The 57,671-nt window shown below is 40.8% G+C and carries 48 protein-coding genes, 1 tRNA gene, 1 pseudogene, 1 CRISPR repeat array and 2 riboswitches (2 of these 53 running past the window's edge); of the genes and pseudogenes, 31 read left to right on the top strand and 19 right to left on the bottom strand.

All coding sequences use genetic code 11. The features are described from left to right. The 8 genes from V7K84_RS21260 to ftsH2 form a co-directional block, all read left to right on the top strand. Positions 1 to 1,283: the 3' portion of a TM0106 family RecB-like putative nuclease gene (locus V7K84_RS21260; protein WP_334840931.1), read on the top strand. It extends 178 nt beyond the left edge of the window; 1,283 of the gene's 1,461 nt are visible here — the last part of the coding sequence; its start codon lies beyond the left edge, outside the window; it ends in the stop codon at positions 1,281 to 1,283. A 222-nt stretch (positions 1,284 to 1,505) separates the two neighbouring features. Then, a complete protein-coding gene (locus V7K84_RS21255; protein ID WP_334840929.1) occupies positions 1,506 to 2,690 on the top strand; it encodes an esterase-like activity of phytase family protein in 1,185 nt (394 codons plus the stop codon). A gap of 326 nt (positions 2,691 to 3,016) precedes the next feature. After that, entirely contained in the window at positions 3,017 to 4,639 is a 1,623-nt protein-coding gene (locus V7K84_RS21250; RefSeq protein WP_334840927.1) for a serine/threonine protein kinase, read from the top strand. A gap of 100 nt (positions 4,640 to 4,739) precedes the next feature. Next, positions 4,740 to 6,266, top strand: coding sequence for a serine/threonine protein kinase (locus V7K84_RS21245; protein ID WP_334840925.1), 1,527 nt, complete (start codon positions 4,740 to 4,742; stop codon positions 6,264 to 6,266). Positions 6,267 to 6,376: 110 nt separating this feature from the next. Then, a tRNA-Asp gene (locus V7K84_RS21240) sits at positions 6,377 to 6,450 on the top strand. Between the two features lie 133 nt (positions 6,451 to 6,583). Then, a complete protein-coding gene (gene gltX / locus V7K84_RS21235; protein ID WP_334840923.1) occupies positions 6,584 to 8,029 on the top strand; it encodes a glutamate--tRNA ligase in 1,446 nt (481 codons plus the stop codon). Between the two features lie 223 nt (positions 8,030 to 8,252). Continuing rightward, positions 8,253 to 8,747 (top strand): hypothetical protein, encoded by a 495-nt coding sequence (locus tag V7K84_RS21230; protein WP_099100181.1) that lies wholly within the window; start codon positions 8,253 to 8,255, stop codon positions 8,745 to 8,747. 453 nt (positions 8,748 to 9,200) lie between these two features. Next, positions 9,201 to 11,087, top strand: a complete 1,887-nt coding sequence (gene ftsH2 / locus V7K84_RS21225) for an ATP-dependent zinc metalloprotease FtsH2 (protein WP_334840921.1) — start codon at positions 9,201 to 9,203, stop codon at positions 11,085 to 11,087. Positions 11,088 to 11,238: 151 nt separating this feature from the next. On the opposite strand, the gene rnc is transcribed toward ftsH2, so the two are convergent. From rnc to V7K84_RS21205, 4 genes are all read right to left on the bottom strand, one after another. Then, on the bottom strand, positions 11,239 to 11,925 hold the full coding sequence (gene rnc / locus V7K84_RS21220; RefSeq protein WP_334840919.1) for a ribonuclease III: 687 nt from the start codon (positions 11,923 to 11,925) through the stop codon (positions 11,239 to 11,241). A gap of 138 nt (positions 11,926 to 12,063) precedes the next feature. Further along, positions 12,064 to 12,915, bottom strand: coding sequence for an NYN domain-containing protein (locus tag V7K84_RS21215; RefSeq protein WP_334840917.1), 852 nt, complete (start codon positions 12,913 to 12,915; stop codon positions 12,064 to 12,066). Between the two features lie 415 nt (positions 12,916 to 13,330). Next, entirely contained in the window at positions 13,331 to 13,939 is a 609-nt protein-coding gene (locus V7K84_RS21210) for a hypothetical protein (RefSeq protein WP_334840916.1), read from the bottom strand. 43 nt (positions 13,940 to 13,982) lie between these two features. Further along, a complete protein-coding gene (locus V7K84_RS21205; RefSeq protein WP_334840913.1) occupies positions 13,983 to 14,570 on the bottom strand; it encodes a Uma2 family endonuclease in 588 nt (195 codons plus the stop codon). A gap of 91 nt (positions 14,571 to 14,661) precedes the next feature. Between V7K84_RS21205 and bchD the strand changes: the two genes are divergently transcribed. Next, positions 14,662 to 16,698 carry a magnesium chelatase ATPase subunit D gene (gene bchD / locus V7K84_RS21200; protein ID WP_334840911.1) on the top strand — a complete coding sequence of 679 codons (2,037 nt, stop codon included), beginning with the start codon at positions 14,662 to 14,664 and terminating at the stop codon, positions 16,696 to 16,698. Positions 16,699 to 16,756: 58 nt separating this feature from the next. Here the strand turns inward: bchD and V7K84_RS21195 are convergent, their stop codons facing one another. Continuing rightward, positions 16,757 to 17,542, bottom strand: coding sequence for an RNA polymerase sigma factor SigF (locus V7K84_RS21195; protein WP_229498888.1), 786 nt, complete (start codon positions 17,540 to 17,542; stop codon positions 16,757 to 16,759). A gap of 608 nt (positions 17,543 to 18,150) precedes the next feature. Between V7K84_RS21195 and V7K84_RS21190 the strand changes: the two genes are divergently transcribed. Beyond that, on the top strand, positions 18,151 to 19,458 hold the full coding sequence (locus V7K84_RS21190) for a restriction endonuclease-related protein (RefSeq protein WP_334840909.1): 1,308 nt from the start codon (positions 18,151 to 18,153) through the stop codon (positions 19,456 to 19,458). Beyond that, positions 19,458 to 19,790 (top strand): hypothetical protein, encoded by a 333-nt coding sequence (locus tag V7K84_RS21185; protein ID WP_334840907.1) that lies wholly within the window; start codon positions 19,458 to 19,460, stop codon positions 19,788 to 19,790. The genes V7K84_RS21190 and V7K84_RS21185 overlap by 1 nt, the downstream gene beginning before the upstream one ends. Here V7K84_RS21185 and V7K84_RS21180 read toward each other — a convergent pair. Further along, positions 19,765 to 21,153, bottom strand: coding sequence for a HEPN domain-containing protein (locus tag V7K84_RS21180; protein ID WP_334840905.1), 1,389 nt, complete (start codon positions 21,151 to 21,153; stop codon positions 19,765 to 19,767). The two genes, V7K84_RS21185 and V7K84_RS21180, sit on opposite strands and share 26 nt — an antisense overlap. A gap of 186 nt (positions 21,154 to 21,339) precedes the next feature. On the opposite strand from V7K84_RS21180, the gene V7K84_RS21175 reads away from it, so the two are divergent. After that, a complete protein-coding gene (locus V7K84_RS21175) occupies positions 21,340 to 22,368 on the top strand; it encodes a hypothetical protein (RefSeq protein ID WP_334840903.1) in 1,029 nt (342 codons plus the stop codon). Then, on the top strand, positions 22,361 to 24,352 hold the full coding sequence (locus V7K84_RS21170; protein WP_334840902.1) for a pPIWI_RE module domain-containing protein: 1,992 nt from the start codon (positions 22,361 to 22,363) through the stop codon (positions 24,350 to 24,352). The genes V7K84_RS21175 and V7K84_RS21170 overlap by 8 nt, the downstream gene beginning before the upstream one ends. Here V7K84_RS21170 and V7K84_RS21165 read toward each other — a convergent pair. Further along, positions 24,339 to 25,301: pseudogene (locus tag V7K84_RS21165) on the bottom strand (IS630 family transposase); the annotation flags it as partial. The gene V7K84_RS21170 and the pseudogene V7K84_RS21165 overlap by 14 nt on opposite strands. Before the next feature lie 109 nt (positions 25,302 to 25,410). On the opposite strand from V7K84_RS21165, the gene V7K84_RS21160 reads away from it, so the two are divergent. From V7K84_RS21160 to V7K84_RS21125, 8 genes are all read left to right on the top strand, one after another. After that, positions 25,411 to 26,139 (top strand): Bax inhibitor-1/YccA family protein, encoded by a 729-nt coding sequence (locus V7K84_RS21160; protein ID WP_334840901.1) that lies wholly within the window; start codon positions 25,411 to 25,413, stop codon positions 26,137 to 26,139. Between the two features lie 141 nt (positions 26,140 to 26,280). Then, positions 26,281 to 27,427, top strand: a protein-coding gene (locus V7K84_RS21155; RefSeq protein WP_334840954.1) for a PCRF domain-containing protein whose coding sequence is annotated in 2 segments (ribosomal slippage) — positions 26,281 to 26,352 and positions 26,354 to 27,427 — 1,146 coding nt in all. Because the reading frame shifts where the segments join, the coding sequence is not laid out codon by codon here. A gap of 118 nt (positions 27,428 to 27,545) precedes the next feature. Then, positions 27,546 to 28,668 (top strand): peptide chain release factor 2 gene (gene prfB, locus V7K84_RS21150; RefSeq protein WP_334840900.1). Its coding sequence is split into 2 segments (ribosomal slippage): positions 27,546 to 27,617 and positions 27,619 to 28,668, totalling 1,122 coding nucleotides; the frame shifts between segments, so codons are not numbered across the junction. A 130-nt stretch (positions 28,669 to 28,798) separates the two neighbouring features. Next, positions 28,799 to 28,954: a DUF3285 domain-containing protein gene (locus V7K84_RS21145; RefSeq protein WP_094350437.1), complete on the top strand. Its 156-nt coding sequence runs from the start codon at positions 28,799 to 28,801 to the stop codon at positions 28,952 to 28,954. A gap of 39 nt (positions 28,955 to 28,993) precedes the next feature. Beyond that, positions 28,994 to 29,521, top strand: a complete 528-nt coding sequence (ybeY, locus tag V7K84_RS21140; RefSeq protein ID WP_334840953.1) for an rRNA maturation RNase YbeY — start codon at positions 28,994 to 28,996, stop codon at positions 29,519 to 29,521. A 153-nt stretch (positions 29,522 to 29,674) separates the two neighbouring features. After that, positions 29,675 to 30,130, top strand: a complete 456-nt coding sequence (locus tag V7K84_RS21135; RefSeq protein ID WP_334840898.1) for a diacylglycerol kinase — start codon at positions 29,675 to 29,677, stop codon at positions 30,128 to 30,130. Between the two features lie 388 nt (positions 30,131 to 30,518). Continuing rightward, a complete protein-coding gene (locus V7K84_RS21130; RefSeq protein WP_334840897.1) occupies positions 30,519 to 31,118 on the top strand; it encodes an anthranilate synthase component II in 600 nt (199 codons plus the stop codon). Positions 31,119 to 31,121: 3 nt separating this feature from the next. Continuing rightward, positions 31,122 to 31,889 carry an MBL fold metallo-hydrolase gene (locus tag V7K84_RS21125; protein WP_334840895.1) on the top strand — a complete coding sequence of 256 codons (768 nt, stop codon included), beginning with the start codon at positions 31,122 to 31,124 and terminating at the stop codon, positions 31,887 to 31,889. Positions 31,890 to 31,964: 75 nt separating this feature from the next. Here the strand turns inward: V7K84_RS21125 and V7K84_RS21120 are convergent, their stop codons facing one another. After that, the gene (locus tag V7K84_RS21120) at positions 31,965 to 33,206 is read right to left on the bottom strand and encodes an FG-GAP repeat domain-containing protein (RefSeq protein WP_334840893.1); all 1,242 of its coding nucleotides are present in this window, start codon (positions 33,204 to 33,206) and stop codon (positions 31,965 to 31,967) included. A 412-nt stretch (positions 33,207 to 33,618) separates the two neighbouring features. After that, complete coding sequence (locus tag V7K84_RS21115) at positions 33,619 to 34,086, bottom strand: NUDIX hydrolase (protein ID WP_334840891.1); 468 nt, start codon at positions 34,084 to 34,086, stop codon at positions 33,619 to 33,621. Between the two features lie 395 nt (positions 34,087 to 34,481). Between V7K84_RS21115 and V7K84_RS21110 the strand changes: the two genes are divergently transcribed. Beyond that, positions 34,482 to 35,792 carry an aminopeptidase P N-terminal domain-containing protein gene (locus V7K84_RS21110; protein WP_334840889.1) on the top strand — a complete coding sequence of 437 codons (1,311 nt, stop codon included), beginning with the start codon at positions 34,482 to 34,484 and terminating at the stop codon, positions 35,790 to 35,792. A gap of 163 nt (positions 35,793 to 35,955) precedes the next feature. Here V7K84_RS21110 and V7K84_RS21105 read toward each other — a convergent pair whose 3' ends face one another. Beyond that, the gene (locus V7K84_RS21105; RefSeq protein ID WP_334840887.1) at positions 35,956 to 37,143 is read right to left on the bottom strand and encodes a sensor histidine kinase; all 1,188 of its coding nucleotides are present in this window, start codon (positions 37,141 to 37,143) and stop codon (positions 35,956 to 35,958) included. Between the two features lie 437 nt (positions 37,144 to 37,580). Continuing rightward, positions 37,581 to 37,807: riboswitch (cyclic di-AMP (ydaO/yuaA leader) on the top strand. Positions 37,808 to 37,903: 96 nt separating this feature from the next. Here V7K84_RS21105 and ntrB point away from each other — a divergent pair. The 4 genes from ntrB (at position 37,904) to V7K84_RS21085 (ending at position 42,164) form a co-directional block, all read left to right on the top strand. After that, entirely contained in the window at positions 37,904 to 38,755 is an 852-nt protein-coding gene (gene ntrB / locus V7K84_RS21100) for a nitrate ABC transporter permease (protein WP_334840885.1), read from the top strand. Positions 38,756 to 38,842: 87 nt separating this feature from the next. After that, positions 38,843 to 40,285: an ABC transporter substrate-binding protein gene (locus V7K84_RS21095; protein ID WP_334840884.1), complete on the top strand. Its 1,443-nt coding sequence runs from the start codon at positions 38,843 to 38,845 to the stop codon at positions 40,283 to 40,285. Positions 40,286 to 40,335: 50 nt separating this feature from the next. Further along, entirely contained in the window at positions 40,336 to 41,172 is an 837-nt protein-coding gene (locus V7K84_RS21090; protein ID WP_334840951.1) for an ABC transporter ATP-binding protein, read from the top strand. Positions 41,173 to 41,188: 16 nt separating this feature from the next. After that, positions 41,189 to 41,351: riboswitch (cyclic di-AMP (ydaO/yuaA leader) on the top strand. A gap of 192 nt (positions 41,352 to 41,543) precedes the next feature. Further along, positions 41,544 to 42,164 carry a universal stress protein gene (locus V7K84_RS21085; protein WP_334840949.1) on the top strand — a complete coding sequence of 207 codons (621 nt, stop codon included), beginning with the start codon at positions 41,544 to 41,546 and terminating at the stop codon, positions 42,162 to 42,164. Between the two features lie 472 nt (positions 42,165 to 42,636). Here V7K84_RS21085 and V7K84_RS21080 read toward each other — a convergent pair whose 3' ends face one another. Both V7K84_RS21080 and V7K84_RS21075 read right to left on the bottom strand, forming a co-directional pair. Then, a complete protein-coding gene (locus tag V7K84_RS21080) occupies positions 42,637 to 42,849 on the bottom strand; it encodes a high light inducible protein (RefSeq protein ID WP_322692597.1) in 213 nt (70 codons plus the stop codon). 43 nt (positions 42,850 to 42,892) lie between these two features. Continuing rightward, the gene (locus V7K84_RS21075; RefSeq protein WP_334840881.1) at positions 42,893 to 43,105 is read right to left on the bottom strand and encodes a high light inducible protein; all 213 of its coding nucleotides are present in this window, start codon (positions 43,103 to 43,105) and stop codon (positions 42,893 to 42,895) included. A gap of 733 nt (positions 43,106 to 43,838) precedes the next feature. Here V7K84_RS21075 and V7K84_RS21070 point away from each other — a divergent pair. The 4 genes from V7K84_RS21070 (at position 43,839) to V7K84_RS21055 (ending at position 49,113) form a co-directional block, all read left to right on the top strand. Beyond that, positions 43,839 to 46,955, top strand: a complete 3,117-nt coding sequence (locus V7K84_RS21070; protein ID WP_334840880.1) for an MFS transporter — start codon at positions 43,839 to 43,841, stop codon at positions 46,953 to 46,955. 307 nt (positions 46,956 to 47,262) lie between these two features. Further along, entirely contained in the window at positions 47,263 to 47,535 is a 273-nt protein-coding gene (locus tag V7K84_RS21065) for a hypothetical protein (protein WP_094350424.1), read from the top strand. Between the two features lie 172 nt (positions 47,536 to 47,707). Further along, positions 47,708 to 48,058 carry a hypothetical protein gene (locus V7K84_RS21060; protein WP_334840878.1) on the top strand — a complete coding sequence of 117 codons (351 nt, stop codon included), beginning with the start codon at positions 47,708 to 47,710 and terminating at the stop codon, positions 48,056 to 48,058. Between the two features lie 113 nt (positions 48,059 to 48,171). Then, entirely contained in the window at positions 48,172 to 49,113 is a 942-nt protein-coding gene (locus V7K84_RS21055) for an extracellular catalytic domain type 1 short-chain-length polyhydroxyalkanoate depolymerase (protein ID WP_334840876.1), read from the top strand. A 12-nt stretch (positions 49,114 to 49,125) separates the two neighbouring features. On the opposite strand, the gene V7K84_RS21050 is transcribed toward V7K84_RS21055, so the two are convergent. From V7K84_RS21050 to V7K84_RS21040, 3 genes are all read right to left on the bottom strand, one after another. Continuing rightward, entirely contained in the window at positions 49,126 to 49,956 is an 831-nt protein-coding gene (locus V7K84_RS21050; protein ID WP_334840947.1) for a dienelactone hydrolase family protein, read from the bottom strand. 306 nt (positions 49,957 to 50,262) lie between these two features. Next, positions 50,263 to 51,670: a CRISPR direct-repeat array (repeat unit 37 nt; unit sequence ATTGCAATTAATCAAAATCCCTATTAGGGATTGAAAC). 5 nt (positions 51,671 to 51,675) lie between these two features. After that, entirely contained in the window at positions 51,676 to 52,197 is a 522-nt protein-coding gene (locus V7K84_RS21045; RefSeq protein WP_334840875.1) for a DUF29 family protein, read from the bottom strand. A gap of 261 nt (positions 52,198 to 52,458) precedes the next feature. Continuing rightward, entirely contained in the window at positions 52,459 to 53,082 is a 624-nt protein-coding gene (locus V7K84_RS21040; protein ID WP_334840874.1) for a class I SAM-dependent methyltransferase, read from the bottom strand. 93 nt (positions 53,083 to 53,175) lie between these two features. Between V7K84_RS21040 and hemH the strand changes: the two genes are divergently transcribed. Continuing rightward, positions 53,176 to 54,342, top strand: a complete 1,167-nt coding sequence (gene hemH / locus V7K84_RS21035; protein ID WP_334840873.1) for a ferrochelatase — start codon at positions 53,176 to 53,178, stop codon at positions 54,340 to 54,342. Between the two features lie 73 nt (positions 54,343 to 54,415). Here the strand turns inward: hemH and V7K84_RS21030 are convergent, their stop codons facing one another. The 4 genes from V7K84_RS21030 to V7K84_RS21015 form a co-directional block, all read right to left on the bottom strand. Continuing rightward, positions 54,416 to 54,955, bottom strand: a complete 540-nt coding sequence (locus V7K84_RS21030; RefSeq protein WP_334840872.1) for a DUF4126 domain-containing protein — start codon at positions 54,953 to 54,955, stop codon at positions 54,416 to 54,418. A gap of 199 nt (positions 54,956 to 55,154) precedes the next feature. Next, positions 55,155 to 56,450, bottom strand: a complete 1,296-nt coding sequence (gene purB / locus V7K84_RS21025; protein WP_334840871.1) for an adenylosuccinate lyase — start codon at positions 56,448 to 56,450, stop codon at positions 55,155 to 55,157. Between the two features lie 51 nt (positions 56,451 to 56,501). Further along, positions 56,502 to 57,053 (bottom strand): DUF421 domain-containing protein, encoded by a 552-nt coding sequence (locus tag V7K84_RS21020; protein WP_094350414.1) that lies wholly within the window; start codon positions 57,051 to 57,053, stop codon positions 56,502 to 56,504. Positions 57,054 to 57,239: 186 nt separating this feature from the next. Then, on the bottom strand, positions 57,240 to 57,671 hold the 3' end of the coding sequence (locus V7K84_RS21015) for a YihY/virulence factor BrkB family protein (RefSeq protein WP_292724100.1). Its footprint extends 585 nt past the window's final position; the window shows 432 of its 1,017 coding nt (coding positions 586-1,017); its start codon lies beyond the right edge, outside the window — the gene reads right to left on this strand; it ends in the stop codon at positions 57,240 to 57,242.

Here is a 57,671-nt window from a genome sequence, read left to right as displayed (position 1 = left end):
ATTATTCTTATGGAAACTGGGAAAAGGCAGAGAAGGCAACTTTAGAATTGATGCAGCGTGGGGTTGAGTACATCTATAAAGGAGTACTGTTAGCAAATTATTCTGAAGCAGACACCCTGTTAAGTCGTCCAGATTTACTCGTGAAACAACCGGGACAATCAAATTTTGGAGATTGGATCTACGTCCCGGCGAGTATTGAACTGGGTAAGCGCCCTAAGCAAGAATATCAGGTTGTCGCTGCATTTCATGTCCAAGTGTTGGCATCAGTGCAGGGAGTTGCACCTGAAACAGCTTCGCTTATATTGCGAAGTAAAAATACAAATTATGCAGTGGATCTGTTTAAATGGATGCCACGGATGCAGCAGATTCTAGAGGAATTTATTCAAGTTTTAGAGTCGCCGAATCCGCCAGAAGTGTTTATTTCTCGCCAAAAGTGCAATTTTTGCCATTGGTATACTGAATGTTATGCGATCGCTCAATCTGAAAAACATCTCTCACTGCTACCAGGAGTAACACCCCTTCGCTACACTCAACTCCAAGCCTTAGACATTACCACACTGGAATCTCTTGCTAACACCAGTCCCAGCAGCTTAGAAAAGCTACTTGGTTTTGACAGCGAAGTAGCGCCCAAATTGGTAGTGCAAGCTCAATCTGCACTAGAAAAACGACCATTAATTTTACCATATCCGCTACCAACAGAAGATATTACATTTACAGCACCCATAGAGCTTTATTTTGATATTGAAGCCCAGCCAGACTTAGATTTAGATTATCTCTTAGGGGTTTTGGTTGTTAATAGACAAGCTAATACAGAACAATTTTATTCCTTTTTAGCAGACAAACCAGAAGACGAAGAATTAGTTTGGCACCAATTTTTAGATTTGGTTTGGCAATATCCCGAAGCGCCAATTTATCATTTTTGTGTCTACGAGTTTGATACAGTCAAACGGTTGGCAAAACTTTACGGTACTCCACACTCCTTAGTACGCCCTGTACTGAATCGATTTGTGGATGTGTATGAACAATTAACCCAAAGTGTAGCATTGCCCGTAGAAAGCTATGCCTTGAAAGCGATCGCTCGTTGGATAGGATTTGAGTGGCGCGATAAAGAAGCCAGTGGTGCCAAGTGTATTTACTGGTACGATCGATGGTTAGAAACAGGCGATCGCACCTTACTGGAAATTATCCAACGCTACAACGAAGATGACTGCCGCGCCACCCTTAAAGTCAAAGATTGGCTTGTCAACTTTTTTCAAGATGAATATGATTTACGACTAGCTTAAGTAATTTCTTATTTTTTAAAGCTTTTCAAAGTCAAAATACGTCTTGAAAAGTCTAATTAGAAGGAACATCCACTCAGACTTTCTAGATAATTAGAAATTAATAAAGCCTGATTTAGTAAGGATTTATAGGCTTGTAGCTGTCAAATTGTTTATTTAATTGATATTATTTGTAGGGACGTACAGTTATACGTCCCTACAAATATTGATTTAACGAAAAAATCTATGCAGCTAACTAAAAAAATCTTCACACTTCCACGAATATTTTTATTTTTAATTTCGATTACAATTATTAGCATTATATTCACAAATTTACCATCAAATGGTGTTGAAATAAGTAGCATAGAATTTATCGGTGAAGCTACCTTACCGAAAGGTTTAATCTTTCAAAATACTGAAGTAGGAGGCTTATCTGGAATTACATATAATTCAAAAAATAACCTTTATTATGCTATTTCTGATGAGCGTGGGCAAAAAGCTGCCACCCATTTATACACTTTGAAAATCGACTTGAGTAAAGGTTTACTAGAAAAAGGTGGAATTATTCCAGTCAGCGTTACTAAATTATTAAATGAAAATGCTCAAATATTTCGCCCTGGTGAAACTGATACAGAAGGTATCGCATTAACTGATAAAGCAACCGTGTTTGTTTCTTCTGAAGGCGATGCTACAAAATTAATTAATCCTTTTATTAAAGAGTTCTCCCTATCTTCTGGCAGAGAAATTGCAACACTCCCCATACCAAAGAAATTTTTACCAGATAAAACTAATCAAAAAGGTATCCGCAACAATTTAGCTTTTGAAAGCCTCACCATCGCACCCGATAACAAGCATCTATTCACAGCCACCGAAAATGCTCTAATACAAGATGGTGTCGCAGCTAAACCTAATATCGGTAGCCCTTGCCGAATTTTGCAATACAACTTGCTCAACAACCAGCCAGACAAGGAATTTCTTTACCAAACTGAACCAGTTTCACCATTTTTGAATCTAATTGGCAAATTCGTTAGTGGATTACCCGATTTGCTTGCTCTCGATAATCAAGGACACTTCTTAAGTTTAGAAAGGTCTTTTACTGGTTTAGGATTTGCTATTTCCCTGTTTCAGGTTTCTTTAGAAGGAGCCGATGATATTCATAATATTGATAGCCTTTTAGTAGTTGATTCTAAAAATATTAAACCAGTTAAGAAAAAGCTGCTGTTAGATTTGAGGAAACTAGATGTACTGCTAGACAACATCGAAGGCTTAACTCTTGGGCCAAAACTACCGGATGGTCAACAATCATTAATTCTCATCAGTGATAATAATTTTAACTCCCTGCAACGCACCCAGATACTAGCCTTTAAAATTAAAATTGAAAATCCACTAATTAGATTATTACGCCGTTTCTTCCCAAATTTTAACCTTTAACCGTACAGAGCTAAAAGTGCGTAGGCGTAGCCCGTTGTAGGCATGGCGGCTTTACTACTATTTAATTATTTCTGATTATTCCTGTGTATTCACGGAATCTACTAAGTAACTTTATCTAGCTTATTTATTGTTTACGTGTAATTTCTCAACCGTACTCGTTAATAAATATGTTACACAATGTTTAGCAGTTTTTGCAGAGAGCTTAAGCATATTTATAGCATATAATTAATTTTCTCAAAATTAGGATATTTCTTAGATTTAAATTTAATAATTAGCTAGACTTAATTAAAGTATTTTACCAATAATATTTTTTATAAATGATTTTTATGCCAGAAAATAGAATTGAGAGTATGGTAGGGCAAAAAGCAGAATTAGACGATTATATCGGACAATTTTTAAACAATCGCTATTTAATCAGAGATTTGATTGGCAAAGGGGGTATGGGTAGAGTTTATCTAGCAGAAGATACTGCTAAAGGCGGTATGCCGATCGCAATCAAAATCTTATCACTTAGTTTGTCAAACCAACAAATGTCCCAACGTTTTGCCAGAGAGATTTTTATTGGCGCTCAATTGGGTCGCAAAAGTAAACATATTGTTCGCATTTTAAGTTATGGAGTTACTGAGGATAAAACTCCATTTTATGTAATGGAATACCTCCAAGGAAAAAATCTCAAACAAATTCTGAAAATTCAGCCCTTAACAATATCTAAGTTTTTAGAAATTTGTAATCAAATTTGTTTAGGCTTACAATGTGCCCACCAAGGTATCAGCCTTAAAGGAGAGATTTATCCTATTGTTCACAGAGATATTAAACCAGAAAATATATTTATTGCTGAAGATAGTAAAAAAGGTGAAATTGTTAAAATACTAGATTTTGGTATTGCCAAGTTTTTAACAGAGCGAAGCGGGATGACTCTAACAGATTCTTTTATTGGCAGTTTGCCTTACTGTTCTCCAGAACACATGGAAGGGCGTAAACTGCTAGATGTCCGCTCTGATATTTATAGTTTGGGAGTACTAATGTTTGAAATGCTGACAGGGAAACACCCATTTCAAACAAAAAGTAACTCCTTTGGTACTTGGTATCAAGCCCATCGCTTTCAAATGCCACCTACAGTTGAAGAAGTAAATCCGCAAGTTAAAATACCAGAAATATTAGAAAAAATATTGATGAGTTGTTTAGCTAAAGAGGTAAGCGATCGCCCCCAGAATATCAACCAAATATTAGAAGATTTAGAAAAGGTTAATTCTCAAGTTAACAATGTTATTTATAGTAATAGTACTGACATTATTAAAGTCTCACTTCCACTTCAATTAGTACCCGCAACTTTACTATCAGAAAAAGAGTGTTTGCAGAAAAATTGGCCTAAAAATAAACCAATTGCGCCAATTGGATTTCCCCATTTACTACAGACTCCTCAAAGACCTATACCAACTTTTTGGGCAATGTTGCCCAAACAAGAGATTGCAAAATTTTTGGATAAAATACATAGTACTGAATTTATTAGTAAAATGAATGTATATCCGATGTTACTCTGGGTAACAGTACTATATGACGCCCAACTTTCTACAACTAAATGGCTACCTTATTTTCTGGATCTAAAAGATAATAAAAGTCAAAATATAGCGCGTGGTTTAGCAGAAGTAGGCTACTATCATTTACTATTTTTCCCCTTGGAAGATCCGACTCATTGCTCTCATGTAACGACTTTAAATCTCACAGCTAAACAGCGTCAACAACTTGTAGATTGGTTAGATATTAGTCAACAGTCCAATGAATTAATTTTGCCTAGTCAAGCCAAAAATATTCTAAAAGCAGAGTACGAAAAGCTAAAATTAGACATATTACGAAACTTAGCCACACATCAAAAATCTGAGACAGATGGTTTAAAAATTTGGATGACTAAATTCTTGGAAATGTTTTTGAAACTACTATTGCATCGTTGAAAGTATGCTATCAAAATCAAATGCTTGCCACCATTATCTAATAATAGTTTTATGTGTTTATTGCTAACTTTAAATGGACTCAGCATCAGAGGTGAACAAAGTGAATCAAAGCCCATTTACATCTCCAAGTAGTACGGGCTTAATTGCCAATCGTTATCAGCTCAAGCAATTAATTGGCAGCGGTGGCATGGGTGAAGTTTTTTTAGCGAATGATGTTTTGTTAGGAGGTATACCAGTTGCTATCAAGTTTTTGACTCAAACTGTTGCTAATACCAAGATGCAACAAGACTTTGCTCGTGAAGCACTAATGAGTGCAGCCTTGAGTCAAAAGAGCGTACATATAGTGCGGGCGTATGATTATGGTGTGAATGAAAAAGGAAAACCATATTACGTCATGGAATATCTATGTGGCAAGAGTTTAAAGGATTTAATTCCGCTATCTCTGTCCATGTTTTTGACTCTCTCTCGCCAAATTTGTTTGGGCTTACAGTGTGCCCATCAAGGGATTAATATTGATGGCAAAATTTGTCCGTTGGTTCATCGAGATATTAAGCCTGCCAATATATTAGTTGTTCCCGATCCGATATTGGGTCAGTTAGTTAAAATTCTCGATTTTGGTATTGCTAGATTTTTGAATTATACATCAACAGCTAGTACAAGTAGCGGATTTAATGGCACTTTACCCTACTGTTCTCCAGAACAGCTAGATGGGGAAAAACTAGATAGTCGTTCTGATATTTACAGCCTGGGTGTGATGATGTTTGAAATGCTTACAGGCAAAAAACCTTGGCAAACGGAAACTGATTACTTTGGTGCTTGGTATAAAGCACATCACTTTGAAGCACCAAAAACGATCGAAGATGTTAAACCCACTCTTAAAATACCTCAGAAACTAAATAATTTAATTATGGCTTGTCTGGCTAAAAAAGTAAGCGATCGCCCTCAAAATATCGCTGAAATTTTGCAAGTATTAAATAGTGTAGAACAGTCTAATTGTTCCAGTTTACCTACAAATTTCGCCTCTAACTCCGTTCTTAGTCGTCCCTTAAATTCTGCATTACCAATCACAGTAGAACAAAGCTATCGGCAACTTTTGTGGCCTCCAAATAAACCAATTCAAGAAATTGTTTTTCCCCGGCTTCTAGACACCCCACAAGGCTCGATGACAGCGTTATGGTTGATGTTGTCTAAACAAGAAATCAAAAATTATGCGGTTTCTACCCGTTACAACCAGTTTATCTTTGTGACATCGCCTCATCCGATGCTGTTGTGGGTAACTGTACTCTACAATCGGCAATTGGCTCCTAAGTGGCTACCATGCTACTTAGATATGCAAAATCCCCAAAATCTTAAGATGGTAAGTCTCCTGGCTGAAAATGAACAATATCCTTTGATTTTCTTTACTCTGGAAGCACCACATTCTTGTATCAAGGTTCTCAGCAGTCGCATTGAGTCAACTCAGCGACAAATCTTGAAAACCTGGGTGCAACAGAGTCATACTCTACCAGCCGCTTCTCAACCCCAATTGAGCAAACAGCTATTAAAGCAGCAGTATAAACAAATGCAATCCAGAATGTTGCAACATCTGGAATCAGAGCCACAGGTTGCATTATCACGGTCTTTTTAAGGTATAATTAGCACCACTAAAATACGCAACAAAAATAATTCCTAATTCCTGACTCCGAAACACTTGACAAGTAAATAAAAAATAGTGATAATAGCAAAGTTGCCAAACAAGGGACTGTAGTTCAATTGGTTAGAGCACCGCCCTGTCACGGCGGAAGTTGCGGGTTCGAGCCCCGTCAGTCCCGTTCTAAATTTATGAGTAGCGAATCACTTAACTAAGGTGATATTGGATTCTGAATTACCCAAAGAGGTTGACTCAGGATTCAAGATTTAAATATAAGCTACATTTATCATGCTTTGCGAAAGAGAGAATTAACTGTGACTGTTAGAGTCCGTATTGCGCCGAGTCCAACCGGAAATTTACATATTGGTACAGCTAGAACTGCTGTATTCAACTGGTTATTTGCCCGTCACCACGGCGGGAAATTTATATTGCGAATAGAAGATACAGATTTAGAGCGATCGCGTCCCGAATACACCGACAATATTCTTGAAGGACTGCGCTGGCTAGGACTTAACTGGGATGAAGGGCCATTTTTCCAATCCCAACGCCTGGATCTTTATAAAGAAGCAGTAGAAAAACTGCTAGCTCAAGGATTAACTTATCGCTGCTACACTACTTCCGAAGAATTAGAGGCGCTCCGAGAAGCTCAAAAAGCTAGAGGCGAAGCACCTCGCTATGACAACCGTCACCGCAACCTCACCCCAGAACAACGCGCCGCCTTTGAAGCAGAAGGTCGTTCTTTTGTAATTCGCTTCAAAATCGAAGATGGGCGGGAAATTGTCTGGAACGATCTAGTAAGGGGAAAGATGTCTTGGCGAGGTAGCGATTTAGGTGGTGATATGGTCATCGCCCGCGCCTCAGAAGAGGGTAGCGGTCAACCTTTATACAACTTTGTCGTTGTCGTGGATGACATCGATATGGAAATCACCCATGTCATCCGCGGAGAAGACCACATCGCCAACACTGCCAAGCAAATTCTGCTGTATGAAGCGATGGGTGCAAAAATTCCAGAGTTTTCCCATACGCCATTAATTTTGAATATGGAAGGGCGCAAGCTTTCTAAGCGAGATGGCGTCACTTCCATTTCTGACTTTCAAAAAATGGGCTTTACTGCTGAAGGTTTGGTAAATTATATGACATTGCTGGGTTGGTCGCCACCAGACTCGACGCAAGAAATATTTACTTTAGAATCAGCTGCTAAAGAATTTGGCTTTGAGCGTGTAAATAAAGCAGGTGCAAAGTTTGACTGGGACAAGCTGGATTGGTTGAACAGTCAATATATTCACAAAACGCCAGTAGATAAACTCACAGATTTACTCATCCCCTTTTGGGAAACTGCTGGCTATAAATTTGATGGTGGAAGAGAACGCCCCTGGTTAGAACAGCTTGTAACTTTAATTAGCCAGAGTTTGACTCGCCTGGTAGATGGAGTAGCTCAAAGTCAACTGTTTTTTAGCGACACAGTTGAATTTAGCGAAGAAGGCAGTACACAACTGAAGCAAGAAGGTTCTACTGCTGTCCTTGAAGCGATTGTCACAGCTTTAGAAAATCAGCCGCAACTGTCAGAAGCCGCCGCCCAAGACATTATAAAACAAGTGGTGAAAGAACAAAAAGTCAAAAAAGGCTTAGTGATGCGATCGCTCCGAGCAGCTTTAACTGGAGATGTTCATGGCCCCGACTTAATCCAATCTTGGTTACTCCTAAATCAGATTGGTTTAGATAAATCGCGCTTGATTCGGGCTATAACGGAAGCTAAGTAGCGATTACTTTCAGATTTTAGAAATATTTTAGATTTTAGGGGCGCACAAACGTGTGCCCCTATCCATAAGGTAAAGCAACGATGGGAACAAGAAATCATTGACTAATTACTAATGAATTATCCCCAATTTCACATCTAAAATAGTTAGTCAATTCTCCTCATGTTGGGAACTTGGTGTGTAAAATTCATGTCTTCAAAAACACTTAGAAGCGAACGTAATTACAATGCCGACAAAAGCGCTCAATAGAGGGATGAGATTATCGTTCATGATAGTTACGCTCTTCATCACATCGACAGTTAATGCTGCGGTTGATGCTCAGGAAGCGCCAACGATATTTGGAGATGTCACCCTTAGCCCCCAGTTTTCGCCAGACCCCCTGACAGTTCGCGGGATGAGTGGTGGTTCAATATCTGGGAGTCAAGTAGGTGGGAGAAGCGAAACAGCCACTGGCCCTTGTACCGGATTTGTGGATGAAACACCAGACCACACATTAGCGTTAACAAGTAAATTTGACTACCTAAAGCTGCAAGTGCAAAGTCCTGAAGACACCACCATAATTATCAAAGGGCCCGGTGGTACTTGGTGCAATGACGATTTTGATGGCAAAAATGCTGGCATTGTTGGTGAATGGCTACCTGGAAGTTACCAAATTTGGGTTGGTTCCTACGAAAAGGGCAAGTATCTTCCTTACACTCTAAAAATTACAGAAGTAAAGTAGGGTATTGGGCATAAGAAGCAGAGGTGCGGAGGGGCAGCACTTCTTTACGAGACGCTGCGCGAACGGCTACGCTCAGTGACCGAGGGGCAGGGGGGAAAAACTTACTGTAACTTCTCCCCTTCTTCCTTATCTCCCTGACTCCCCACTCTCCCAGAATCATGATTGAGAGCGGCTTGGACGATACGAGGAGCATTGTGGAGAAATTCTCTCTGTCTTTGCATTCCGTTGCGCTCCCTTTTCTCGTGCGATATTGTATTAAAATTAAGTTAACTTTGATTAAGATTCTTGTTGGCATTGCCATAATGCTCTAATTGCCTTATTGCAGTGCATCTAAGAGATCAAATTAAACAAAATGGATTTATAAACATCCGTTTAACAGCTTAAAGTGACAGAGTGATGAACATTCGGTTACTAGAGCTAACGAGTTGTATAGGCATCTAGAGGCAAATTAAAATGAAATTCTCTTGGAAAGTCGTAGCACTCTGGACATTGCCAGCTTTGGTAATTGGCTTTTTCTTCTGGCAAGGGGCGTTTGCAGGCGCTCCTGCCGACATGAGTAAGAATGCAGCCAATACTCGCATGACTTACGGTCGCTTTCTAGAATACTTGAACAGCGATCGCGTCAGCAGTGTGGATCTTTACGAAGGCGGTAGGACAGCAATTATAGAAGCCCGCGATCCAGACCTGGAAAATCGTGTCCAAAGGTGGCGTGTGGATTTGCCTGTTAACGCTCCTGAGTTAATTAGCAAGCTCAAAGAGAAAGCCATTAGTTTTGATGCTCACCCCATGCGCAATGATGGCGCAATTTGGGGATTGTTGGGCAATCTCATCTTTCCAGTTTTATTGATTACTGGGTTGTTCTTTTTGTTCCGGCGTTCTAGCAATCTCCCCGGCGGCCCAGGTCAAGCGATGAACTTTGGCAAATCTAAAGCGCGTTTCCAAATGGAGGCAAAAACCGGCGTCAAATTTGACGACGTAGCCGGAATCGAAGAAGCTAAAGAAGAACTGCAAGAAGTCGTCACCTTCCTGAAGCAGCCAGAAAGATTTACCGCTGTGGGCGCACGGATTCCCAAGGGAGTGCTGTTAGTTGGGCCTCCTGGAACTGGTAAAACTTTATTAGCAAAAGCGATCGCTGGTGAAGCAGGCGTACCTTTCTTCAGTATTTCCGGTTCGGAATTTGTGGAAATGTTCGTTGGTGTAGGTGCATCCCGCGTCCGCGATTTGTTCAAGAAAGCTAAAGATAACGCCCCCTGTATCATCTTCATCGATGAAATTGACGCCGTAGGACGGCAACGGGGTGCTGGTATCGGTGGCGGTAACGATGAGAGAGAGCAAACCCTTAACCAGTTGCTCACCGAAATGGACGGGTTTGAAGGTAACACAGGTATCATTATTATTGCTGCTACCAACCGTCCCGACGTACTAGACTCAGCCTTGTTGCGTCCCGGTCGCTTTGACCGCCAAGTAACAGTCGATGCACCCGATATCAAAGGGCGTTTGGAAATCTTGCAAGTCCATGCGCGGAATAAGAAACTAGACCCTAGCGTATCTTTAGATGCGATCGCTCGCCGCACTCCTGGATTCACTGGTGCTGACTTAGCCAACTTACTCAACGAAGCAGCAATTTTGACTGCTAGAAGACGCAAAGAAGCCATCACCCTCGGCGAAATTGATGATGCGGTGGATCGGGTAGTTGCAGGGATGGAAGGTACTCCTTTGGTAGATAGCAAGAGCAAGCGCTTGATTGCTTACCACGAAATCGGACACGCCTTAGTGGGGACTTTGTTAAAAGACCATGACCCAGTACAGAAAGTTACCCTGATTCCACGAGGACAAGCACAGGGTTTAACTTGGTTTACGCCCAATGAAGAACAGGGATTAATTTCCCGTTCTCAACTGAAAGCTAGAATTACTGGTGCTTTGGGTGGTCGCGCCGCCGAAGAGGTAATTTTTGGGGCTGCGGAAGTCACAACTGGCGCGGGTGGAGACTTGCAGCAGTTATCGGGAATGGCCCGGCAAATGGTGACTCGGTTCGGGATGTCCGACTTAGGCCCACTGTCGTTAGAAAGCCAGCAGGGAGAAGTATTCTTGGGTCGTGACTGGACAACCCGATCTGAGTATTCTGAATCCATTGCTTCCCGCATTGATGGACAAGTCAGGGAAATTGTTGAGCAGTGCTACGACAATGCTAAGAAGATCATCCGTGACCATCGCACTGTCACCGATCGCTTAGTAGATTTGCTCATCGAGAAAGAAACCATTGATGGCGAAGAATTCCGCCAGATTGTGGCTGAGTATGCTGAAGTACCTGATAAGCAACAGTACGTACCGCAACTGTAATAGTTGACTCTTTTCTGGCTACTATCTGGAAATGAGTAAAGTGACAAAAAATAAAATGAGGGTGGAGTATACCATCCTCATTTTTTTGCGTTTTTTCAGTGTTAGGAAGTTTCTAATTTTAAAATTCTCAAAATTTATGAACGCATAAACTCTATAACAAACCTTGTTTTTTCAACTTAGCTAGCGCATCTTCAGCAGCAGCTTTTTCTGCATCTTTTTTATTGCGTCCCTTACCTTCTCCGTAAATTTTTTCATCTACCAATACTTTGGCTATGAATTCTGGCGCATGAGAAGGGCCTCCTATATGTTCTGTGAAGTATTTTGGAGGATTTGGAGTAATGTTGCGTTGCACCCATTCTTGAAAGCGGTTTTTTGAGTCTACATTAGAACGAGACACAATTATATGTTTAGGATCTACAGAATCAAATAGCGGTTCTATAATTGCGCGAACTGTTTCAATATTAGAATTATTATCCAAATAGTAAGCACCAAGAACTGCTTCAAAGGTACTACTGAGCAAATTAGGATTTTGGTAGCCTCCATCTCGAATTGCACCTTTTCCTAACCGCATCCTAAAGTCTAAACCCACCTCTTCAGCAAACTTTGCCAATTGCTTTTCATCTACCAGCGCCGAACGCCGCCGGGTTAGTTCATCTTCTCCCATTTCTGCATGACGACCATAGAGATATTCGCCACTTAAGAAATTCAGCAAAGCATCACCGAGAAACTCTAGGCGTTCATTGTGTTCGCCTTCTCCGGGGTTTTCATGGACGTAAGAACGGTGGGTAAGCGCACGCCGTAGAAGTTTTTCATTATGGAATATTAGAAGTTTGTGCATTTTTATCTTGTGTTTTGTTGCGACAATTTACGGTTGGGAAACTTTACAAATATTGCTTTTTTCAGACATAAAAAAACCGCAAATCGCGGTGTCTTGGTAAAACCCAGTTGAATAGAAACTGGGTTTTATAAAGGTATTTTAGGCAGCCAGTATATCTAATTCAGCTAAAAATAACTCCTGATTTTGCTTTCGGACTTTGCCATCCTTTACAGCAACATCAATAAACTGGCTAAAACTCTTAAATTTATTGCCATCATCTGTAGAAATAGATAAGTATCCTTGATAGTTAGTACAACGTTGACGCATCAATTTATCAATGCGACCAAATACGGTAGGCTTACCTTGGCTTGAGGCAGTTTTGATAGCTTCAATTAGATACTCTATAGCCTCTTTGCAATTAATCTGAGACACAATAGCCGTGTTTTTAGGTTGAGTCTTATTGCTATTGTCAACTAACTGAGGTAATTGATCTACAAAATAGAAGTTTTCATTACCAACTAGTTTAATCAATTTTGGATTTTCACTACCTCTTTGAGCAAAGATTATCACTTTTTTACCTAATGCCTTTAACATGCAAATTAAGCCAGCATAGTCCCAGTCTCCTAGTACCAGAATAATTGTATTAGGACTAGGTAAAGGTTTTGGGGCGAACAGTTTAATACAGTCAGCCATCAATCTATAATCTGCACTATTCTTTGAATGATCGGGAACATCAACACCCTTCATACCAAGAATTTCTAGCTCGTTTTTGGTACAAACTTGGTCTATGTAGTGTGAATTATAGTAAACATTTTTGCAGTCTATACGCCCCTTAGATTGGGCAAATTCCAGCAACAAATCACCCTTTCCTTTAATTGAAGAGACGTTCTGAATATCGGCAAAAATACCGACAGAATTTTTCTGCTGGTTAGTTTGTTTTTTGGAAGACTTATCAGCGTGTGTCATTGTAATATATCCAGTATTCTTTGGTGAACTGGACAGATTCAACAAATTACACATTTAGCAGGGTAGCTTTATAAAGGTAATTGATACTCAAAAAGTACCTCCCTATCACTAAGCTCTCTTCTCTACTCGCAAGTTTAACTAGTTTCAGTCTCAGCAGCATAATTACTGTGTTGCCCGCAACATTCCGCACGATCCGCTATGCTAAACATTCATTTAGATGGGTTAGTTTCTCTTTGACATTGTAGTCAACTATTGAACCTGGCATCAGGCTGAATCTTTAGCTTAACGGATCGTGCAAAATGTTGCGAGCAACACAGCAATTATGCTGCTGAGACAGCCGCCAGTGCTTACACTTTAGAGTTGTGCTTTATCATGCAAGTTGTTTACTGTCTTAATTACAGAATTGCATAATATCAGCTATATTGTCAAGTATATCAGTTGTAAATAAATGTAACCTATTTTACTGCTTACTTTGCGCGATCGCACCATACAAAATACCCAAAATTCTCTTAATATCCTTAATATAATATTCACTCAAATCAATCGAAACTACATTGCCTTCAAGCTTGAGGAATTGCCAGATAGTACCGATAGTAACAGCACCATATATAGCTTTTATTTGATTTCCACCTCTTTCGTTAAATAACTGGGCAGCTACCATTTCGGCAATACATTGTGCTAAACCAGACCTCAAATTCTCATTTTTACTTTCTACTAAGACAATTACCGGACTACGTACAAGCAACTGCTCCGAAGAAAGACTCAAAATAAAATCACAAAAGCCGTTTAATCCTCGCTGGCTATCAACAGTAAAATCCACTCCCGAAAAAAAGCTGATTTCATAATTAAATTTGCGTCTAATTTCTAATAAAATTGGACTTATTATCATTTCACTTCGAGCTTTCTCTGAACTTATCGCTACTGCTAAATCAACGTTTTCTCTCAAGATAGTAGATAATAAATCACTACATTCTTGCTCTTGCACATTTGCGAATAGTCCAGATGATTCGTGGATAACTAACCCAAAAGAATCAATAACTTCAATAAGTTTAAAATCACTATAAGCCATAAAACTTACTCCTTTGTATTATGACTAAATCCTATAACAAAGTTTAAAAATTCAGCTTTGGCGGAAACACCCTAGCTAAATCAAGAGATAAATCAGGGAAGCAGGGAAAAGTTATTACCTCATTTGACAAGAAAATTCGCTTATTTGAATAACCATGTCTGCCTTGATTATCCTGATATAGTTCACTGTAAGCTTCCAAATAATTATCGAATAAATTGAATATCCAATAATCAGCAATACCTGCTTTAGCATAGAGAGGTATTTTCACATCTTGGTCATAAGCCAGAGAAGAATCTGAAACCTCCATCACTAATAACACATCAGCAGGTTGAGGATGACCAGATAGATAATTATCATCTCGATTTTGAAGAATAGCAAAATCTGGTTCAGGTTCGCTGTTAGGTGGCAAAGCAATCGGGGCTTGAGATTGCAAGGTTGCCCTATCACCTACAATTTTTGGAAGTTCGCGCAACAAGTTTCGCAAACAAGTTTCATGGGCTGTACCTTTGGATGCCATTTCAATAATTTCCCCGTTGATTAATTCAATGTGGTCATCTTCATGGAAAAAGCCCAATTCTCCAAGTCTGTGGTATTCATCCAGTGTGAAGCGTTTAGCCTGAGCAATACTCATAACGTTACCTTTCTATCATTGGCATAATACTTATTCTAAATGTGCCAGAAATTGGTATGCTAAAGGCCGAGACTCGCTATGAAAGCAAACAATGCCTGCGCCTACTATCAATCCCACAATCACTGCCTTTCCTTTAACTGCCGTAGTCGGTCAAGAAGCAATTAAATTAGCCTTGCTGTTAGCAGCCGTTGATCCTGGTTTGGGAGGAGTAGCGATCGCAGGTCGTCGTGGTACGGCAAAATCTGTAATGGCTCGTGCTATCCACGCTCTCCTACCGCCGATTGAAGTTGTCAAAGGCTCAATCAGTAATTGTGACCCTAACCACCCCGAAGAATGGGACGATCAATTATTGGCGGAGTACGCAGACAAAGATATTCAAGATGTGCCCGTCGAAATTATCCCTGCGCCTTTTTTACAAATTCCTCTAGGTATCACAGAAGACCGACTATTAGGTTCAGTAGATGTAGAAAAGTCGGTAAAACAAGGCGATACCATTTTCCAGCCCGGTTTACTCGCTACAGCAAACCGGGGTGTACTGTACGTAGATGAAATTAATTTATTAGATGACCAAATATCAAATCAGCTTCTAACAGTATTATCTGATGGACGCAACCAGATAGAACGGGAAGGGATTAGTTTTCAGCATCCGTGCAAATCCCTATTTATTGCCACCTACAATCCCGAAGAAGGCGGATTACGGGAGCATTTGCTAGATAGAATTGCGATCGCACTCTCTGCTGATGGTGTACTCGGCTTAGATCAAAGAGTAGAAGCAGTTGAAGTTGCGATCGCCTATTCTAAATCTCCCCAAGATTTTCTCCAACAGTACAACGAAGATTTAGACTCACTCAAAACCCAAATCATCTTAGCGCGGGAATGGTTGAAAGAAGTAATCATCACCCACGAACAAATTGCCTATTTAGTAGATGAGGCAATTCGCGGCGGAGTTCAGGGACATCGCGCTGAGTTATTCGCTACACGGGTTGCCAAAGCGGCGGCGGCTTTGGAGGGACGAACAACAGTTAATGCCGAAGATTTGCGCCGTGCGGTGGAATTGGTGATTGTACCACGCGCCACAGTTGTGCAGACACCACCACCAGATCAAGCGCCACCACCGCCTCCACCCCCACCGCAACAGAATCAAGAAGAACCCCAGGACGAATCGGAAGACGAAGAACAGGAGGAACAAGAAGAACAGGAAGAAAATCAAGAGCAAGAACCCCCCAGCATCCCGGAAGAATTCATTTTTGATCCAGAAGGGGTAATTCTTGATGACAACGTGCTTTACTTTACTCAAATGGCGAAGCGGCAAGGTAAATCTGGTAGTCGTAGTGTCATCTTTTCCGATGACAGGGGACGCTACATTAAGCCAATGTTGCCCAAGGGGAAAGCACGACGCATTGCAGTAGATGCCACCTTAAGAGCTGCGGCTCCTTATCAAAAAGCACGCAGAGAAAGACAACCAGATAGAAAAGTTATTGTCGAACAGCCTGATATTCGCTCGAAACGCCTGGTACGCAAAGCGGGGGCATTGGTAGTGTTTGTGGTAGATGCTTCTGGTTCAATGGCTCTGAATCGAATGCAGTCGGCTAAAGGTGCGGTGATGCAACTGTTGACAGAAGCTTATCAAAACCGCGACCAAATAGCATTAATTCCCTTCCGGGGAGAACAGGCAGAGGTGTTATTGCCTCCAACACGTTCTATTGCTTTGGCGCGTAACCGCTTGGAAAGGTTGCCCTGTGGTGGAGGTTCGCCCTTAGCGCATGGTTTAACTCAAGCTGTGCGCGTTGGTTTAAATGCTCAGATGAGTGGAGATATTGGGCAAGTTGTCCTTGTAGCAATCACTGATGGACGGGGTAATATTCCCTTAGCGCGTTCTTTGGGTGAACAGCTAGAACTAGGAGAAAAGCCAGATATTAAAGGAGAATTATTAGAAATTGCTGCCAGAATCCGTGCTCTGGGGATGCAACTATTAGTAATTGATACGGAAAGTAAATTTGTGTCTACTGGCTTTGCTAAAGAATTATCGCAAACAGCAGGCGGTAAATATTATCATTTGCCAAAAGCGACAGATCAAGCTATTGCTGCTATGACCAAAGGTGCAATCGCTGATTTAAAATCTCGATAACTAGTCATTTGTCATTTGTCAGTTGCTTTTCTACTAACCACTGACCATTGACTAATGACTACGAGCCAGTAGGCATTACTTGTGGTTGCAAATAGCAAATCAAATCTTGGATTCCCTTTTGCAGATACCGCGTTACTGTCATTGGACTAGTACCGATGTTTTTAGCAGCATCTTTGCGAGAAAGTTCTTTCAAAAATACCATTTCAACTGCCATGCGGGGCTTTTCTTCCAACATATTTATCGCGCCTTGGAGTTGTTGGCGTTCTTCTTCTTGTTGTAAAAGAACATGAGAACGAGGACAAGGAAGTGCCTCACCCAAGGTTATTTGGCAATCAACATAGTTAACTGCGGTTGCATCTAAACTCAAAGGCATACGGTTTTGAGCAGCTAACTTGGTTTCTTGCCACTCTTGCACCGATACCCGAAGTTGGCTAGCAATTTCAGCATCCTTGGGCGGGCGACCTAAAGAGATTGACAAGTCCTTGCGAATCTTTTGTCCTTCATTATATAATTCTTGCCAACGACGAGGAATTTTTAATAGAGTACTGCGATCGCGCAAAAAGTGCAGCATCTCACCGCGAATATATGGCACTGCAAAGGAACTAAAAGCATATCCTTGGCTAGGGTCGAAACGCTCAATTGCCCTAATCAAACCAAAATACCCAATTTGTTCTAAATCTTCATAAGGTTCATTACATTGATGGCTGAATTTATGAGCCATCTTCCGTACTAAGCCAGTATGTAACTGTACAAGTTTATTACGAAGTTTAATAGAAGGATTCTGGTGGTACAAGTGCAATAATTCTATACCATCAGTTCGTAAAGAGGACTCACTTGTTGCCATATACATTCCCTTGTTGTAACTCCTATTCCTGAGAAAATGGAGTTGCGTATATTTTCTTCTAAGCTGTTATTATTTTGCTGAGTCAGGGAAGAATAAGCCATCGTCGTTTCACTGAACTTGTTAGGGGTCGAACTCCACAATTCAGTATTTGTACGCATGATTTTGCGAACCCCTCTGTTACAGGTGATTTTTGCTTTTTATATAACTCTTGAATGGTAAATAATCTTTAGCTTTTGCAACAAAAACTAGCTATTTATGCTGAACAGTGCATGACTGACTTAATAGCCATCTGTCATACTGAGAGCAACGTGAATCGTTACTGAATTAATTGCAAAAGAGACTGGGCAATTTTATCTTTTAGTACGCATCGTCATTAATAAAGGTCGAAAATCCAAATTAAAAGTTGGGTGGACGAACAAAACCTAAGCTACAAAAAACCGAATTCCGACTCATTTTTATGGGAATTTGTACTTAGTTGGGTTTCGAGGTACATTTCTATTCAATATTGGTAATATGGAAACTTTGGAAACTTAGTGGAAACATGGAAACAGGTGATTGACATGCCAGTTTGGTGGGTGTCACACTTCTGCTAAACAGGAGGGTGAACAATGAAAATCACCAAACACCGACAAAAAATTCTGGATACACTTCAGCAATGGTTCAGCATCCATAAACAAGGGCCAACTCTAGAAGAGTTGTGTCAAGAACTAGGAATGCAACCACGTCAGAAAGCAACAGTTCAGAAGTGGTTGCAAACTATGCGCGGTATAGACGTGGAATGGGATGACCACAGCGCCCGCAGTCTTCGCCTCCTCACATCTGAACTGGAAAAACCTTCCTTACAGCTATCTGTAACTGACACTCTGCGGTATTTAGCTACTGGCGTGGTGCAGTGGGAAAACCTTGAGCTAGAAAAGCGAAGTCAAGTACCAGAAGCCCTTCGCATTGGAATGTCCCGTATGTACTTAACTTCCTTGCTACGGGGAGAACAAGCCCCAGAGAACTTACCACAATTTTTTGATTGGGCGGAAACATCAATTACTTCCTGGAAACCAGCCCAAGAGATTAAATATCTTTCGCCAGATGTCAGCGTTATAGAAGACGGAGTAGTTTCCGATTTTGCTACAGAATGGCAAGTTTCGGGTAATGATGTGGTGGCGCAGGTACAAGAATCAGTACTGAAAGATGTACTGGAATACTGTCGGGGAAATCAGCTAGAAGATGCTTATCGCACTTTTCGACAATTGATTATTACTAAACCTACTCTTCATTACTCAGAATATCGGCAACAGCTACGTTTACCCGAACTCAAACCACTGCGCGAGTTATTGTCACGGTTAGAAATCTATGTCGATATGGATAAGTTGGCAGAGGGCAGCGTCTATCATCTGTGTCCGCGCTGCAAGTATGTACAACGCCAACGCCCTGATGGTACATATACCTGCCGTAACCCTTGGTGTGAAAGACTTTGTGCAACCAGCAACTTTCAACCATTGCCACCTATTTCTAAAGAAAAAGCAGCAGACTGGAAAGCTGTTACCCCTGGCGTGCATTTGTACGGTACGCTTCCAGGGATTTGGGAAATTCAACTTCAAGAAGAACTTACAAAATTAGGTTTGCGCGTTATTCTCTGGCCTTTTGTCGATGAATTTGACTTGCTTGTAGAGTTCCCGCGCAAAGTTCGCTGGGCAATTGATTTTAAAGATTGGGCATCCGTGGATGAAGAACGTTTGCGAAAGGTGCAGTATCGGCGTGATGCAACGGAAACCTTTGTAGTTTTTCCAGATGAACGCGAAGACTATTTGCGGATAAAGGTAGTGCGCGAACAACTAGAACCTGAACTTGAAGGGGTGCGCTTGCGCTTATTTAGCGAAATCATTACCGAGGCTCAAGCAATTTTAGGGAAGAAAAAATAATGCGTGACACCATTAGCTGGCGCAAGGATCTGTGTAAAAAACTCCGCAACTCGGATGAATTACAACAGTATATAGTATCTAGTTTAGTTAATGCAGATACTAAGGTACAACAGCGAGAACTTAAGCGTCTTGCCCAACTCATTGCTGATGTGGAATTGGGATTAACCCTACTTAAGGAAGTAGCGCCTGAAGAACCTGCAACTTCTGTGGAAGCTTTGCTCAAAGGATATCGTTTTCCAGTTGAACAACTACAAAGCGATCGCAACTGGCAAGTTATACAAAAGTTTCCGAAAATCAGCTTTACTGTTATAGAAATATTTTATGATTCTTAGACATTAAGTTTTTTAAAAATTTATATTCTGGATTGCGACATATTAATTCTTCACAACGCTCAGATGAACATCCTAATTCCTGTAATAAACAGACTTTTATCATAAAATCAAGTATTTGATTAATCCTAAAAAGTGTCTCACCATCATACAATTCTTGTTGAGAAGGGTCATTATAATGAGTTAAATGATTCCGAATATTTTTAACTTTTTTAGTAAAACTTTTAGAATCAATGACAATAGGCTCAATAGTTTTACTTGTTAACTCAAACACTTCTCTTAATCTTTCTAAAAGTGATGGTTCATGACTAAATTTTAATTTTTCTTTTACCCAATCTCTATGTTCTATAGGTGTAACCGCAAGTATATTGTCTAAACGGGTACTATGTTCTTCTGTAAAAGAGTTATTCCTATCCACTTTTCTTCTATGATATGATTCTAATGTTTGAACTAAGGATAAAAACTTATTTTCTTGGTATAAATTAGGATTATAAATAGTACTAAAGTACAAGTTAATGATGTCTTGTGCTTCGTCGAAAAGATTAAACCATCTTTGCATAACCAGACTGAAATGCTCTTTAATATCATCTAAAGTTAGCAGAGCTTCAGGTGTGCGTAAAATATCTGTTTTATTTATATAGTTTGAATTTCTAAATATAGCCTTTATTCTTTGGGACGAATCATCAATATCTAGAATAAAAAACAGTTGTGTTATATAATTTGATCGATTAGCAGCCAATGTTATAAAGTTTGTTAATGGATCTATGAACTGGCTATATATTTCATCTATTGATTTTTTTTCTTTGATATCTACAGTAATTAATGCAGATTTAGTTACAGTAACTTCTTGGTTAGTTATTTGTTGTTCTATAAATTGATTTATTGATATATTTGCTTTGGTGATATTAGCTTTTAAATCTTTTGATACATGACAAAACAATTGATATTCTTGATAATCGCCATTGCTATTAGAATTACTATTTAAATTAAGATTGCACAACAAAGGAGACAAATATTTTAGGTCAGTAAAACCTACTTGGAATTTATCAAATTTAATTTGTTCTGAATTATTAAAATGGTAGCCTACAAGGGCATAATGTACGTTAAACCTTTGAGTTAGAATGCCTGGAACAGAACGTTTGCTTGTATTTCGACGACAATTAAGCAAAGTAAATAATTGACCGTGAGTTACTCCGATAATTATTTCTTGACTTTCGGAGTCAATATCTAAAAAATCTTGCTCATTCAAGCTACCAACAATTTCAAGCGAGATTCCATTTTCAGAGGAGAACTTTACAGTCCCTGTAACTTCTTGCTGAGGATTAGAAGGGAGCCACCAAGACCCCAAAAATTCAAATTCTTCCATCTGAAAGCACTAAAACAATAACTACCTTTCCAATCTATTTTTATTGATATAAATTGTACAGAGTAAAACTACCCAAAACTGTTTGCAGTTGACGATTGGGAGGGATCACATACTGTTCTGATATCAGGTACTAGCTACGCTCCAGGTTCGCCAGCCTATCACATTAATATAAAACCCACTGTATTGTTGCAATCTAGAACTGGCGAGGCAGGTATAGCTGAAAGTCAATTTTTCTTTAGTTCCAAACAGAATCCGCAAGCAGACTATATTGCTTTATCAGGATTGCCACCTGCAAGACGCAAACTTGCTGCTAAAGAAATGGTGGAGGCTATGTGCTACTCGGTAAGAGGTGGAGAGAGTTTTCTAGATGGGGTATTTCAGGATTTAGAACAGCGAAAACAACAGCAACCTGAATGGTGGAGCGATCGCGATCGCATCTTGATTGTCGTGGGTAGTTACGATGAATCGGAATGGGTAGCGTCTATTTTACAATCGCGCTACCGCTTCGACATAAACATCAACGATGACGGTATTGCCACCCTCCGCCGTGACAATGCTCCCACTCATCTTCATGGGATTCTGCGAAGCGAAATCAGAAATTTACAACATTTACCCACCCAAATTGTAGTTGCTCCTTTGATGGCTTTAGAGCGGGGTCACAACATCTTGAATACTCAAGGCAAAGCAGCATTTGGTGCAGTGTTATTCCTCAACAGACCTATGCCAGTACCTGATAACTGGCAATCTACTGTTCAGCAACTTAACGCTTGGGCACTAAAGCACGAAAAAGACTCCACTCTTTACGAAGAAGCTCAATTAATATCGATGAACCTAACCCTGACTCAGGTTGCAGATATCTTCTACCAGAATGCTGTGGCCGAAATGGTCAATCTGAACTATACAGCATGGGCTTTTAAGCAACTAACACAAAAAGAGCGATCGGTACTTTGCTGGACTCAGTTAGTGAGTATCTGGCAAATCATCGGGCGTTTAGTGCGTGGTGGTGTACCAGCAGTAGTCCATTTTATAGATGTGAAATTCGCCCCAAATTCAGCCATTGGCGAACAAGACAGCGAAAGTACTTCACTTTTGGTTGCCATCATCAAGGTGCTGGAACCCTATGTAGAAGGTGAGGATGTGCTGGCGCGATCGCTCTATGGAGCTTTTTTGAATGCGTTGAAACAAATGAGAGAAAGAAACTTAAACTATGACTAAAATTATTCTTCCTGGTGCTTGGGAACTTACTGCAACGAATCCAACATACAAACTCTCTGCAATCTATGTCCCTACTACATGGCGACAAGTCGCCAACAACCTTGCTCAACAGCGTGCCAGACTCCAAGGTAAAAGTTATCGGGCTGTACCAGTTTATTCCCTCGACCCTTTGGTATCTGGTAGTTTTCCCCAAATTATCAAGACTGTGCGTAATGGCTGGCAAAAAGACAATATGCCTTGGTTATTAGCAACAGAAACCACAGACATTTCTGACTTGGGTAACTCGATCAAAGATTGGTTGATAGAAGAATTTAGTACCTTAGAGGATGTTGAGTCACAACTTGCAAATCTAAATAATGATGATTGGCAATGGGAAAATTCACAAACCTATGAATTACTCCATCCTCAAAACAAAGTCGAAACAGGCAACCTTTACCAAGCAATTCCAGATTACCTTGCCGAAGAGTTTCTCAAAAACCCAACAGTTTCCTTTGGTGTTGATGAGCAGTATCGACTGACATTTTACCGAGTAGTCAGCCTCCAAGGTGCTGAGTTGATGTCATGGCCTCCCAGTCAAGTTACGGTTACTACAGGAAAGGAAACAACAGAAACAGCATATATCTCATTTGTCATTGAGTTTGTTTTGCAAACAGTTCCCTGGCGCGAAAAACCTATTGTTTATAATCATTTATCAATTCGACGTTGGCTGACCAAACCTTTGAAATATAGACCTTATCCAGGAGTGAAAGCTCATATTGGTGATAACCGTCGGTGGTTAGATGGCCAACGCCAACCCTTTTGCTTTATTCCACTGATGATGAAACGTTATGGAAAGGAAATGAAATGGCCCCAAGCCATCAGCAATCTTTTTTCTCTCAATGACTCTCAACTTCCTGACGCAAATAATTTCGTTTCTAACCCAAATCATAATTGGTCAGGCGTCAACACAATTCCTAGTGGTATCCAAGCTGCGATCGCCTACACTTCTAAATTAGGGGAACCACCCTGCTTTAGTGGTGTCAGTCCACAAGATTTGGCTAGTTTAGATCGAGCTATTGAAGCGCGTCTCCCTGTTCAGAGAGTGGGTGAGGCTGAGAGGGTGACAGGTAACATTTTTATTTTCTGGCCTTCAGAGAAACCCAAACAGAAAATTGTTCCTCTGCTTGCTAATGAAGAAAACCAATCTAAGAAGCCTAAAAAAGCAAAGAACTCTGACGATCCAAATCATTCACACACTCCAATGCTGCGACCAAAACTAGCAGCACCAGCAGTATTTCGTAAAGCTGAAAATCCTCTTCGCACCATACTTATTTTGTGGGAAACTCCACAATGTCGCAATGCACTAATTACTGAAATTTGCCAATTACTGTATTTATCGCCTACAAACGTAGAAAATATTTATGAAGGATTATACGGTTCCCTGTGCATCAACACTCAACACGTTGGTGACCTGACACAAAACCTGGAAATGAAAAGTTTCTCTGAAGTGAGGAAAACTTATCAACAGCAACGCCCTGATTTATTAGCAGAACGCATTAACAATATTGCTGCATTTATACCCCAAACCAAAGAACTAAGCGGGGCCTTAATCGAAATCAGATCGAAACCTCCTATATCCGAGGCTGATCCCAAGCTTGCATGGCGAATTGGAGCAATAAAAGCAGGCTATCTCAATCAACATATCCATCGAGTAACTTATACTACCAAAGCTGGTGAAGAAAAACCGAAAAAATCCGGTTTAGAACCAGTGAAACGAGCAGTATCTGATTTACTGAGACAATTCGGAATTTTGCCTGATACTCCTTTAATTAATTTTAAAAAAGACGGCATTGATCCTGATGTCTGGTTAACGTGCTTTTATGTCCTACGCCGCACCCGCAAAACAAATTCAGAAAATATTCCTAAAACTGTTGTTTTGATGATTAGAGTTAATCCAATCACAGCAAAAGTAGAGTTAAGCTGTTCCACATTTAGTTTGCAATAGCAGCATTACCCTTGTTTTTAATTTTTCGTCCCCACTGAATTATGAGTTCTCCCTGATTTAACAACCGATCTAATAAATGCTTTAGCTCATCTACCGATTTAAATAATCGATGAGATATATATTCTTTGGCTGAATGCCATACTAGTTCTACTAAATTAAAATCAGGGCTATATACAGGAAGAAAATATAGTTGTATATTTGGCAGGTGCTTTTCAATCTCTGCTAACGTTGTTTTCTTTTTATGGTAGCTAGCATTGTCTAGCACTATCAATATCTTTGGTCCCAATTTAGGAAAATCAGACTCACTGTTACCTAAGATAACCCATTCATTTTTAACAAAATTATTTAATTGTTTTAATTCTTCATAAAAGCTTTCACCTGTTCCTTTTTCTATAAAATAGCACATTCTTTTTTTGTCGTGAAACCTCAATCCTTCCATAATATTTACTCGTCCACGACTCCGTTTTCCTGTTACTTTTGTTGGATGACCTTTTTTGCCCCAATTTTTTCTACGAATCACTCTTAAACTAAATCCGCTTTCGTCCCAAAACCAGACCTGAATCTTATCTGGGTAAACAAATGAAGCTTCTAAATATCCTTGTAGCTTTTCTTTAAATGCTTCTCTATTCTGAGGGTTTTGTTTGTCTTCTAGACTGGATTTTGCCCAAAGGTAGGCGTACTTTTTTTGATTAAGAATCCTCCGAATTTGTTCTCCACTTAACTTAATACCTGTTTGTTCTTCCAAATAGGTGGATAATCTTGCTGTTGTCCACCGTCCAAATTCATAACCTAATTCGCTTGGTTCTTTTTCAATTAAACACATCAATAAATTGATATATTCCTCAGTTGCTTTTCGATAATTACCTTGATTTCTGCCATCTTTTAGGCTCTCTAAATTATCTGGATCTCCGTGAACACACCAGTATGCTACAAGACTTTTAGCAACAAAACCGCCTTTTAGATTTTGCAGCTACATTAAATCACTAGCTGTTAAACGTTAAGCTTGGTAAAAATGGGAATAAATAGGACGTTTCCCTGAATAAAGCTACTATCGAGATATGAGCAATACCAGTAACTTTCGTGAAGCTTTCCGTGAAGCTAAAACTCAAGCCCTTATTGGCCCAAATGTAATTGCTAACGCCCTGCCTTACGTCGGTGGCGGTCTTGTGCTAACGGCACTAGGGACATACGGCGGTCTGGGAGTTATCCGTGCTAACCCCCAACTGTTCTTTCCCACCTTCATAGGTGCGGTGATTGTGGAGTTAATTCTGTTCTTTGTTGCCCAAAATGTTGCCGAAAAAGGTAATAAAGGGCTTGCATTGCCCTTGTTGGCAACCTACAGCCTCTTATCTGGATATACCCTCAGTGGCCTAGTGTTTGTCGCTTTGGGACAAAAAGGTGTTGGCATCCAAGGCATTGGTTTGGCTGCACTCAGTTGTGGCATCACATTTATTGCCGCCCGTCAAATAGGTTCAAATCTATCTGAACAAGACGGCATGGCTTTGACAAAAACCATCAATCTTGGTGTTATCGCTTTGGTGGCTGTGTGCTTTGCCCAATTTGGGTTTGCCATGTTTGGTGTTTACACGCCAAATTGGTTTGAAATCGCTATTTCCGGTTTAGGAGTGTTCCTTTTTGTTGGGGCATCTGTTGTCGACTTCTACATCTTGCCGCGTGCTTACAGCGATGACCAGTATCTGCCTGTGGCTTTGTCGATGTATCTCACTTACATAAATTTGTTTGTCTTTATCTTGCGGTTGCTAATTGCCATCAATGGCCGCGATTAAGTACCTGTAAGTAGAAAAACTTAACAAATTATCAACCGTGGTCAAGCATTAGCAGCCACGGTTTTTTGTGGGATGAGAAACTAGAGCAATTTTAGTAATACAATATGTAGTAAGTTATCAACCCCAGTGAGTAAAACCATGCTGGAACTCTTGAACATCAAACGCGAAGTAGAAAGGTTATCAAATATCTTGGCTAAGGCTGAAGGCTGTCTTTGACGTTCGAGAACTGAGTGCAAGAATTGAGGACTTGAATCAATTAGTTTGTCAACCTACTTTCTGGCATAATTCCGTCACTTCCCGTCAGACACTTCAAGAAATTGATTCACTCAACGCTCAAAAGAAACAATATCAGCGATCGCGCTTCATTCTAGAAGATATCAAGGCTGCACTAGAATTACTAGAATTATCTGCTGATGAAGAATTGCTGCAAGAGGCACAAACCAACCTTACCCAACTCCAGCAAGAACTTGAAACAATAGAAACACAACAATTACTGTCCAACCCCCACAAGAAAAAAGGTGCATTTCTCACTATTACTGCTGGGGTTGGTGGTGCAGATGCTCAATATTGGGCATATATGCTGTTACGAATGTACTCTAAATGGGGAAAAAGCAACAGTTACAAAATCCTTTTAGTGGAAGAATCTTGCGGAGATTTAGCTGGAATTAAATCTGCCTCCTTGGAAATTATCGGTCGTTATGCATACGGCTACCTAAAATCAGAAACAGGCACACATCAACTACAGCAAATATCGCCCTTTGATGTTAATAACAGCTTGCACACGAGTTTTGCTAGTGTAGAAGTTATCCCAATATTGGGTGAGTCTGTTGAGTGGGAGATTCCAGAGAAAGATTTGGAAATTACTTTTTATCGCCATCGCGGGAATGTTAACCGAACAGAAACATGGGTAAAGGTGGTTCACATTCCTACGGGGATTAGTGTATTTTGTAACCAAGAACGCAGCCAGCTGCAAAACAAAGAGAAAGCCTTAGCTATTCTCAAGAGTAAACTGTTTGCGATGCCTACGGCTGGCTACGCCTACGCACTAGCCCAAGGTGTCCAGATTGACAAAATTCAACACCGACAGGTAAAACCTCTATCCAACAAGCTCATCCGTGAATATATCTTGCATCCTTACACCAAGGTGAAAGATTTACGTACCAATGTAGAAACACCTGCTGGGACAGAGGTATTAGACGGTAAAATTGATTTGTTTATCAAAGCCTATCTGCAACAGCTATATCTCACTACTTCAGGGGATAAGAAAGTGCTTGATAATTTCAAGTAACTTTTGTAACCTATACAAGTTGTGCAGAAAAAATTTGCCCAACTACAGCTAAAATCAAGAAACATAAAAAGAGCAATTTCCCAATCCAAAGCTCTCTATCTCTCATTAAACAAGCATTATGGATGTCCTAGAACTCAAACGCGAAATCGAAACGTTGTCTGGCCGCCTGGGTAAAACCCAGGACTATCTTTGACGTACCTGCGCTGACAGCCAAAATTCAAGACCTCGAAAAAATATCAGCTCAACCAGAATTTTGGAATGAGCAAACCCAAGCCCAACAAACGCTACAAGAACTCAACGACCTGAAAGCCCACCTCCAGCAATACGATCGCTGGCACGCCAATCTGGAAGATACTAAGGCAGTTGTTGAGTTGTTGGAGTTAGAAACCGATGAAGCACTACTCCAAGAAGCAGAATCTACCATCACTAAACTGAATCGTGACCTGGATCAGTGGGAGTTACAACAGTTACTTTCCGGCCCCTATGATGCGGAAGGTGCTGTACTGACGATTAGTGCTGGTGCTGGTGGTACAGATGCTCAAGACTGGGCATTTATGCTGATGCGGATGTACACCCGTTGGGGCGAAGCTCACGGCTATAAGGTAACTTTGGCTGAAGAGTCGGAGGGTGATGAAGCCGGAATTAAATCGGCAACCCTAGAAATTACTGGTCGCTATGCTTATGGTTACTTGCGTTCAGAAATGGGTACACATCGCTTAGTGCGGATTTCACCTTTTAATGCCAACGGCAAGCGACAAACCAGTTTTGCAGGGGTGGAAGTGATGCCACAGATTGACAACTCTGTGCAATTGGATATTCCAGATAAAGATTTGGAAATTACCACAACTCGTTCTGGTGGTAAAGGTGGGCAGAATGTCAACAAAGTAGAAACTGCGGTGCGGATTGTTCACCTTCCTACTGGTCTTGCCGTGCGCTGTACAGAAGAGCGATCGCAGCTGCAAAATAAAGAAAAAGCCCTAAATCGCCTCAAAGCAAAGCTATTGGTTATAGCTAAAGAGCAACGTGCCCAAGAAATTGCCGAAATTCGTGGCGATATGGTGGAAGCCTCTTGGGGCAACCAAATCCGTAACTATGTGTTTCACCCTTACCAAATGGTAAAAGATTTGCGTACAAGCACGGAAACAACAGGGATTGGCGATGTGATGAATGGCGAAATTGATACATTCATCCAAGCTTATCTGCGCCAAGAAAATAAACTGGTAGAAAACACTCCGGCATAAAGGCACTTATTACATAACACCCCGATTACTAAGGCGTTTCACTGAGAAACGCCTTAGCAATATATGGGCGATCGCAATTCTATCCCAGACCAACTGTTACAGTTATAAAAGAGTCTGTAGACAAATAACTATGAGCAACTCACCTTCAACAGAACCTCAACCTAGCTACGTCAAACTTGCCATGCGAAACATGGTGCGGAAGGGTGGAACCTCTCTAAAACATTTTGGATTGACCGCTGTAGGGCTTTTAGCTCTGCTTGTTGGTCTTGCTTACCTCACTCATTAACGACAAATCGTAAACCTCAGACAAGGAGACTGTGTGCCCCTGAGAGTTGAACTATATGTGGAGGAGTATTTTTATGAGTTGTCCCCGACAACATCTGTAAAAATTGCCGAGACTGATGACCGAATTACCCCTGAAACTTGGGAAAACTGGTTTAATCAGTGGTTGGAAATACTTCAGCCTCAGATTCCACCAGCGCCAAGTTATGAAATCGGACTGCGTTTGACAGATGACTTACAAATTCAAGAACTGAATGCTCAATATCGTCAGCAAAATAAGCCGACAGATGTTTTAGCCTTTGCAGCTTTGGAGGTGGATTTTCCTCAAAGCAAAGAAATGCTTGCCTCTGTCCCATTATACTTAGGTGATATTATTGTGTCTGTAGATACGGCACAACGCCAAGCTCAACAACAGGAACATAGCTTACCAACTGAGCTAGTCTGGTTAGCTGCTCACGGTTTATTGCATCTGTTGGGCTGGGATCATCCTGATGAAAAAACTTTGGAGCGAATGTTAAAACAGCAAGTGATATTGCTGAATACAATCGGTATTGCTATTGACATGGAATAGCAGTAGCTTATGTATGCCTTAATGTCAATTTTGGGTAATACTTTTATAATACTTCTGTGGAAAATTGCCTAAAGATTGCCTCAAAGTTAATTCTGCCATTAAGATCGGCGAATATTCCCACTGTAGCAACTCTGTTCTTGTGTTTTTAAGTCTATGTCCCAAAAAATTTCTCCATCACCAACACCTACCTCGTTACAAACACTGGTGTCTAACGAACGGGAATTCTCCTGGAAAGTAGCCTCTAATTTATTTGTTAGTTTTAAATATGCCTGGGCTGGAATCAGCTATAGTTTTCAAACTCAACGTAATTTTCGCATCCATGTAAGTGTTTGTGCTTTAGCGATCGCTTTAAGCGTTTTCTTGCATCTGCAAGCGGTGGAAATAGCAGTAATTGGTATAACTAGTGGTTTAGTTTTAGCATTAGAGTTACTAAATACAGCGATCGAATCCGTTGTGGACTTAACCGTTAAGCAGACATACCATGATTTGGCAAAAATTGCTAAAGATTGTGCCGCTGGTGCAGTGCTTGTCTCTGCTTTCGTAGCGATGCTAGTAGCAGGTACGCTATTGCTTCCTCGTCTGGTAACGTTAATTATATCGGCTTTGTAGATGTGATTTGCGTAGGCTAGCAAAAACCGCAGGTATCGCCAAGTGACTCACTAAGAGAATCACACTCTGTCCGAATCCCTTTGCAGAATATATTCAAAATTTAATTAAATCGTGTGATGTCTACGACGGGTGGTTCCTGAACGCAGCCGTACCACTTTATGGAAGCAAGCTACGCGCAGCGTCTCCGACAGGAGAAGGGCTACGCCAACACGCCAAGCATCCTGGCTAAAGGATTACTTGGTAATCTTTAGAAAGTGGCCACAGAGTAGCCGCTTCATACTTACACGTCTACGCCAGCATTATTTTTACATCTAACGAACAAATAGCATGAGATACTTATCTATGCTTTTTGCAACTGATAAGTGGTAGAAACCAGGAGTAATAAGCTTTGATTATAGTTATAGACAATTACGATAGTTTTACATATAACTTAGTGCAGTATCTGGGAGAATTGGCATCAGAGTTCCCAGTGGCAGATGATATTAAAGTTTTTCGTAACGACAAGATATCCATAGATGAAATTCGGGCATTAAAGCCGGAAGCTGTAGTTATTTCTCCTGGACCTGGTCGCCCGGAAGATGCCGGAATTTCTTTAGAATTGATTGAACAGCTAGGACAAAAGTTACCAATTTTGGGTGTCTGCTTGGGACATCAAAGCATTGGTCAAGTGTTCGGTGGTAAAATAATTCCTGCTCCAGAGTTGATGCATGGCAAAACCTCTCAGGTGTCTCACACTGGAGTGGGGGTTTTCCGGGGATTAGAAAATCCTCTAACTGCCACCAGGTATCATAGTTTGGTAATCGAACGTGAGACTTGCCCAGATGTGTTAGAAATCACCGCTTGGGTTGAAGATAACACCATTATGGGAGTGCGACACCGGAACTATCCTCACATTCAGGGCGTCCAATTTCACCCAGAGAGTGTCCTGACAGCTTCAGGAAAACAGTTATTGCGAAATTTTCTGGAACAGTTACAGTCAAGAGCATAATTAATGAAACGACGACAGTTGATGGGCTATGCTGGGGCGGGGTTGGTAACAGCTTTGGTTACTACCTTGGGTTCTGAATCTCAAGCTGACGCACAATCTAGCGGTTTATCAGTTAAGTGGTTGGGTCATACTTGTTTTCTTTTTACTGGTGGTGGTGCGAAAGTTCTCGTCAATCCATTTCGGACGGTTGGCTGTACTGCTGGGTATCGTCCCCCAAAAGTTGCAGCAGATTTGGTACTGATTAGCAGCCAACTGCTTGATGAAGGTGCTGTGGATGTACTACCGGGAAATGCAAAACTGATCTACGAACCAGGAGTTTATGAGTTTAAAGGCATTAAATTCCAAGGAGTTGCCATAGACCACGATCGCAAAGGTGGTAAGCAGTTTGGCTCAAATACCGCTTGGAGTTGGAAGCAAGGCGGAATTAATATCCTCCACTTAGGTGGGGCTGCTGCACCCATTTCTATTGAGCAAAAAATCCTGATGGGGCGTCCCGATGTGGCATTTATTCCAGTGGGAGGCAGTACAAAAGCCTACAATGCTGAGGAAGCAAAGCAGGCTGTTCAAGTTTTAAATCCTAAGTTAGTGATTCCGACTCATTACCGTACACAAGCAGCTGATGCTGCTAAGTGCGACCTTTCGCCATTGGATAATTTTCTGACCCTGATGCAAGGTATGAAAGTGCGGCGTAGCAGTGCAGATAGTATTTCTATTAGCCCTAAAGATTTGCCGGAGAATGGGGAGATTCAAGTTTTGAGTTACAAATTTTGAATCAAGGGGACTGGTGATTGGCGAGGAAGCAGGGGGAGAATAATGACTCCTGCCTCCATCTTCTAACTTCAGCTTCTAGAACGTATACCACTCTCCGGTCAGCTTATCTGCGTCGCTGATGGGAGTCTCAACTGCTGTCGTTTCATTTATAGTCCAAATGTTGTCTGTACCTGCTGTCTGATCGCGCCAGTAGATATCAGTCTTGCCATCGCCGTTGAAATCACCAAGGGATGGTGTCAAGGCCGCGTTATTAGCCGGTAAGAAAGCTTCAGTTGCAACTGTTGTACCATCCATCAACCAAGCGGTGTTTTCACCAGTTGCGCCATTGTGCCAGAAGATATCGGTCTTGCCATCGCCATTGAAATCGCCAATTTTAGAAGTCCAGGATGAGTCAAGTGTACCCAAAGCACCTTCTGTGACTAAGATGCCATTCATCGTCCAAACCTTGTTCTCACCTGTTTGAGCGTTTCTCCACAGAATGTCTGTCTTAAAGTCGCCGTTGAAATCACCAAGGTTAGCAGTCCAGGCGGCATCTTGTGATTGTAGGGCAAAGTCAGTCTTTTGCGTACCATCCATAAACCAAGCGACGTTATCGCCAGTTGTCTGATTGCGCCAGAAGATGTCACTCTTGCCATTGCCGTCGAAATCAACAATGGTAGGAGTATAGGCTGCGTCTGTAGTGTCTAAAACAGTTGCATTCAGAACTGTGGTGCCATCCATCTCCCAAATAGCGTTCTCACCGGTGGTTGTATTATGCCAGAAGATATCGGTTTTGCGATCGCCGTTGAAATCTCCAATCTGAGGACTCCAGGCTGGATCGACGCTACTTAAAGCAGCCGCACTACCAACTTTGGTGCCATCCATCAGGACAACGCTATTCTCACCAGTTGTCTTATTGCGTAATAAGAAGTCGGTTTTGCCATCAGCATTGAAGTCAGCAATTTTGTAATCATAGGCGGATAGGTCATATTGACCCAAAGAACCCTGTTCGACAACTGTTGTTCCATCCATCAACCGAATGATAATCTCACCTGTTGAAGAATTGACCCAAACTTTGTCTGTTTTACCATCACCGTTAAAGTCAGGAGTAATCGCCGCACTAGTTAAGTAAGGATTAGGATTGGGATTTGCTGATATTTTAACAGGCGCAGTTGGCGATTGACTTTCTAGTGCTAGAAAAGAACTCTTATTTCCAAACCCCAAATCATAATTTAAACTCTTAAAAGAATCTGCCAAGATTTGTGATTTTGCAAAAGAATCTGATGCTAATCGAGATGTATTCAAAGCTAAGGGTGAGGAATTTGAGTTTTCAGGCATGGGGAATTTTTATTATTGGGTGTCATATTTTTTTAACGTTTTTTGGCAATCTCTTTCTGTAACGAAATAACATTTACTTGGTTTTCAAGATTTCTTTATAACTATTTTTTCTTTATTAATGTCACTCTTTTAAAATAAATATTTGTTTCTTTTAAACTATTTTTCTAAAAATTTCAAGTTCTATGTAAGCAATTATGAAATATTTTTTTGTAACTTATATATGATTGTTTATAGATAAAAAATGATTATTTTATCTATATTCTTTGACATTTGAAGATTGTATCAAAAATCTACCTACGAACCAGAAATTTATTTTATGTTTAATTAGACAGACTTAATTAAGATAGAAGCGATCGCTACATTATTTCTAAGATATTTTGTATAATCTTACCTTTGTTTTGTTGGCACTTTCTTAAGTAATAGCTGAATCTTGACTATTTTTTATTTTGTGAACAAGCTTAGATAAAAAATAACCTTGACCACCGGCTAGTCCTAAATTTGAGCTATCTAATTTAACCCAATAAAAATCGAAGGCTATAGGGTTTTTGCTGGTACTTGGATATATTTCCCAATGCCGCCAAGTAGATGGTGTAGACTGAGTTAATTCGAGATGATAAACATAACGTTCTTGAATTTCATTCCGATAGGGAGTCATATTGTATTGATAAATACCCAAGAACTCAAGAATACGAACTCCCTTAACACCAGATTCTTCATAAATTTCCCGCAGTACAGCTTCAGATGGCTCCTCACTTTCTTCAACTGTACCAGCAGGTACTTGCACGCCACCTTCAGGAAAATCAGTATGTGTAAACACCATTAATTCATCTTTGTTGCTTACGTAAGCGATCGCTTTTTTTATTAGGCGTTGAGTAGACATATTTTTTACTGTATGTTGTTAAATTTCTAAAATCTCAAAATTTGTATAAAATAAGCGTTTAAAACTTATTTAACTTCATGAATATCCTAAAATATTTGATAACAACAAGATTTCCAAATTGTTTAAAAAGGAGGAAAACTGAGTCTTTTGTGATAATTGATTCTTCTACAATAATTTACAGCAGATTTCAAGTTGGTGAGGTAAACCAGCTAAGTCTGTTAGCCAGGTATAAAACGTGTTTTACTCCTGAATTCTGTATTCTGCTGTATAACTTAAGTGGAAACAAATATTGGTTAGAATAACTTAGATTAGCAACTATTAAGAGGCACGATCTGTGCATCTGTTAGTTGATAAGAGTGTCAAATAATACAATACATTTTAAAAGTACATCAACTATGCAAGCAGAATATCGGCAGCGTCGCGAACAGTTAATGGCAAAAATTGGTGATGGAACAGCCATTTTTCGCAGTGCGCCAATGGCAGTGATGCACAATGATGTCGAGTATGTTTATCGCCAAGAAAGTGATTTTTTTTACTTGACTGGTTTTAATGAGCCACAAGCAGTAGCAGTGTTAGTGCCACATCATTCAGAACATCGATTTGTGCTGTTTGTCCAACCGAAGGATCGCGAAAAGGAAGTATGGACTGGTTATCTTTGTGGGGTAGATGCAGCCAAGGAAATTTATGGTGCTGATGAAGCTTACCCGATTAGCGAGTTAGATGAAAAATTGCCGCAGTATTTAGAAAAAGCCAGCCGGATTTACTATCATTTAGGACGCGATCGCAATTTTAACGATCAAATCATCAAACATTACCAAAGTTTACTGCGAACTTATCCGAAGCGCGGTACAGGGCCGATCGCTATTGAAGATACTGGCCCTGTCCTCAGCAGCATGAGATTGATCAAAAGCGAAGCTGAGTTGGAATTGATGCGTCAAGCAGCTGCGATCGCCACTGAAGCACACAATTATGCCCAAGAAATTGCTGCACCAGGACGTTATGAGTATGAAATTCAAGCGGAGATGGAACGCATTTTTCGAGTGCGGGGTGGAATGGGGCCAGCTTATCCTTCCATTGTGGCTTCTGGTGTAAATGCTTGCGTACTCCATTACATTGAGAATAATCGTCAAATGCAGGATGGAGAATTACTGCTAATTGACGCCGGTTGTGCTTATGGTTATTACAACTCGGATATTACCCGAACATTTCCCGTCGGGGGTAAATTTACGCCAGAACAAAAGACACTGTATGAGATTGTTTTGGAGGCGCAAAAACAAGCGATCGCTCAAGTCCAACCAGGTAATCCCTTCAAATTAGTTCATGATACAGCAGTGCGCGTTCTCACAGAAGGTTTAGTCGAACTTGGCATTCTCAAAGGTGAAATTGATAAGTTAATTGAAGAAGAGAAATATAAGCCATATTATATGCACCGCACCAGTCATTGGTTAGGTTTAGATGTCCATGATGTCGGTGTTTATCAGCATGGTGAAGACAAACCACAGATTTTACAACCGGGTCAAATTTTGACAGTGGAACCGGGACTATATATTGTGCCAGATACTAAACTAGCAGAAGACCAGCCACAGACCGATCCTCGATGGGTTGGGATCGGTATTCGGATTGAGGATGATGTGTTAGTTACACCTGGGGGACATGAGGTGTTAACTGCGGGGGTTCCCAAAGAAATAGATGAAATCGAAAGATAAAAAATGGTGATGGTAGACATCATCCCTAAGAAAAGCCCCGACGATTGAAATCGCGGCTATACAGACAAAACCCACCTCCGTGGGTTTAAAACCCTTTATTTTGTATTAGTCCACGGAGGTGGACTTTACTTGTGTAGTCGTGACTTCTAGTCGCCCAATACTTTTAAAACTCCACTAAAGGAAAAATTGTGGTGAAAGTAGAACCAACGCCTACCTGTGAAGCTAGATTAATTTGACCTTGCAATAGTTTTACTAAACGCGAGACGATCGCTAATCCCAATCCTGTACTATCAGGAAGATAGGGGCGATCGCTAGAACTCACCCGAAAGTAGGGTTCAAATATCTGGGCTTGGTTTTCGGGTGCAATGCCAACTCCAGTGTCAGAAACTGCGATCGCCCATCTTTGCTTCTCCAACACCTGACACATAATAATAATAGTCCCCGACTCTGTATAACGAATCGCATTACTAATAAGATTTGTAACAATTTGTTGCAACTGAAAACAATCTGTGATTAACTTTTCAGGGATGCGATCGCAATCGACTACGATTTGTAAATTTTTTCCCGCAGCTAAAGGTTCCAACATTTCACACACATTACCGATTAATTCACGCACATCGGCAGGTGCTAATTGGAGTTTTATCTGTCCGGCGTCATAGCGCGAAAGTTCTAGTACATCATTAATTAGATGAAGTAACTGTCTACCATTGCGTAGTACGCGTTCAATATGTTCTAGATTGGTAAAGCTGTCTTTGATCTCAGTCTTTCGTCGTTGTTGGCGTAAAAATAGATCCGAATAACCAATAATGGAAGTTAAAGGATGTTTCAATTCGTGGGCTAATTGGGAAAGATACTCTTGATTAGCGCTAACTAGCCGCGTGAGTTCTTCATTATGGAGCGTTAGTGATGCTTGCAACTTCTGTAATTCCCGCAAGCGTTCCTCAACATAACTCTTGAAACATCGAGCGATCGCTTCGTCTAAAATAGCGTCAATCAAACGCATGGAACGAATTATCTCTGAGGGGATTCCCTTTAATAAATCTGCTTGTAGAGTATCAAATATTACTGTTCGCAGCAGATGATATTCTCTAGCAATTTCTGCTGGATCAAAACCTTGTTCGGCTCGAATCGCTCCATGCTGAAAACTGGCAGTAACCATTGATTGAATATCATTCTCTTGAGATTTTGAAAGCACTGTCACCATAGCTTTCAAAACATCAGGAATGTGATCCTTTACTCCTGTATAAGATAGGTCATCAGCACTTTCAATCCGTCTATCCTTGCGAACTGCTAAAATCCATTTATCAAGGATGGTGTCCTTTTTTTCAGCCAAGAGTTGACTAAAATCCATTATGTTAAATTCAGCTAGGAGATAGATGAGTAAAGTTCCATATGCAAATAGTTTAACGACTAGAGTCGTGTTTTACCAAAATTAGTAATATCTTTCACCTACCAAAAGAAATAGATTTTACAGATTCTGTTGTTGGTGAAATGGGTATCCGTACACAATGCTTAAAAAGTATAATATGTATCTTAATACCATCAATCGAAATCTTGCAGTTAACAGCCTTATGATTTGATTGCCAAAATTTTTTAGCTGACTGTGCAAGGATTTAATTCACAAGATAACCAAAATTATCCATTTTCTGGATTAGCGAAAAGTTAGGATAGGTAGTTGATTAAGTAATAAAATATACAATAGTCATTATAAAACAGATACTTTTACTGAAGTATCTATGTTAGATTATCTATATCAATGTTATAATACGCATAATTTAGTATTTACTTAGAGTAAGTCAGCCTAATCCAACAGATCGCAGTGCGTGATGTTGGAGCGGAGGAACCAAATTGTGGGGCGTATCTCATAGAAAGTGAGGATTTGAGAGTGAGGAGTTAGGAATTAAATAAAATTTAGTAACTCATAACTCATAACTCATAACTCATAACTTTCTACAGAAGGGCATCTCTCAGCCCTAGCCCGTCAGCTAACTTCGTAGGCATTGAGAGGAGACTGAAGAGACGGCATTTTTATAATGTTCCGATCTCATCGGTTTCCAAGGCTGGTACTGCTCAATTTTTTGTACCCGCACTTAAATCTGTTGAGGTCGTAAATGATATTTCAACTAAACTTAGCAGCGATCGCGGCGATCGCTGGACAAGCTGCTTGGAAAAAAACAGAACCTGTAATTGTCAAGGATGTTTTCTTTCTACCTGTGTTGGGTTTCTTGGGAATAATTGTGCTGTGGTGGATTGTTGCACTTGCCAACCATGAATTGATGCCCACTCCACCAGAAGCGCTAATCGCTAATTTAGACTACATTTTAAATCCCTTCTATCAGCGAGGCCCAGGCAACTTAGGAATTGGTTGGTTGTTGATAGCAAGTCTGCGCCGGGTATTAATAGGCTTTTTGTTGGGTGCGGTAGTAGCGATTCCTCTGGGGTTTCTAATTGGGATGTCCAGACCGGCAATGCTAGCGCTTAATCCGATCGTGCAAATTTTTAAACCAGTATCGCCCCTAGCTTGGCTACCCATCGCTTTAGCAATTTTCAACTTAGCAGATCCTTCAGCTATTTTTGTCATCTTTATTACCTCCTTATGGCCAACAATTATTAATACCGCCTTAGGAGTTGCTAGCGTTTCCCAAGATTATTTAGACGTGGCACGAGTGTTGGAGATGCCACGTTGGCGACGGATTACAAAAATAATTTGGCCTGCAAGTTTGCCGTATATTTTTACAGGTTTACGAATTAGTTTAGGGATAGCTTGGCTAGTAATTGTTGCCGTAGAAATGCTTACAGGCGGTATTGGTATCGGCTTTTTTGTTTGGGATGAATGGAGCCGCTTGAATCTGAGTTCGGTCTTTTTAGCTGTGTTCATAATTGGCTTAACTGGATTAATCCTAGATTACGCTGTGGGCAAAATCGAAGAATTAGTAACCCATCGCCCTAAAACTTCCAACTAACAAAATTAGCCTGCTATCAAAACAGCAAGATGTAACGTGACTCTGCGCTTGTAGCGTGAGCAATTAATCACCAATGGAGCTACAAAAATGGGTGATAATAACTGGACTCGACGAGATATTATCAAGGGAATAGGAGCAACAACGGCGGGAATGGCGCTGTCTTCCTGTGGGATTTCAGGAGATAGATCGGCTAAAGGACTAACTGAAGAAGCTTTAGCTGTGCAACCAGTAGTTAAAAGCGGCGACTTAGAAAAAGCCGATCTTACAGTTGGTTACGTTCCTGTTAATGATTGTGCGCCATTTGCGATCGCTTGGAAAAAAGGCTTCTTCCGCAAATATGGTTTGAACGTCACACTCAACCGCGAAGCCAGTTGGGCGACTTCCCGCGACGGTTTAATATTTGGTCGTCTGGATGCTTCGCCCGTAGTCTCCGGTGCCGTCACCAACGCCAGAATTGGTGCCGAAGGCGCACGCCATGCCCCCTTATGTGCAGCCATGACCATCCATCGCCACGGTAACGCCATGACGATGAACAAAGCCATGTGGGATTTTGGGCTGCGTCCGTGGTACGAGTATCAAGAAAAATATGGTGATAGCGCGCTAGAAGCCTTTGGGCGCGATTTTCGAGGCTACTTTGACAAGCAACCGCCAGAAAACAGAGTTTGGGCAGTAGTATTAAGTTCCGCCATTTACGAATACTTTATCCGCTACTTATCCGCCGCTGCCGGTGTCGATCCGCTTAAAGAATTTCGGATCATCATCGTTCCGCCTCCCCAAATGGTAACAAACGTGCGGATTGGTGCCATGCAAGCTTATATGGTTGCAGAACCCTGGAATACACGAGCAATAACAGGTAACGAAAACATCGGCTTTACCTTCGCACAAGGTAAAGAAGTCTGGTTGGGACACCCAGATCGTTTGTTAGGGGTGATGGAATCTTTCATTGACAAATATCCCAAAACCTATCGTTCCCTCGTCAAGGCGATGATTGAAGCCTGTCAGTATTGCAGCAAAGTAGAAAACCGCCAAGAAGTTGCCGAACTACTTACAGAACGTTCCTTTACAGGTGCTAGACCCAAAAAGAAAGATACCCCAATCGCGAAATTTACAAGTCCGGGAATTCTCGGCAACTATAACTATGGCGGCTTTGACGGCAAAGACCGCACCATCAAAGCTGCTGACACCACGATTTTCTTCGATATTCCTGACAACCTTCCCAAACAGCCAGGAGAACACTCCACATTCTTATGGAGATCCAGAAGCATCTGGTTAATGACACAAGCAGCGCGGTGGGGACAAATTCATGAATTCCCCAAAAATGCCGAGAAATTAGCAGAACTTGGCTGGAGAACAGATTTATATCGGGAGATAGCATCAGAAATGGGCATCAAATGTCCCAAGGATGATTACAAGGTCGAACCACCAGAAGTATTTATAGATAAGAAAGGCTTCGACCCCAGCGATCCTGTGGGTTATCTGAATAGTTTTGCCATCAGGGCTAACGCTCCCACTCGCTTTTTCATGTCTTAAATCCCAATTCCAAATATTGATTGACTAAATTATTTGCGGAGCCTTTGATGATGGAATATACCTCATTACCGATTAATACTCAGAACAAAGTTCTGCCCCGCCCTGGATTTTTAGAAATTGAAAATTTAGTCAAGTCTTATCCGACACCTGATAAAGAGAATTTTGTCGTTTTAGATGGAGTTAATCTAACGATTGGTGAAGATGAGTATATTTCTGTAATTGGTCACTCTGGTTGTGGAAAATCAACTCTACTAAAGATAGTAGCTGGTTTAGAAAAAGCAACTTCCGGCTCAGTCAGGCTAGATGGGAAAGAAATTCGTCAGCCGGGAGCCGAAAGGATGATGGTATTTCAGAACTATTCGCTGTTACCTTGGTTAACAGTACGAGAAAATATCCGTTTAGCCGTAGATGAAGTGCTAAAAAATGCTAATCGTGCCGAGAAAATTAGCATTGTAAATCAACACTTGGCAATGGTAAACTTGACGGCGGCGGCTGACAAATATCCCGATGAAATTTCTGGAGGTATGAAACAACGAGTAGGTATTGCCAGAGCATTAGCAATTCGTCCCAAAATGTTGCTAATGGATGAACCTTTTGGGGCACTAGATGCACTAACTCGTGGCAAATTGCAGCGGCAGGTATTGGATATTTGGGAAAATAATCGTCAAGCAGTGATGATGATTACCCACGATGTAGACGAAGCAATTTATATGTCCGATCGCATCGTTTTGATGACCAATGGCCCAGCTGCTAATATCGGGGAGATTTTAGAAGTTCCTTTTGAGCATCCACGCGATCGCGCCGCTATGCGAAACTCAAAAGAGTATTTTGAACTCCGCAACCACGCCTTAAATTTCCTGGATCGATATTTTGCCCAAGACGAGTAAATTAGATTATCATTTTTTTAGTGGGTAGCCTAATTCAAATTCATGAAAGCTGGATTTGGAACGGAGGAACCAATGTTTGGGGCTAATCTTGCAGAGAGCGGCTAACAGCACTTCTAAAAGAGAGACACCTTCCAGTCTTAGCCCGTCAGCTAACTCCGTAGGCAATGGAAGGAACCCCCAAGACTTTGGCTGTAATACAGTTATTATTGGGGTTTCCTTGACTGATTTAAGATTTGAAATTTTGGTTATCGTCACTCAATCTAAAATCCTTCGACTGAGCGTAGCATAAGTCCAAAATCTCAAATTGGTCGCCCTGCTTCTCATTGCTAATTCATTTCATTAGGAGAAGTAAAGCTGTGCAAATCAAGCCAATGTTAGCACGTCTGCAAAGTGCCACAGGTCGAGATGACTTAATTGAACAAATGGTACTGTTGCCAGAACCAAACAAACCTTTTTCTAAAAAACCTCAAAAGGCGAAAACAATTAATCTAATTGTTGCTTATGACGCATCTCCCAACAGTCATACGGCATTAGATATTGCATTTTGGATTGCCCATCAAACGCGTTTGGCCACCAATACAGAAGTTACAGTTCAAGCCGTTTATGTAGTAGAAGATAATCAAACCAATCAGTATCCAAATATCTTAAGCTTTCCCCAACAACAGTCTTCATTAGAATGTGAAGTCAGTGAAGGATCGAAGTCTGTGACACAGGTACTAACTCAACCTAAATTACAGACAGCGATCGCTCCTCTACAACAAGCAGATATAATTCTCTGGCAAGCCCGGAGTCTGGCTGAAGAATGGCAGGGTTCTTTCAAATCTCATTTACGGTTTGGCTCCATTTCCACAGAACTTAACAAAGTTGTTGAATCAGAAAGTGCCGATATTCTATTTTTAGGTTGCAACTCTGTCAATCATCCAATGATTGAAGCTCTAGGTTCTAATTTTCCCTGTGCCGTTTTAGGCATTCCCAGTTGTATTGAGGAATAATTGCTGTTGGAAATTTCAGTAATTTGTATCAAATTTTGATCGTAAAAAAGTCACTTACAAGCAGGTGACTTTTTTGCTACTCAATAAATAAACTTTGAGAGGTAGTACGTGGAAAACTGGCAAGCATTTATAGAAGCCAATGCAATAGTGCTAAGAGGATGTTTGAAAAGTTTTCATCTCAGTAAGAAAACGTTCTAGATCCCCCTAAATCCCCCTTTTTAAGGGGGGCTAGGGGGGATCAGTTAGTGCCCAAAATCACAGCCAACCACTTTTCAAATAACCTCTAAGGCTAAAAAATAAATAAAAATCTGTAGGTTGGGTTTTGTTCCTCAACCCAACCTACGAATTAACAATCTTGGTAAATTTGCCAAATTGGTGCAATGTTGTAGTGTCTCTGAATGAGAAGCGCTATAAGCACTTAAGTACTTACTACAAAAATATCTTAACCTGTCATAATGTTTTTGACAGACGACTAGTAGCCAATCAGATGTAAAACATCGCGCAGAACGCTATAACCAGCTAAATCCCAAAGCAAATAGGCAAGAAAGCCAATAGCTGCCAAGCGACCATTCCAAATTTCCGCTTGAGGTGTCCAGCCAAACAAAAATGCATTGCGGTCTATGCCGTTGTATTCTGGTGCAACAGCTGGTAAATCAGTAGAAGAACGAGTTTCTTGAGTTGCCATTTTTTTCTCCAATATCTAACAATTTTTCAAGTGTTTAATGTTTCTAGTAGCCAACTATGCGTAAAACGTCACGAACAACGCTATAACCAGCTAAATCCCAAAGCAAATAAGCTAGAAAGCCAATAGCTGCCAAGCGACCATTCCAAATTTCCGCTTGAGGTGTCCAGCCAAACAGAAATGCATTGCGGTCTATGCCGTTGTATTCTGGTGCAACAGCTGGTAAATCAGTAGAAGAACGAGTTTCTTGAGTTGCCATCTTTTTCTCCAATATATAGCGATTTTTCAAATGTTTAATGTTTCTAGTAGCCAACTATGCGTAAAACGTCATGAACAACGCTATAACCAGCTAAATCCTAAAGCAAATAGGCAATAAAGCCAATCATTGCAAACAGTTCCAAATTTTGGTTTGAGGAGTTAGGCTAAACAGAATCTCATTGCGATCTTTGCGATTTCATTCTGTTAGAAATAGTGACAGGTCTCTGGAGGAACGAGTTGCCATTTGTTTGTTTATCCTTAACCATTCATTTGTTAACTTTAATGTAGCTGTTTATAACTAGACTTATTTCTGTCTGTGGGTACAAACCACAGGCACTTCTTCTGGACGATTATCAGAAACGTATTTTTTTAGATAAATACACCTTGAGAGGGTAACAAAAATAAATATGTAAATAAATGTAAATTTATCAACGACGAAGTATAATTTAAAGAAAATCAAACGCTAAAAATAAGCAATTAGAAATTAAAAATTAGCTAGCATAATTAATAATAAGTGGCACTTGGATTAAGATCGTTACCAAGAGATAATAAAAGTTATATCTTCCGCTGGATAGAGCTTTCAGCCCTTGGAGAGATGCTTTAAACAGCTAAATTCTACGATTCTGATCTAAAGAGTTAGGTATTGCCATAGGTACAAACATAATAAATACTAAGAGTTACTTCTCAAGAAATTCTTTATTCCCCAAATTTAAACCTTAGAAGAAGGAAATACAATGTTCCAAAGTACGGAAATCATGGTGGGACTCTACAAACCACTATTGTGGTTAGCACAGGTTCCAGTAGAATCCTCAAACGTCACGCCAGAACAGGCATCAGTTCTCATTTCTGGACCGCGCTTTTTTGTGGCTTTAATCTCCGGGGTGATTCTTGCCTTTGCTTTCCAATTAGTTCTAACTAATCTCTCCCTTGCAGCCGGTATTTCCTACCTGGGGCACTCATCTGATTCGGATTCAGATAATAATGGGGAAGTCGGAAGTTTGGGCGGCAGCATTCGCAAAATCGGCACAGCAGTGGGGATTTGGACATTAATCACTGTGACTGTCGCCTTATTAATTGCTTCTTATCTAGCAGTAAAATTGAGCCTTGTAATCTCAGATCGGGGATTGGGAGCGATTCTCGGTTTGGTGATTTGGGGTGCTTACTTTTTGCTCCTAGTTTGGGTAAGTTCCACCACCGTAGGCTCCTTAATTGGCTCAGTTGTCAATACGGCAACATCTGGCTTTCAGGCGATTATGGGGACTGCTACTGCCGCACTAGGTGCCAAAGCTGTCAATAGCCAAGTGGTAGCCACAGCTGAAGCCGCCGCCGCCGCTGTCCGTCGAGAACTAGGAAGCGCCATTGACCCCGTAAGTATCCGGGAAAACATTGAAGATTACTTAGAAAAGATCCGTCCTCCAGAACTTGATGTGTCAAAGATTCGGAGTGATTTTGAAAATTTACTCAACGATCCGCAACTAAAAGCGATCGCTGGGACTCCAGATATCCGCAACATCGACCGCCAAAAGTTTATCGAGTTAGTCAGCAGCCGCACCGATCTTTCCAAAAAAGACGTTAGCCGCATTGCTGATACCTTGTATAAAGTTTGGCAGCAAGTGGTAAGTCAGCAACCACCCACCGAAGACCGTTTGGGTGAGTTGATGGATTATCTGAAATCACTTCCACCAGGACAAAGCAAAACAGACGAACTCAACGCCAAGTTGGAACGGTTATTAGCAGAAAAGGGTGGTTCCAAAGAATCTGACCAAAAAACTGCTACCGGGCCAATTCAAAGTACACTCCAGCAAGGATTATCTGCTTTAACCGGCATTGTGTTGGGACGCACAGATTTGTCTGATTTGGATGTGGAAAAAATCTTGGGTAGTCTTACTAGCGCTAAAGATAAAGTCACCCAACAAGCGGATAAGTTAGGCTTGCCAACACCATCACAACCCTATAGCCCAATTCGGTCTGATGTTGAAAACTATCTGTACAATACTTATGCTTGGCAACTGAGTCCAGAAAGAATTGCCCAGGAATTTCATGATGTCATCTACGATCCAGCCGCCGACCCTGGAATCGTCCGTAGGGAACTAGAACGACTATCCCGCAATGATTTCGTCAAAATTCTGCAACAACGGGGATTGCTGACTCAAGGTCAAATTCAGCGCATTGCCAATCAGCTAGAAACTGTCCGCCAAGAAGTGCTAGTAACAGTCAGAGCTATTGAAGAAAGAGATATCGTCCAAGACTTGCAACGCGCAGTAGAAAGTTATCTGCTCGTTACTCCCAAGGCAGATTTGACAGCCGAAGGCATTGAGCAGAATTTTAAACCACTGTTGGAAGACTCAGAGGCAGATTATGAAACCCTGACATTGCGACTAGCACACCTTGACCGCCAAGAAATTCGGCAGATACTGCTACAACGTAATGATGTCCAGTTATATGAAGTAGATAGCATTGTCGATGAGTTGGAAAAACAACGCGATCGCGTCTTGGTAGAATCCAAAGGACTAGCAGAACAGGCACAATATCAAGCAGAAACCCTGTGGCTAAATGTAGAATCATATCTGCGTAACACCGGCAAATCAGAACTGAATCCTGATGGCATCCGCGCCGACTTCAAAAAGCTACTAGAAGATCCGCAAGCTGGAATTAGCTCAATTCGGGCACGCTTGTCTCGCTTTGACCGCGATACCTTAGTGCAATTGTTGAGTCAACGGGAAGATTTGAGTGAAGATCAAGTTAATCAAATTATCAATACTACTGAAGAGTCGTGGTACAGTATTCGCCACACACCCCAAGCTGTAGTCGAGAAAGCTAAAGAGCAATACGATTCTGTGACGACAACGATCGCAGATTATCTCCGAAATACTGGTAAACAAGAACTCAATCCTGAAGGTATTCAGCGAGATTTGACCAGATTGTTTGAAAATCCCAAAGAGGGAGCCGTCGCACTGCGCCGTCGCTTGTCGCAGGTAGACCGGGATACACTAGTGAAATTGCTCAGTCAACGCCAAGACTTGAGTGAAGAACAAGTCAATGAAATCATTGATTCCACCCAAACTTCGATTCGTAACTTTGTGCGTGCGCCTCGTCGCCTAGCTAGCCGTACACAACAAAGAGCAGAAACATTCAAAGCTTATCTGGAAGACTATCTGCGCCAAACAGGTAAAGAAGAACTCAATCCTGAAGGTATCAAACGCGACTTGCAATTATTGTTGCACGATCCGCGAGTTGGAGTAGAAAGTTTTGGCGATCGCCTTTCCCAGTTTGACCGTGATACCATCATTGCCCTGCTAAAAATTCGGGAAGATATTTCTGATGAAGAAGCAGCACGGATTGCCGATAATATGGTGTCCGTAAGGGATCAATTTGTCGAACAAGTACGAAGCATTCAACGGGGCATTCAAGATGCAATTGATGGGGTTTTCGCCCGCATTCGTAACTATCTCAACTCCCTGGATCGCCCAGAACTTAACTATGATAGTATTAAGCGCGATATTCGCACAGTTTTTGACGATCCCCAGGCTGGTTTCGATGCCCTGCGCGATCGCCTGTCCTCCTTTGACCGTGATACCCTAGTGGCAATTATGAGTTCTCGTGAGGACATCTCCGAAGCAGATGCCAACCGGATCATCGACCAAATTGAACGGGCGCGCAACACAGTATTGCAACGTGCAGAACGCATACAGCACGAAGCCCAACGCCGGCTAGAACAGGTAAAGCATCAAGCACAGCGGCAAGCAGAAGAAACCCGCAAAGCCGCAGCTACAGCAGCGTGGTGGCTGTTTGCCACAGCATTCGTCTCCGCGATTTTCTCTGCATTAGGAGGAGCGATCGCTGTAGTTTAACAAGTTGTCTCCGCTAACTTTTCAGCCTCCCACTCTGGGAGGCTTTTCTATTTTAAGGATGTAGAGAAGAAAGTAAATAAAGAAACACGTATTGGCGAATTTTGTGTGTGAAAGTATGTCTTTCAATATAGTTATATATGAATATCCTTTACCGATCTAATCTCAGCAATTAGATGGGTGAAAATAGAATTGCTTTAATGTTCTAATATTATTAAATAACTTGCAATCAAACCTCAGCCTATAATCAATAAATCGCTCCGTAATTTTTGCAAGTTAATAACTATTACCTAAGTAGCAATCTCAAACAATGGAAAATACATTAGTTGATAAAACCTTCCGTGACAGCAATGGCAAAATTGTTTTGGCTGAAATGCCAAACCCACCACTGATTCTTTGGATAGTAGCTAGTTTGCTAACCCTAGTTTTTACCAGTGGTAAAATCAATACAGTATTAGACTTTTTGGCAAATGGCGCCTTGTTTACTTGGGCGTGGATGGAGCTATTTCAAGGCGTTAATTATTTTCGCAGAGCGCTAGGTCTTGCCGTATTGATTGCTATGATTGTATATAAAATTCAGTAAAACTAAATAATTAAGTAACAAATAATACTAACAAAAAAGGAGTTTCTCAACTCCTTTTTTTTGTCCAAAGTTCCAAATGTGAATAAAGTCATACTGAAGTTATGACTTTATTCCACTGTGTTTTCTGATTTAGTATTTTAAACTCAGAGCAATACAGCAAATCAATTAACTCGTGCAACAAACAAAACTTCCTGTAAAGTTAACAGGTAAGAATATCTGTTCACAAATTATTGATAAATGCTGTATAAAACTCAAAAAATTAATTGATGGAGATTTGAACATGAAACGTATTTTATTAGCTACATTACTTGCTCTCCCATTTGCAATTTCCTCCTTGCCGTCACAAGCATCAGCAGCAGAAATCATTGTTAGACCCAATGTTCATAGAGCTGCTTTTGTGCGTAGACCTGTTGTCGTTCGATATCAACGAAAGTTAATTCCTGCACATTGGGAAACAGTACGACGCGGTAACAGGTGGGTTAAAGTTAGAGTTCCTGCTCGTTATGTAAATGTCAGAGTTTAATATCTAAATAGAGGCTAACAACTTTAGTTGTTAGCCTTTATTAGTTAAAATTTTATTGCTGAATAAGACTTAGAAGTAAATACAGGTAGCTGACATAAGTCAATTTAATCAACATGAATATATATCAAAATTCTCAGTTTTTTAAAAAACTTTTGATATTTATATTAGGAATTAGTTTAGTAACAGCCTGTGATTCCATTCAGGCTGATGAAAAAAGTATAACTAAAGATAAAATCTTGACTGGTGATAATTACGGAGAACTATACGATCAAGATAAATTACGTACTTACTATTTTTACACTCCAAAATCTTATCATCTAGACCGCTCGATGCCGTTAGTTTTAGTGTTTCATGGAGATGATGGTAATGGTCAATCTATCAGTAATGTGACCCGCTTCAATGAATTAGCAGAGCAAAAAGGATTTATTGTTGTTTACCCAGATGGAATTGACCAAAAATGGAGTCTTAGAAGTAACGCTCAAGGAAAAGTAGATGATGTTTTGTTTGTCAGTGCTTTGATTAATCATCTTCAGCAGCAACTTAATATTGATAGTCATAAAGTTTATGCCACCGGTTTTTCTAGAGGTGGCATACTTACCCAAGCACTGGCTTGTAAGTTACCCGATAAAATTGCTGGTTTTGCATCTGTAGCTGGTTCGCTCCCAGCCAGACTCAAACCTAGTTGCCAGCCGGAAACTCCCATATCGATGTTAACAATCAACGGTACAAACGATCGCGACGTACTTTATGAAGGTGATGACCACACTCAACGAGGAGCGCTGGTTTCGATCTCAGACATGGTACAGTTTTGGCGATCGCACGATCGATGTACTTTATCAAATGTATCTCCGAATTTTTCTGAAGATAAAGTGAAAACCGCTATCTACACGGGTTGTAGTGGCAACTCCGAAGTCTGGCAGCTAGCGGTAGTAAACGGTGGACATTTCTGGCCTGGTGGTTCTTCAACTGACGAGAACCTAAACAAATTCAATGCCAAGCTGGGGCTGAACGCCAGTGAAACAATTTGGGACTTTTTTCAGCGTCACAGTTCATGAGTAGCTAATTTTTTAAACACCATTTTCCTTAAACCATGCCAAGAGGCGTTTCCAACCATCCTGAGCTTCTTGCTCGCGGTAGGAAGGGCGATAATCGGCAAAAAATGCGTGGGGTGCATTGGGATAGACAATAATTTTAGATTTGCTGCTGCTGGACTTTAAGCGATCGCGCATCTGCTCTACTGTATCAAGAGTAATACCTGTATCCTTGCCACCATAGAGTCCGAGAATGGGGGCTGTCAGTTTTGATGCAATATCAACGGGATACTTGGGCTGAAGTTCGGTAGCATCGCCCACAAGTCGTCCATACCAAGCTACACCAGCCTTCACCTGGGGATTATGTGCAGCATATAACCAGGTAATACGACCGCCCCAGCAGAAGCCTGTAATTCCCAATTTTTCGCCATTACCCTTAGCTGACTTCTTTGCCCACTCTACCGTTGCATCAAGATCGGACAACACTTGGGCATCTGGTACTTTGGCGACAATTGGACGAATTTCGTCTATATTGCTTAACTTCGAGACATCGCCTTGACGCACAAATAATTCGGGTGCGATCGCTAAATATCCCAACCGAGCAAAGCGACGAGTGATATCCTGGATATGCTCGTGTACGCCAAAGATTTCCTGGATTACCAGAACGATGGGGAAATTATCACCAGTAGCTGGTGCTGCTCTATAGGCAGGAATTTCGCCATCTTTGACGGGAATTTTTACTGCACCAGCTACTAAGCCCTTGGCATCAGTAGTGATGACTCCGGCAGAAATGGGTTGTACTGCCAGGGCAAAACCTGTCGCCACTGTCGCTGTTGCAATAAATTTGCGGCGCGTTATTTCTTTCATCATCTCTACGTTGAATTACTAAGTTCCTTTATATTCAGGTTACTGTATGGTCAAATGCGCGGAGGGGTAGGTGTACAAATTTCATACCCGAAAAAAAGTGCTTCTATCTCAACACCAACAAGCGTTTCACCCTAATAATTGTCCAAATTCATCCGCGCAATCTCTGAAATGCTTGCAAAAATTGAGTTTCAGCTTTCAACCTTTCCCGACACTCTTCCCAAAGAAATTCTCTAATGCTATGATTGCTCTAGAATCGCGCAACCGCACCTTGAAAACTAAATATAGCTTGGCTTTCAGGCTCCCGCTATTGCAATTAATCAAAATCCCTATTAGGGATTGAAACACGGAAAGCACGGAGGTGCATGAGGTAGCGGAAAAATTGCAATTAATCAAAATCCCTATTAGGGATTGAAACAACAAGCGTTCTGCTGCCAATTCTTGAGAGATTGCACCATTGCAATTAATCAAAATCCCTATTAGGGATTGAAACAGAACACGAATAGAGCATGTGAGAGTGTAAATCATTGCAATTAATCAAAATCCCTATTAGGGATTGAAACGTTGAAATATACAATTTAGATAAACCTGCTGAAGCATTGCAATTAATCAAAATCCCTATTAGGGATTGAAACTTTAGGTCTTACTGCTTGATTAACTATAGGCATGGATTGCAATTAATCAAAATCCCTATTAGGGATTGAAACTGAAAATTGCAGAGTCGCCAGATGATTTTAAAATTGATTGCAATTAATCAAAATCCCTATTAGGGATTGAAACGGCAAACTTCACCAGCAAGAATGAGCGCTCTAAAAAATTGCAATTAATCAAAATCCCTATTAGGGATTGAAACACTGGCACTATCATCCAGTACACAGAATGGGTACACATTGCAATTAATCAAAATCCCTATTAGGGATTGAAACCAGACAGACACAACCCTGAACATTCAAAGTTTTATTGCAATTAATCAAAATCCCTATTAGGGATTGAAACGTAATCGTGGGAAGTGTTTAACTACACTCCCACATTGCAATTAATCAAAATCCCTATTAGGGATTGAAACGATCATTACACCAAGCAATGAGGCTAGAAGCGGATTGCAATTAATCAAAATCCCTATTAGGGATTGAAACGACCGAATTCTTCTGCTGCCATTCAAACCGATAACTCGGAAATTGCAATTAATCAAAATCCCTATTAGGGATTGAAACTCGATCCCCTTGTAGGCTACTTCCTCCGTTTTTCATTGCAATTAATCAAAATCCCTATTAGGGATTGAAACTCATGTAGTGTATATCCCGCCAAATCAAAAGATTATTGCAATTAATCAAAATCCCTATTAGGGATTGAAACTCTAGATTATCAGAAGAAATCATAATACTGTTGGATTGCAATTAATCAAAATCCCTATTAGGGATTGAAACTATCCAAAGCTTTGGGTGCAGAGGAACTAGATAATCATTGCAATTAATCAAAATCCCTATTAGGGATTGAAACTTATGTGCGAAAATGGCGATCGCGTTTTCAGTTGAATTGCAATTAATCAAAATCCCTATTAGGGATTGAAACCTGGGTGCTGATCCTAACTCGGTTGCACAACGCTATATTGCAATTAATCAAAATCCCTATTAGGGATTGAAACAAACTTATACCCGCATTGAGGGCACTTGCCAGTAAATTGCAATTCATTAAAATACTTATTAAGGATTAAAACATTTTTTACCGCCTACCTGTTTTCCAATCTTCTCCACCGGATAACTGAGTTAAATTTTCAGCTAAAACTGCGGGTAACTCCTTAGCTGAATAGGAATAAGTTAGCGCCAAAAACTTCAATGCAATCTGAATAATTTGGTTCCTATCCACTATTTCAGACAGTTGGAATTGATTATATACTCCATTCATTACTTCATCACTGGCATCAGCGATCGCATCTTCAATCACTTCCTCTTCTATCAAACTCTCCCACTCATCTAAATTAATATAGTAAGATTTTTTATTATCTTTGATATTAAGACTTTTAATTTCTCGGATTGAATTACGAATAGAATTTGCCCATGAACCAGTTAATCGTTTTTCTACTTGGTTCTTAATCAAATGAATCAGCAAAATCCTTAAATAAGCTTGGATATTCCGCAGAATAGCTTGTTTACTCATGCCTTCTAATTCGTCTACAATTGCTAAGGCATCTGCATAACGTCCTTCCAAAATACTCTTTTTGAGGTCTATTAGTTCCTGCGTCACTTTTTCTTTGCCTACCTGCTTAAGTACTATATAAAAACAACCTATACTTTATTAATAGCAGAGTCTCTTAGAGGATGTTTGAAAAGTCCTTTTCTTGGTAGCAAAACGTTCTAGATCCCCCTAAATCCCCCTTAAAAAGGGGGACTTTGAAAGGTTTCGCCCCCCTTTTTAAGGGGGGTTGGGGGGATCAATAAGTGCCTAAAATCACAGCCAACCACTTTTCAAACAACCTCTTAGCTGCCATTAATAAAGTAATATTGTTCACTTATTCGCCTGTATCACTTGCAAACTTCCACCTGCATATAAAGTAGACTTACTCACTTCAAAGCCAGTCTTAGCTAACAACTCAGCTAAATCAGTTTTCAGTAATTCCCAAGCTGTTTCTGTCTCAAACAACAACAAAAATACCGATATCCCAGGCCAAAATATCGGATTTGTCGGAGCGTGAAAATCCACCAACGTAAACACTCCTCCTGGCTTCAGCACCCGATAAACTTCATTAATAATTTTTCGTAATTGCTGAGGCTGCATCTCGTGTAATGCAACGCTGGTATGCACCACATCAAATAGATTATCTGCAAATGGCATTTCCTCGGCAAAAGCTTCTACATAAGAAGCTTCCGGTACATTTAGCCGCGCCCGTTGCAAAGACTTTGGTGAAGCATCCAAACCTGTTACGTTTTGTGAATTTTTTACTAAAAACTCCGTCGTTTGACCACTACCACAACATAAATCTAAAACCTGAGAATCTGAGTGAATTGTTAAGCCTTGCAAAGCAAGTTGCCGAAAACGGGCTTCACCACCTACACTTAAGGCTGCTAAACGAGAGATACCATCATATAACCACTGATAGCGGTAACTCCAATCTCTTAAAATTGTTGCCATTGCATATTTCCTTGCTATTAAGCTTTATATTTAATAAAGATATATTGTTAACATTAGTAAAAAACCTGAAAAGATTGGGGGAAAGTAACTGCTATGGGTCGTGTAGGCGTCTTATTACTCAATCTCGGTGGCCCTGATAAGCTAGAAGATGTAGGGCCGTTTTTGTACAATCTATTTTCCGATCCGGAAATTATTCGCCTACCATTTCGCTGGTTGCAAAAGCCCCTAGCCTGGTTTATTGCCACGCGGCGAACCAGAACATCTCAAGAAAATTATAAGCAAATCGGTGGTGGTTCCCCATTGCGGCGGATTACAGAAGCCCAAGGGGAAGCTTTAAAAGAACAGTTAGGTTTTTTGGGGCAAGAAGTTAATATTTACGTGGGAATGCGTTATTGGCATCCCTATACAGAAGAGGCGATCGCACAGATTACCCAAGATAAGGTAGAACATCTGGTAATATTACCACTATATCCCCAGTTTTCTATCAGTACCAGTGGTTCCAGCTTTCGGCTTTTAGATAAGCTTTGGCAAGAAGATCCAAAACTTCAACCGATTGATTACACCGTCATTCCTTCTTGGTATAAACAACCAGGCTATCTTCAAGCAATGGCGGAACTCATAGCCCAGGAACTTGAGCAGTACGCTAACCCGGATGAGGTTCATATATTCTTCAGCGCTCACGGCGTTCCCAAAAGCTATGTTGAAGAAGCAGGCGACCCTTACCAAGTGGAAATTGAAGAATGTACTGCGTTGATTATGCAGACTCTTAATCGGCCCAATGTCCACACCTTAGCTTATCAAAGTCGTGTCGGCCCAGTAGAATGGCTCCAACCCTATACTGAAGATGCCCTCAAAGAACTAGGCGCAGAAGGTGTGAAAGATTTGGTTGTCGTGCCAATCAGTTTTGTCTCAGAGCATATCGAGACACTACAAGAAATTGATATTGAGTATCGAGAAGTAGCCGAAGAAGCAGGAATTCACAACTTCCGCCGCGTACCGGCTCCTAATACCCATCCAGTATTTATTAATGCACTAGCCGAATTAGTGATTGATGCGCTGAGAAACCCCAGTTTCAAGCTTTCGCAAGCTGCCCAAATGAAAAAGATGGTAAAGATGTACCCTCAAGAGCGTTGGGAGTGGGGTCTGACAACTAGTGCTGAAGTATGGAATGGTCGGATTGCGATGCTGGGTTTTATTGCCTTAATCGTAGAGCTGATTACCGGTCACGGTTTCTTGCACATGATTGGGCTGTTGCAGTAAATGAAAAGAGTTGGGAGTTAGGAGTTAGGAGTTAGGAGTTTTCCTCGCTAACTTTTAACTTCTATCTTCATTCCTAACTTTTGTGCCGATACCAGTCATACCACTGCTTCGCACTACGAACTGCAAACCAGAGCAGTATCAAAGCAATTACTCCTCCTTGCCAGGGAGCATCAAAGGCAAATAGTACTAGAGCAATGCACAAGGTATCTTGAAGGAAGACTGCCCACAACGGTAAGCCACGTAACCGATAGAACCAACCAATTTGGACGAGTTGGAGTACCAAAGCTAATAAACCTCCAATTATGGCAATCAGCCAGTTTGGGGTTGCTGTTGCTGTAGCAACTCCTAACCCCATAATTGCGCCTACAAGGGGAGACATGAATAACTGAACCACTTGGAGCAATCTTTGCCCCCAGAGCTTTTTTGAGGCTAATAATTCAATTAATGACCAACTGGTGAGGCAACATAATAATATTGGTGGAGAAATGTGAGATAAAATTGGAACTTGTGACCACAAGTTGCTACCCTGCAATAATCCAATAATTAGCAAAGGTATGCCTATTCTCATTCCTGCTGCCGCAGAGGCAGAAAGTGTGGCTAGGATTTCAATCATCAAAGCACTCGTAATATTAATAAATAACTAAGTATTTGTTATGTATACTACCCAGTGCTGGCAATAATTCGAGCATCAAACAGATTGCAATATTAAATTTTGTTGGTATCTTTATATATATTTTTTGATAATATCTGCGTATTTTTTGGGTAACAGGTTTGTAGTGAGCGCTTAAGCGCTCACTACAAGCAAATTAATCCTAAATACCTAATCGTTGGTAAACTTCTTCTAAGTGCCGCAGATGTTGCTGGGGGTCGAAACAAATCTCTAGTTCTGCCGAAGACAATTTTTGGGTAACACGCGGATCTTTGCTAATCAAGTCTTGGAAGTTTCCTTCTGGCTGATTCCAAGCGGCGTGAGCGCTTTCTTGAACGATCGCATAAGCATCTTCTCGGCTGCTTCCCTTGTCTATTAAAGCCAGTAACACTTTTTGGCTGAACACAACGCCGCCATAACAGTTAAGATTCCGTTTCATGTTCTCAGGATAGACCAACAGGTTTTTGACCAAATCGGTTATTTCTGACAACATAAAATGCGTCAAAGTACAAGCATCTGGCAAAATTACCCGTTCTACAGAACTGTGAGAAATGTCTCGCTCATGCCATAAAGCAACGTTTTCTAAAGCTGCACCAGCATGACTTCTGACGAGTCGTGCCATTCCCGTCAGTCGTTCCGAACGGATGGGGTTGCGCTTGTGTGGCATGGCTGAGGAGCCTTTTTGACCTTTGGCGAAGAATTCTTCAACTTCCAAAACGTCTGTTTTTTGTAGGTTGCGAATTTCTACAGCAAAGCGTTCGATGGTTGCAGCTACCAAAGCTAATTGTTGCACGTAGTCGGCGTGGCGATCGCGGGAAATAACTTGGGTTGAGGCCGTATCGGGTTCGAGTCCGAGTTTTTGACAAGCGATCGCTTCTACACGCGGTTCAATATTGGCATAGGTTCCCACTGCACCGGAAATCTTACCCACAGCGATCGTTTGGCGGAGTATTCTCAGGCGTTCTTGGTGTCGCAACACTTCTGCTAACCAACCAGCTAGTTTAAAACCAAAAGTAATCGGTTCAGCGTGAATACCGTGCGATCGGCCAGCCATCACTGTATGACGATGTTCCCGTGCTTTTTGGCGAATTACCTGAATCAAATCTTCCAGACGTTGCAATAAAATATCCAGGCTGGCAACTAATTGCAGTGCTAAAGCCGTATCCAAAACATCCGAACTAGTTAAACCCAGGTGAATGTAGCGTCCGGCATCACCAACATATTCATTGACATTTGTCAAGAAAGCAATGACATCGTGGCGGACTACAGCCTCAATTTCCAGCACCCGTTTTGGATCGAAATCTGCCTTGGCCTTAATTTCCTCAACCGCTTCAGATGGAATGTAACCAAGTTCAGCTTGAGCCTCACAAACAGCAATTTCCACTTGCAGCCAAGTTTTTAGTTTATAGGCTTCACTCCACAGATTAGCCATTTCGGGTAAAGTATAACGCTCAATCACAGTTCGGCACAGAATACAACCGTCATATTTTACAGTCTAATTAATGTCTAATTAATGTAGATCGCTTTTTAACGCTACTTTTTGCTCAGGGACGGAACTAGTTTTTGAATCGGACATGATAATACTAATCCTGCCGTCAGCCTCTATATACGCGAACTTCACATCAGCTAAAAATTCTACACCTTGCTGACGTAACTTGCTCATCAACTCATCATCTGTAATTAACTCTCGTTGCAGATGGCGCTCAATCATCCGCCCATTTTTTACCAATAGCAGCGGTGGCGGATTCAGGAAACGTTGGAACTGGGGAAGTTTGTAACCCAACCAGTTCAGCAAGTAACTCCAAAAAATTACTGTTCCTACCAGGATAGCGCCTTCAGTAATTGATGTGTAATTACTTGCCATAGCATTTTGAGCAGCTTCTGCAAATAGCACAACTACGAGTAAATCAGTAATTCCTAATGTTCCTAGTTGTCGGCTAGGAAGTAGTCTTAGCACTGAGAACAGCGCTAAGTAAACTAGCGATCCGCGGATAATCAACTCAAAGATGCTGATGCTAGGAATAAAAATTGCTTGCCAATTGATAAAAAACCATTTTTCCATTAGCACTGATTTTCTTCCTTGTTCAATAGACTTCTGAAAAAAATACAGTATAAAAAGGAGTCAAAATTCAGAATTGCTGAATACTTTACTCATCAACTGTGGCAAGAATAACTAATTGGCTGCACTGGATATTAGATACTTCTATATCTATCAGATTTACAAATATAAATCTCCAGCAATAAAGGATTAAAAACGCTGATTTTTTCTTCTTTGCTTTAAGCGTTTGGGCTTTCTAAAATACTGAAAGAAGCGATTAATAAAGCGAGAGGATGGTTTTTTATTAGTCGATGCTTGTTCTCTTGGAGCCTTGCCATTATAGTTTGTGTTATCAGATATATGTACAGCATTTTTAGTTGGGACTATACCGCTTCCATGCCTTCGGGAATAAACTTGAGTAAATTCTGCACCGAAGAAAAGAATTTGTGCGGCATAGTTAACCCAAGCTAAAATCACCACCAGTGAACCAGCAGCACCATAGGTCGATCCAAAGCTGCCATTACCCAAATATTGTCCTAATAAAAATCTCCCAATAGAGAACAAAACGGAGGTGAGAGAAGCCCCAACTAAAACATCACTCCATGCAATTTTGACATCTGGTAGAACTTTGAAAATTAGTCC

Origin of the sequence: Nostoc sp. (assembly GCF_036917315.1) — a bacterium.
In the GTDB taxonomy this organism is placed as follows: domain Bacteria; phylum Cyanobacteriota; class Cyanobacteriia; order Cyanobacteriales; family Nostocaceae; genus Nostoc.
The sequence above is the reverse complement of the archived record's forward strand: the minus strand, read 5'-3'. Positions and strand labels throughout refer to the sequence as shown.

Bases quoted from the DNA above. Each gene is read 5' to 3' on its own strand.
- V7K84_RS21055 (WP_334840876.1), top strand. From the start codon at position 48,172: ATGAATATATATCAAAATTCTCAGTTTTTTAAAAAACTTTTGATATTT.
- rnc (WP_334840919.1), bottom strand. From the start codon at position 11,925: ATGCACAAACTTCTAATATTCCATAATGAAAAACTTCTACGGCGTGCG.
- ftsH2 (WP_334840921.1), top strand. From the start codon at position 9,201: ATGAAATTCTCTTGGAAAGTCGTAGCACTCTGGACATTGCCAGCTTTG.
- V7K84_RS21180 (WP_334840905.1), bottom strand. From the start codon at position 21,153: ATGGAAGAATTTGAATTTTTGGGGTCTTGGTGGCTCCCTTCTAATCCT.
- V7K84_RS21075 (WP_334840881.1), bottom strand. From the start codon at position 43,105: ATGGCAACTCAAGAAACTCGTTCTTCTACTGATTTACCAGCTGTTGCA.
- V7K84_RS21205 (WP_334840913.1), bottom strand. From the start codon at position 14,570: ATGAGTATTGCTCAGGCTAAACGCTTCACACTGGATGAATACCACAGA.
- V7K84_RS21040 (WP_334840874.1), bottom strand. From the start codon at position 53,082: ATGGCAACAATTTTAAGAGATTGGAGTTACCGCTATCAGTGGTTATAT.
- bchD (WP_334840911.1), top strand. From the start codon at position 14,662: ATGCCTGCGCCTACTATCAATCCCACAATCACTGCCTTTCCTTTAACT.
- V7K84_RS21065 (WP_094350424.1), top strand. From the start codon at position 47,263: ATGGAAAATACATTAGTTGATAAAACCTTCCGTGACAGCAATGGCAAA.
- V7K84_RS21170 (WP_334840902.1), top strand. From the start codon at position 22,361: ATGACTAAAATTATTCTTCCTGGTGCTTGGGAACTTACTGCAACGAAT.
- V7K84_RS21110 (WP_334840889.1), top strand. From the start codon at position 34,482: ATGCAAGCAGAATATCGGCAGCGTCGCGAACAGTTAATGGCAAAAATT.
- V7K84_RS21115 (WP_334840891.1), bottom strand. From the start codon at position 34,086: ATGTCTACTCAACGCCTAATAAAAAAAGCGATCGCTTACGTAAGCAAC.
- V7K84_RS21210 (WP_334840916.1), bottom strand. From the start codon at position 13,939: ATGGCTTATAGTGATTTTAAACTTATTGAAGTTATTGATTCTTTTGGG.
- V7K84_RS21030 (WP_334840872.1), bottom strand. From the start codon at position 54,955: ATGATTGAAATCCTAGCCACACTTTCTGCCTCTGCGGCAGCAGGAATG.
- V7K84_RS21195 (WP_229498888.1), bottom strand. From the start codon at position 17,542: ATGGCAACAAGTGAGTCCTCTTTACGAACTGATGGTATAGAATTATTG.
- V7K84_RS21255 (WP_334840929.1), top strand. From the start codon at position 1,506: ATGCAGCTAACTAAAAAAATCTTCACACTTCCACGAATATTTTTATTT.
- hemH (WP_334840873.1), top strand. From the start codon at position 53,176: ATGGGTCGTGTAGGCGTCTTATTACTCAATCTCGGTGGCCCTGATAAG.
- V7K84_RS21230 (WP_099100181.1), top strand. From the start codon at position 8,253: ATGCCGACAAAAGCGCTCAATAGAGGGATGAGATTATCGTTCATGATA.
- V7K84_RS21185 (WP_334840907.1), top strand. From the start codon at position 19,458: ATGCGTGACACCATTAGCTGGCGCAAGGATCTGTGTAAAAAACTCCGC.
- V7K84_RS21085 (WP_334840949.1), top strand. From the start codon at position 41,544: ATGTTAGCACGTCTGCAAAGTGCCACAGGTCGAGATGACTTAATTGAA.
- V7K84_RS21070 (WP_334840880.1), top strand. From the start codon at position 43,839: ATGTTCCAAAGTACGGAAATCATGGTGGGACTCTACAAACCACTATTG.
- V7K84_RS21135 (WP_334840898.1), top strand. From the start codon at position 29,675: ATGTCCCAAAAAATTTCTCCATCACCAACACCTACCTCGTTACAAACA.
- V7K84_RS21105 (WP_334840887.1), bottom strand. From the start codon at position 37,143: ATGGATTTTAGTCAACTCTTGGCTGAAAAAAAGGACACCATCCTTGAT.
- V7K84_RS21020 (WP_094350414.1), bottom strand. From the start codon at position 57,053: ATGGAAAAATGGTTTTTTATCAATTGGCAAGCAATTTTTATTCCTAGC.
- V7K84_RS21050 (WP_334840947.1), bottom strand. From the start codon at position 49,956: ATGAAAGAAATAACGCGCCGCAAATTTATTGCAACAGCGACAGTGGCG.
- V7K84_RS21120 (WP_334840893.1), bottom strand. From the start codon at position 33,206: ATGCCTGAAAACTCAAATTCCTCACCCTTAGCTTTGAATACATCTCGA.
- V7K84_RS21250 (WP_334840927.1), top strand. From the start codon at position 3,017: ATGCCAGAAAATAGAATTGAGAGTATGGTAGGGCAAAAAGCAGAATTA.
- V7K84_RS21125 (WP_334840895.1), top strand. From the start codon at position 31,122: ATGAAACGACGACAGTTGATGGGCTATGCTGGGGCGGGGTTGGTAACA.
- V7K84_RS21095 (WP_334840884.1), top strand. From the start codon at position 38,843: ATGGGTGATAATAACTGGACTCGACGAGATATTATCAAGGGAATAGGA.
- ntrB (WP_334840885.1), top strand. From the start codon at position 37,904: ATGATATTTCAACTAAACTTAGCAGCGATCGCGGCGATCGCTGGACAA.
- V7K84_RS21090 (WP_334840951.1), top strand. From the start codon at position 40,336: ATGGAATATACCTCATTACCGATTAATACTCAGAACAAAGTTCTGCCC.
- V7K84_RS21160 (WP_334840901.1), top strand. From the start codon at position 25,411: ATGAGCAATACCAGTAACTTTCGTGAAGCTTTCCGTGAAGCTAAAACT.
- V7K84_RS21145 (WP_094350437.1), top strand. From the start codon at position 28,799: ATGAGCAACTCACCTTCAACAGAACCTCAACCTAGCTACGTCAAACTT.
- V7K84_RS21080 (WP_322692597.1), bottom strand. From the start codon at position 42,849: ATGGCAACTCAAGAAACTCGTTCTTCTACTGATTTACCAGCTGTTGCA.
- V7K84_RS21190 (WP_334840909.1), top strand. From the start codon at position 18,151: ATGAAAATCACCAAACACCGACAAAAAATTCTGGATACACTTCAGCAA.